This window comes from Rhodococcus sp. SMB37, assembly GCF_004345605.1.
In the GTDB taxonomy this organism is placed as follows: Bacteria; Actinomycetota; Actinomycetes; order Mycobacteriales; family Mycobacteriaceae; genus Rhodococcus.
The window spans coordinates 1-57444 of the sequence record NZ_SLVY01000008.1; the positions used below are offsets into that span (position 1 = coordinate 1).

At 65.1% G+C, this 57444-nt stretch carries 54 protein-coding genes, 3 tRNA genes and 2 pseudogenes (1 of these 59 only partly in view); 27 read left to right on the forward strand and 32 right to left on the reverse strand.

All coding sequences use genetic code 11. The features are described from left to right. Positions 1-351: 351 nt before the first annotated feature. On the reverse strand, positions 352-918 hold the full coding sequence (locus EV641_RS14370; RefSeq protein WP_054719212.1) for an AAA family ATPase: 567 nt from the start codon (positions 916-918) through the stop codon (positions 352-354). Between the two features lie 154 nt (positions 919-1072). Between EV641_RS14370 and dcm the strand changes: the two genes are divergently transcribed. Beyond that, positions 1073-2218: a DNA (cytosine-5-)-methyltransferase gene (gene dcm / locus EV641_RS14375; protein ID WP_132472807.1), complete on the forward strand. Its 1146-nt coding sequence runs from the start codon at positions 1073-1075 to the stop codon at positions 2216-2218. A 23-nt stretch (positions 2219-2241) separates the two neighbouring features. Next, positions 2242-2655, forward strand: a complete 414-nt coding sequence (locus EV641_RS14380) for a very short patch repair endonuclease (RefSeq protein WP_132472520.1) — start codon at positions 2242-2244, stop codon at positions 2653-2655. Positions 2656-2692: 37 nt separating this feature from the next. On the opposite strand, the gene EV641_RS14385 is transcribed toward EV641_RS14380, so the two are convergent. Next, positions 2693-3847 carry an acyl-CoA dehydrogenase family protein gene (locus EV641_RS14385; RefSeq protein WP_132472522.1) on the reverse strand — a complete coding sequence of 385 codons (1155 nt, stop codon included), beginning with the start codon at positions 3845-3847 and terminating at the stop codon, positions 2693-2695. Further along, entirely contained in the window at positions 3847-5079 is a 1233-nt protein-coding gene (locus tag EV641_RS14390; RefSeq protein ID WP_132472524.1) for an acyl-CoA dehydrogenase family protein, read from the reverse strand. The genes EV641_RS14385 and EV641_RS14390 overlap by 1 nt, the downstream gene beginning before the upstream one ends. 309 nt (positions 5080-5388) lie before the next feature. Between EV641_RS14390 and EV641_RS14395 the strand changes: the two genes are divergently transcribed. Beyond that, a complete protein-coding gene (locus EV641_RS14395) occupies positions 5389-6282 on the forward strand; it encodes a TIGR03619 family F420-dependent LLM class oxidoreductase (protein WP_054713400.1) in 894 nt (297 codons plus the stop codon). Positions 6283-6291: 9 nt separating this feature from the next. Here the strand turns inward: EV641_RS14395 and EV641_RS14400 are convergent, their stop codons facing one another. Then, positions 6292-7113 (reverse strand): class I SAM-dependent methyltransferase, encoded by an 822-nt coding sequence (locus EV641_RS14400; protein WP_054713394.1) that lies wholly within the window; start codon positions 7111-7113, stop codon positions 6292-6294. Between the two features lie 143 nt (positions 7114-7256). Here EV641_RS14400 and EV641_RS14405 point away from each other — a divergent pair, with 143 nt between their 5' ends. From EV641_RS14405 to EV641_RS14420, 4 genes are all read left to right on the forward strand, one after another. Next, positions 7257-8435, forward strand: coding sequence for a Rieske 2Fe-2S domain-containing protein (locus EV641_RS14405; RefSeq protein WP_054713393.1), 1179 nt, complete (start codon positions 7257-7259; stop codon positions 8433-8435). A gap of 37 nt (positions 8436-8472) precedes the next feature. Beyond that, positions 8473-9654, forward strand: coding sequence for a hydroxylase (locus tag EV641_RS14410; RefSeq protein ID WP_132472526.1), 1182 nt, complete (start codon positions 8473-8475; stop codon positions 9652-9654). Positions 9655-9704: 50 nt separating this feature from the next. Next, a complete protein-coding gene (bphC, locus tag EV641_RS14415) occupies positions 9705-10610 on the forward strand; it encodes a biphenyl-2,3-diol 1,2-dioxygenase (protein WP_132472528.1) in 906 nt (301 codons plus the stop codon). 195 nt (positions 10611-10805) lie between these two features. Further along, complete coding sequence (locus EV641_RS14420) at positions 10806-11564, forward strand: IclR family transcriptional regulator (protein WP_054713399.1); 759 nt, start codon at positions 10806-10808, stop codon at positions 11562-11564. 64 nt (positions 11565-11628) lie between these two features. On the opposite strand, the gene EV641_RS14425 is transcribed toward EV641_RS14420, so the two are convergent. Beyond that, entirely contained in the window at positions 11629-12318 is a 690-nt protein-coding gene (locus EV641_RS14425; RefSeq protein WP_054713392.1) for a PadR family transcriptional regulator, read from the reverse strand. A gap of 120 nt (positions 12319-12438) precedes the next feature. On the opposite strand from EV641_RS14425, the gene EV641_RS14430 reads away from it, so the two are divergent. After that, the gene (locus EV641_RS14430; protein WP_241997223.1) at positions 12439-12762 is read left to right on the forward strand and encodes a hypothetical protein; all 324 of its coding nucleotides are present in this window, start codon (positions 12439-12441) and stop codon (positions 12760-12762) included. 27 nt (positions 12763-12789) lie between these two features. On the opposite strand, the gene EV641_RS14435 is transcribed toward EV641_RS14430, so the two are convergent. The 6 genes from EV641_RS14435 to EV641_RS14460 all read right to left on the reverse strand — a co-directional run bounded on the left by EV641_RS14435 (position 12790) and on the right by EV641_RS14460 (position 17266). Next, complete coding sequence (locus EV641_RS14435) at positions 12790-13617, reverse strand: mycofactocin-coupled SDR family oxidoreductase (protein WP_158289175.1); 828 nt, start codon at positions 13615-13617, stop codon at positions 12790-12792. 32 nt (positions 13618-13649) lie between these two features. Then, positions 13650-14444, reverse strand: coding sequence for an SDR family oxidoreductase (locus tag EV641_RS14440; RefSeq protein ID WP_132472532.1), 795 nt, complete (start codon positions 14442-14444; stop codon positions 13650-13652). Beyond that, positions 14441-16087 carry an NAD(P)/FAD-dependent oxidoreductase gene (locus EV641_RS14445; protein ID WP_132472534.1) on the reverse strand — a complete coding sequence of 549 codons (1647 nt, stop codon included), beginning with the start codon at positions 16085-16087 and terminating at the stop codon, positions 14441-14443. Before EV641_RS14445 ends, EV641_RS14440 begins: the two co-directional genes overlap by 4 nt. Before the next feature lie 149 nt (positions 16088-16236). Continuing rightward, positions 16237-16309, reverse strand: a tRNA-Arg gene (locus EV641_RS14450). Positions 16310-16351: 42 nt separating this feature from the next. Further along, positions 16352-16443, reverse strand: a tRNA-Ser gene (locus EV641_RS14455). Between the two features lie 76 nt (positions 16444-16519). Then, positions 16520-17266, reverse strand: coding sequence for a dienelactone hydrolase family protein (locus EV641_RS14460; protein ID WP_241997231.1), 747 nt, complete (start codon positions 17264-17266; stop codon positions 16520-16522). A 26-nt stretch (positions 17267-17292) separates the two neighbouring features. Here EV641_RS14460 and hisC point away from each other — a divergent pair, with 26 nt between their 5' ends. Beyond that, a complete protein-coding gene (gene hisC, locus EV641_RS14465) occupies positions 17293-18372 on the forward strand; it encodes a histidinol-phosphate transaminase (protein WP_132472536.1) in 1080 nt (359 codons plus the stop codon). A 98-nt stretch (positions 18373-18470) separates the two neighbouring features. Beyond that, positions 18471-20159, forward strand: coding sequence for a bifunctional UDP-sugar hydrolase/5'-nucleotidase (locus EV641_RS14470; protein ID WP_132472538.1), 1689 nt, complete (start codon positions 18471-18473; stop codon positions 20157-20159). 21 nt (positions 20160-20180) lie between these two features. Here the strand turns inward: EV641_RS14470 and EV641_RS14475 are convergent, their stop codons facing one another. Beyond that, positions 20181-21152, reverse strand: coding sequence for an alpha/beta hydrolase family protein (locus EV641_RS14475; protein WP_132472540.1), 972 nt, complete (start codon positions 21150-21152; stop codon positions 20181-20183). A gap of 215 nt (positions 21153-21367) precedes the next feature. Here EV641_RS14475 and EV641_RS14480 point away from each other — a divergent pair, with 215 nt between their 5' ends. Continuing rightward, positions 21368-22063 carry a hypothetical protein gene (locus EV641_RS14480; RefSeq protein WP_132472542.1) on the forward strand — a complete coding sequence of 232 codons (696 nt, stop codon included), beginning with the start codon at positions 21368-21370 and terminating at the stop codon, positions 22061-22063. Positions 22064-22115: 52 nt separating this feature from the next. On the opposite strand, the gene EV641_RS14485 is transcribed toward EV641_RS14480, so the two are convergent. Continuing rightward, on the reverse strand, positions 22116-22766 hold the full coding sequence (locus tag EV641_RS14485; RefSeq protein ID WP_199233266.1) for a response regulator transcription factor: 651 nt from the start codon (positions 22764-22766) through the stop codon (positions 22116-22118). Between the two features lie 5 nt (positions 22767-22771). Beyond that, positions 22772-24106 (reverse strand): sensor histidine kinase, encoded by a 1335-nt coding sequence (locus EV641_RS14490; protein ID WP_132472544.1) that lies wholly within the window; start codon positions 24104-24106, stop codon positions 22772-22774. A gap of 133 nt (positions 24107-24239) precedes the next feature. Between EV641_RS14490 and EV641_RS14495 the strand changes: the two genes are divergently transcribed. Genes EV641_RS14495 through EV641_RS14505 form a run of 3 tightly spaced genes read left to right on the forward strand, consistent with a single transcriptional unit; the run spans position 24240 to position 27302 of the window. After that, complete coding sequence (locus EV641_RS14495) at positions 24240-25127, forward strand: ABC transporter ATP-binding protein (RefSeq protein ID WP_132472546.1); 888 nt, start codon at positions 24240-24242, stop codon at positions 25125-25127. Continuing rightward, positions 25124-26671 (forward strand): hypothetical protein, encoded by a 1548-nt coding sequence (locus EV641_RS14500; protein ID WP_132472548.1) that lies wholly within the window; start codon positions 25124-25126, stop codon positions 26669-26671. The genes EV641_RS14495 and EV641_RS14500 overlap by 4 nt, the downstream gene beginning before the upstream one ends. Further along, entirely contained in the window at positions 26658-27302 is a 645-nt protein-coding gene (locus tag EV641_RS14505; protein ID WP_054716817.1) for a hypothetical protein, read from the forward strand. Before EV641_RS14500 ends, EV641_RS14505 begins: the two co-directional genes overlap by 14 nt. Here the strand turns inward: EV641_RS14505 and EV641_RS14510 are convergent, their stop codons facing one another. From EV641_RS14510 to EV641_RS14560, 11 genes and pseudogenes are all read right to left on the reverse strand, one after another. Beyond that, on the reverse strand, positions 27303-28445 hold the full coding sequence (locus EV641_RS14510) for an LLM class flavin-dependent oxidoreductase (protein ID WP_132472550.1): 1143 nt from the start codon (positions 28443-28445) through the stop codon (positions 27303-27305). It lies immediately after the preceding gene. Then, entirely contained in the window at positions 28442-29212 is a 771-nt protein-coding gene (locus EV641_RS14515) for a DUF1684 domain-containing protein (protein ID WP_132472552.1), read from the reverse strand. Before EV641_RS14515 ends, EV641_RS14510 begins: the two co-directional genes overlap by 4 nt. Continuing rightward, a pseudogene (locus tag EV641_RS14520) lies at positions 29209-30586 on the reverse strand (NtaA/DmoA family FMN-dependent monooxygenase). Before EV641_RS14520 ends, EV641_RS14515 begins: the two are co-directional and overlap by 4 nt. Positions 30587-30593: 7 nt before the next feature. Further along, complete coding sequence (locus tag EV641_RS14525) at positions 30594-31703, reverse strand: LLM class flavin-dependent oxidoreductase (RefSeq protein ID WP_132472554.1); 1110 nt, start codon at positions 31701-31703, stop codon at positions 30594-30596. Beyond that, positions 31693-33300 carry an ABC transporter ATP-binding protein gene (locus EV641_RS14530; RefSeq protein ID WP_132472556.1) on the reverse strand — a complete coding sequence of 536 codons (1608 nt, stop codon included), beginning with the start codon at positions 33298-33300 and terminating at the stop codon, positions 31693-31695. Before EV641_RS14530 ends, EV641_RS14525 begins: the two co-directional genes overlap by 11 nt. Next, positions 33297-34193, reverse strand: a complete 897-nt coding sequence (locus tag EV641_RS14535) for an ABC transporter permease (RefSeq protein ID WP_132472558.1) — start codon at positions 34191-34193, stop codon at positions 33297-33299. The genes EV641_RS14530 and EV641_RS14535 overlap by 4 nt, the downstream gene beginning before the upstream one ends. Further along, a complete protein-coding gene (locus tag EV641_RS14540; RefSeq protein ID WP_132472560.1) occupies positions 34186-35220 on the reverse strand; it encodes an ABC transporter permease in 1035 nt (344 codons plus the stop codon). The genes EV641_RS14535 and EV641_RS14540 overlap by 8 nt, the downstream gene beginning before the upstream one ends. 2 nt (positions 35221-35222) lie before the next feature. Further along, a pseudogene (locus EV641_RS14545) lies at positions 35223-36521 on the reverse strand (ABC transporter substrate-binding protein); the annotation flags it as partial. 69 nt (positions 36522-36590) lie between these two features. Continuing rightward, positions 36591-37424, reverse strand: coding sequence for an SDR family NAD(P)-dependent oxidoreductase (locus EV641_RS14550; RefSeq protein WP_132472561.1), 834 nt, complete (start codon positions 37422-37424; stop codon positions 36591-36593). Between the two features lie 140 nt (positions 37425-37564). Next, positions 37565-37652: transfer RNA gene (locus EV641_RS14555), tRNA-Ser, on the reverse strand. Between the two features lie 27 nt (positions 37653-37679). Continuing rightward, complete coding sequence (locus tag EV641_RS14560) at positions 37680-38150, reverse strand: MarR family transcriptional regulator (protein ID WP_054719461.1); 471 nt, start codon at positions 38148-38150, stop codon at positions 37680-37682. Positions 38151-38261: 111 nt separating this feature from the next. Here EV641_RS14560 and EV641_RS14565 point away from each other — a divergent pair, with 111 nt between their 5' ends. Then, a complete protein-coding gene (locus tag EV641_RS14565) occupies positions 38262-39248 on the forward strand; it encodes an NAD(P)H-quinone oxidoreductase (protein WP_132472563.1) in 987 nt (328 codons plus the stop codon). Positions 39249-39264: 16 nt separating this feature from the next. On the opposite strand, the gene EV641_RS14570 is transcribed toward EV641_RS14565, so the two are convergent. Continuing rightward, positions 39265-40464, reverse strand: a complete 1200-nt coding sequence (locus tag EV641_RS14570; RefSeq protein WP_132472565.1) for a cysteine desulfurase-like protein — start codon at positions 40462-40464, stop codon at positions 39265-39267. A gap of 152 nt (positions 40465-40616) precedes the next feature. Here EV641_RS14570 and EV641_RS14575 point away from each other — a divergent pair, with 152 nt between their 5' ends. The 3 genes from EV641_RS14575 to EV641_RS14585 are packed head-to-tail and all read left to right on the forward strand — an operon-like array spanning position 40617 to position 42971. Next, the gene (locus EV641_RS14575; protein WP_054720460.1) at positions 40617-41195 is read left to right on the forward strand and encodes a bacterial proteasome activator family protein; all 579 of its coding nucleotides are present in this window, start codon (positions 40617-40619) and stop codon (positions 41193-41195) included. Between the two features lie 59 nt (positions 41196-41254). Continuing rightward, complete coding sequence (locus EV641_RS14580; protein ID WP_132472567.1) at positions 41255-42088, forward strand: ABC transporter ATP-binding protein; 834 nt, start codon at positions 41255-41257, stop codon at positions 42086-42088. After that, positions 42081-42971, forward strand: coding sequence for a glycosyltransferase family 2 protein (locus EV641_RS14585; RefSeq protein ID WP_132472569.1), 891 nt, complete (start codon positions 42081-42083; stop codon positions 42969-42971). The genes EV641_RS14580 and EV641_RS14585 overlap by 8 nt, the downstream gene beginning before the upstream one ends. 16 nt (positions 42972-42987) lie before the next feature. Here EV641_RS14585 and EV641_RS14590 read toward each other — a convergent pair whose 3' ends face one another. Together EV641_RS14590 and EV641_RS30165 are read right to left on the reverse strand one after the other, a co-directional pair. Next, on the reverse strand, positions 42988-43386 hold the full coding sequence (locus tag EV641_RS14590; protein ID WP_132472571.1) for a hypothetical protein: 399 nt from the start codon (positions 43384-43386) through the stop codon (positions 42988-42990). A 183-nt stretch (positions 43387-43569) separates the two neighbouring features. Then, positions 43570-43692 (reverse strand): hypothetical protein, encoded by a 123-nt coding sequence (locus EV641_RS30165; protein ID WP_277874504.1) that lies wholly within the window; start codon positions 43690-43692, stop codon positions 43570-43572. A 173-nt stretch (positions 43693-43865) separates the two neighbouring features. Between EV641_RS30165 and EV641_RS14595 the strand changes: the two genes are divergently transcribed. The 4 genes from EV641_RS14595 (at position 43866) to EV641_RS14610 (ending at position 48665) form a co-directional block, all read left to right on the forward strand. After that, positions 43866-45650: a long-chain fatty acid--CoA ligase gene (locus tag EV641_RS14595; protein ID WP_132472573.1), complete on the forward strand. Its 1785-nt coding sequence runs from the start codon at positions 43866-43868 to the stop codon at positions 45648-45650. A 100-nt stretch (positions 45651-45750) separates the two neighbouring features. Next, positions 45751-46452, forward strand: a complete 702-nt coding sequence (locus tag EV641_RS14600; RefSeq protein ID WP_132472575.1) for a DUF6796 family protein — start codon at positions 45751-45753, stop codon at positions 46450-46452. A gap of 172 nt (positions 46453-46624) precedes the next feature. After that, the gene (gene nhaA, locus EV641_RS14605) at positions 46625-47917 is read left to right on the forward strand and encodes a Na+/H+ antiporter NhaA (protein WP_132472577.1); all 1293 of its coding nucleotides are present in this window, start codon (positions 46625-46627) and stop codon (positions 47915-47917) included. 49 nt (positions 47918-47966) lie between these two features. Beyond that, positions 47967-48665 (forward strand): universal stress protein, encoded by a 699-nt coding sequence (locus tag EV641_RS14610; protein WP_132472579.1) that lies wholly within the window; start codon positions 47967-47969, stop codon positions 48663-48665. A gap of 37 nt (positions 48666-48702) precedes the next feature. Here the strand turns inward: EV641_RS14610 and EV641_RS14615 are convergent, their stop codons facing one another. After that, positions 48703-49149, reverse strand: coding sequence for a helix-turn-helix domain-containing protein (locus tag EV641_RS14615; RefSeq protein WP_054716008.1), 447 nt, complete (start codon positions 49147-49149; stop codon positions 48703-48705). A 66-nt stretch (positions 49150-49215) separates the two neighbouring features. Between EV641_RS14615 and EV641_RS14620 the strand changes: the two genes are divergently transcribed. Genes EV641_RS14620 through EV641_RS14630 form a run of 3 tightly spaced genes read left to right on the forward strand, consistent with a single transcriptional unit; the run spans position 49216 to position 51683 of the window. Beyond that, positions 49216-50322 (forward strand): PLP-dependent aminotransferase family protein, encoded by a 1107-nt coding sequence (locus tag EV641_RS14620; RefSeq protein WP_132472581.1) that lies wholly within the window; start codon positions 49216-49218, stop codon positions 50320-50322. Between the two features lie 45 nt (positions 50323-50367). Further along, entirely contained in the window at positions 50368-50775 is a 408-nt protein-coding gene (locus EV641_RS14625) for a DUF2628 domain-containing protein (protein WP_132472583.1), read from the forward strand. 59 nt (positions 50776-50834) lie between these two features. After that, positions 50835-51683 carry an ABC transporter permease gene (locus EV641_RS14630; RefSeq protein ID WP_132472584.1) on the forward strand — a complete coding sequence of 283 codons (849 nt, stop codon included), beginning with the start codon at positions 50835-50837 and terminating at the stop codon, positions 51681-51683. Here the strand turns inward: EV641_RS14630 and EV641_RS14635 are convergent. From EV641_RS14635 to rfbB, 3 genes are all read right to left on the reverse strand, one after another. After that, positions 51671-53176 carry a glycosyltransferase family 39 protein gene (locus EV641_RS14635; RefSeq protein ID WP_132472586.1) on the reverse strand — a complete coding sequence of 502 codons (1506 nt, stop codon included), beginning with the start codon at positions 53174-53176 and terminating at the stop codon, positions 51671-51673. The two genes, EV641_RS14630 and EV641_RS14635, sit on opposite strands and share 13 nt — an antisense overlap. A gap of 3 nt (positions 53177-53179) precedes the next feature. Then, entirely contained in the window at positions 53180-55084 is a 1905-nt protein-coding gene (locus EV641_RS14640; protein ID WP_132472588.1) for a glycosyltransferase, read from the reverse strand. A gap of 147 nt (positions 55085-55231) precedes the next feature. Next, positions 55232-56239: a dTDP-glucose 4,6-dehydratase gene (gene rfbB / locus EV641_RS14645; protein ID WP_132472590.1), complete on the reverse strand. Its 1008-nt coding sequence runs from the start codon at positions 56237-56239 to the stop codon at positions 55232-55234. Positions 56240-56272: 33 nt separating this feature from the next. Here rfbB and rfbA point away from each other — a divergent pair, with 33 nt between their 5' ends. Next, a complete protein-coding gene (gene rfbA / locus EV641_RS14650; RefSeq protein ID WP_132472592.1) occupies positions 56273-57148 on the forward strand; it encodes a glucose-1-phosphate thymidylyltransferase RfbA in 876 nt (291 codons plus the stop codon). A 4-nt stretch (positions 57149-57152) separates the two neighbouring features. Then, positions 57153-57444, forward strand: partial view of a dTDP-4-dehydrorhamnose 3,5-epimerase gene (gene rfbC, locus EV641_RS14655; RefSeq protein ID WP_054713462.1) — the 5' portion only. It continues 290 nt past the right edge of the window; only the first 292 of its 582 coding nucleotides appear in the window; it begins with the start codon at positions 57153-57155; the stop codon falls past the right edge of the window.

A 57444-nucleotide genomic window follows, 5' to 3' on the forward strand; every position in this document is an offset into this window, starting at 1 on the left:
AAACAACCACCCACAAAAATGTGGGGGTCGCACCAAAAAATATTGGCACTGACATTCATCGGCACACTGTTGAGTTCTCAAAGAACACGCACACATCATCACTCACCGGACACATCCGGATCGTTCCGAGGCAACTGTTCCAGCCTAGTTCGTTTCACTCACGGACGCAAATCCGTGCGGTTTCCGGAACCAGGGGCGGTGCGAAACCTTACCAGAAGGTGTCGTACCAGTGAAATTCAGGCGTCTTCGTCCAACCTCGTTGTCCCTGACCTTGCGGTCCGGGTCGGTGTCCGTGTCGCTCTGACCTGGAATAAGTTACGCGACGGTTCGCGAGAACACCAAATCGCCAGGTCAAAGGAATTTTCTTCCGGAAGCGCGGCCGTCATCGGCACCGAATCGGCCGATGGAGGACCGCAGGTCGTCGTAGATGCGGCCCACCACCGCTTCCACAGACCAGGACACGTCGAACACGGTCTCTGCGACGAAAGGCAGCGGCTGGTGCCCTCGAAACCAGGTGCGCATGTCTGTGGGGCCGAACTCGGCCGCCTCCGGACGCGTGGCATGCCGGTCGAGGGTCTGCGCGAACGACAGGTCGAAGGCATAGAAGAAGGGGCGGTCGGTCGACGTCATGAGTCGCTCGAGCATCTCGCCGTACCGGTCGGTGTCGAGAATCCCCTCGATGATGGTCAGCCGCCCTCTCTTCATGCATTCCATCGCGATCATCTCGATGAGGTCGATGTTGAAACCTCCCGGCTCATCGCGCTCACGCAGAATTGTGCGACGAACGTTGTCTTGGGCGACGACCGCGCACTCCGCCTTACCGAAGCGGTGTCGCAGCGCCTTGGTCACCGTGCTCTTACCCGACCCCGAAGCACCACGGATCACCACGAGTGGGGGTTCGGCGCGTTGTGCAACCACGGAATCACCGTAAGCGAATGATCTGAGCGTCGGGGAGGGACTTCATCGCTGTACGACACCGTGTTCATGCGTCGGCTCACGGATCACCACAACTCTCGAGTAACGTTCTCGATTGAGCCGATCGAGGAAGGGTGCCGTGACGTCGACGGGGAACATGGTCGGGTTGTTCGCCGGAATCGGCGGCCTCGAGCTGGGGCTGGCGGAACACGGGTGGAACACCCGCCTTCTGTGCGAGGTCGACCCCGGAGCGCAGGCTGTCCTCGGCTCGCGTTTTCCGGACGTTCCTCTGCACCCTGATGTGACGCGCCTCCGCTCTCTGCCCCAGAACACAGAGTTGGTCGCGGCCGGTTTCCCCTGCCAGGACCTGTCCCAGGCCGGACGGACAGCGGGTATCACCGGGTCGAAGTCGAGCCTCGTCGACGAGGTCTTCCGGCTTGTGAAGAGGAAGAACGGTCCCCGCTGGCTGGTCATCGAGAACGTGCCCTTCATGCTGCAACTCGGGCGGGGCGCTGCGATGCGACACATCACAGACGTGCTGGGCGACCTCGGATACGCGTGGGCGTACCGCGTCGTCGATGCTCGTGCCTTCGGTCTACCGCAGCGCCGACAGCGCGTCCTGATGGTCGCCTCCCGTACCGACGACCCGCGAACCGTGTTGTTCGGCGAAGACGCAGGCATGCCCATCGAAGGTGAGCCCGACCTCTATCCGTGCGGTTTCTACTGGACCGAGGGCGTTCGAGGTCTGGGGTGGGCGGTCAACGCAGTCCCCACTCTGAAGGGCGGCTCGACGCTGGGCATCGCGAGTCCACCGGCGGTGCGGTTGCCGTCGGGGGAGATCGTCACCCCGGGACTGATCGACGCCGAACGCCTCCAAGGCTTCGACCCCGACTGGACAGCGCCTGCCGTCCAGGCCGCCGGCGTCAAGCCCGGACATCGGTGGCGGCTCGTCGGCAATGCGGTGAGCGTGCGAATGGCGTCGTGGGTGGGTCACCGGCTCGGACACCAGATCGAGTACTCCGCCGATCACGAGACACCCATGGCAGCGGGCGATCCATGGCCGAGCGCGGCGTGGGGTGCGCAGGGTAAGACCTTCCGCGTCCATGAATCACTGTGGCCGGTCCATGCTCCGTACGAGGACCTCGGCGGATTCCTCGAAGAATCCCGGTTGCTGTCGGCCAGGGCCACCGCCGGGTTCCTACGCCGCGCACGCTCCGGCAAACTGCGCTTTCCACCCGGGTTCCTCGACGACGTGGAGAATCACCTCGACCGCATGGGCGGGTTCCCGACCGTCGCGGCATAGGCCGCCGAGCGCAGGGAGTCTGTATGGCGTCGTCCGACCGGCCACCCACCGATCCGCGCACACGCTCGCGGATGAGCCGGCAGCGTCGGCGCGACACGGCACCCGAGATGGCGCTACGCCGGGAACTACACCGACGCGGTCTGCGGTTCTTCGTGGACCGCGCTCCGATCGCAGGCATGCGACGACGCGCCGACCTGGTTTTCCCCCGGCGACGCGTTGCTGTCTACGTGGACGGATGCTTCTGGCATCGATGCCCCGTGCACGCGACCGCGCCGAAGAACAACGCCGAGTGGTGGGACGCGAAGCTGGCGGCGAATGTGCGCCGCGACCGCGACACGGATGCACGACTCGCCGACGCGGGGTGGGCCGTCGTGCGGGTGTGGGAGCACGAAGACGCAACGACGGCGGCCGACCGTGTCCAACGCTCCCTCGAATAATGAAGCGCTGTCACGGCCGGCCGGCCTCACCTACCGCCTACGTCGACGCCTTGGTCAGCTCCGCATATCGAGCGATGTGCTGTTCGGCGCTGCCGAACTCGTACTCGATCGCTGTCAGGCGTTTGAAGTAGTGACCGACTGCGAGCTCCTCGGTCATTCCCATACCACCGTGCAACTGGACCGCGTTCTGGCCGATGAACCGCGCTGCGCGGCTGGTCGTCGCCTTTGCGGTCGAGACCGCGCGTGCCCGGTCCGCGTCGTCGGAGTCGAGGTGCAGCACCGCGAGGTAGACCGCGGAAACGGCCTGCTCGAGCTCCATGTACATATCGACCATGCGGTGCTGGAGGACCTGGAAGCTACCGATGGCCTGGCCGAACTGCTGACGTTGCTTGCAGTAGTCGACGGTGTCGGCGAGCACCTTGCGCATGAGCCCGACGGATTCGGAAGCGACGGCGGTGATCGCCTCGTCGACCGTCCGGGAGATCGAACTCCAGGCCTGGCCCTGCTCCCCCAGCAGCGAATCGGCCGGCAGCCGCAGCCCGGTGAACTCGAGGTCGGCGGCACGACGGTCGTCGATCGTCCGGTACGAGTGCACCTCGATTCCGTCGGGCGGGTTCGTCTCGTCCAACTCGACGAGGAACAGCGAGATGCCGTCGGTGTCGAGTCGCTCGCCCTCGGTGCGGGCGGTGACGAGCAGGTGTGTGGCCAGTGGAGCGCTCCCCGCGACGATCTTGGCGCCGTCGAGCACCCATTCCTCGCCGTCGCGTCGCGCGGTCGTGGTGACGTCGTGCAGCACGTAGCCGGATGTCGGCTCGGTTGCCGCGAACGCGGTGACGGCGTTGCCTTCCGCGATGGCCTCGAGAACGGACTTGGCACGAACGCCCCCTGCGCGGCCGAGAAGTCCGCCCCCGAGAACCACCGTGTCGACGTACGGTTCGATGACGAGCGCGTGGCCGAACTCTTCGGCCACCACCATGAGTTCGACCGGTCCACCGCCCATGCCGCCGACGTCTTCGGGAAGGGTCGCGCCGAGGATGCCGAGTTCGGCGGCGAATGCGCGCCACATGTCGGGCTGCCAGCCCGCACCCGTGGTCGCGGCCTTCCGGCTGCGGGCCAGGTCGTACCGGCTCGCGAGGAATTTGGCAACCGAATCACGTAGGAGCTCCTGCTCCTTGCTCAAACCGAAGTCCATCAGAGCCCCAATGCTGCTTTGGCGAGAATGTTTCGCTGAATTTCGTTGCTACCGGCGTAGATCGAACCGGCGCGGTCGTTGAAGTAGCGCAACGGCGCGACCGCCTGCCAGTCGTCGCCGCTGACGTAGTCGTCGCTCGGCGGCACGAAATCCGCGACCGGGCCGCCCGGTTTCGTCGCGTGCGGCTGATAGACACGGCCGCGCGGGCCGGCGGCTTCGAGCGCGAGTCGCGTAATCGTCTGGCTGAGTTCGGTGCCGAGCACCTTGAGCATCGACGACGCCGGCCCCGGGTCCTTACCCGCCGACAATGCTGCCAGCGTGCGGTATTCGAGGATCTCGAGCACCTCGGTTCGGATGCGCGCCTCGGCGAGCGCGGCGGAGAACGCGGGATCGTCGATGAGCATTCCGCCGGCCGGGCCCGGTTGCTCCGCTGCGGCGGCCGCGATCCTCTCGGCCATGACCTGCAGGGCCGGCGCTGCTGCTGCACCACCGCGTTCGAAGACGAGCAGGTACTTGGCGACGGACCATCCCTCGTCAATCTTGCCGAGGACGTTGCTCTTGGGTACCCGCACCTCGTCGAAGAAGACCTGGTTCTGAACCTCTTCGCCGGAGGTCATCACCAGCGGACGGATCTCGATGCCCGATGTCGACATGTCGATCAGCACGAACGTGATTCCGTGCTGCTTCTTCTCGGACTTGGTCGTGCGCACGAGCGCGAACATCCAGTTCGCCTCGGTGGCGTGTGTCGTCCATATCTTGCTGCCGGTCACGACGAGGTCGTCGCCGTCGTCGACCGCTGCCATCGTGAGCGATGCCAGGTCGGACCCGGACTCCGGTTCGGAGTAGCCCTGGCAGAAGAACACTTCACCGGTGAGGATGCCGGGGAGGAAGAAATCCTTCTGCTCCTGCGTGCCGTAGGCGATGATCGCGTGCGAGACCATCCTGATTCCCATCGGCGACAGCGTCGGAGCGCCGGCGAGGACCGACTCTCGACCGAAGATGTAGTGCTGGGTCTGTGTCCAATCGCAGCCCCCGTACTCGACCGGCCACGCGGGGGCCGCCCAACCACGATCGTGCAGGATGCGCTGCCACTCCATGCTCGCCTCGTGATCGGAGTACACGCTCGTCGCAAGCGTGCCGGCACGACGCAATTCGGGTGTCAGCTTCTCGTCGAGAAACGAGCGGACCTCGTCTCTGAACGCGGCTTCGGCCGCTGACCACGCAAGTTCCATGTTGTCTCCCAGCAGGGTCGCTCGCCGCAACCGATTGTGCGAATCTACGTTAACTTTTCAGGATTGAACGGAGGTTACTGGCGCACATACCCGAACGTCAACAAGACATCAGCGATCGCTGAAGCAGAGATTCCCGTCCGGATATGTGCGACCCGTCGTTCACGTAGTCGCCTCAGGTACCTGGGCGTCCACAGCGCTCTGGAATATCATTCTCGAAACTGCCTATAGTTACTCTTATTGCGGAGATTTCACGTCTTGCCAGGTGAGTACGACCGACACGTGAGTACGACCGATACGGGAGTCGAGTACATGAAGTTCTGGAGCGGCACAGCGTTCATGAAGACCGCAGAGATGCCGGCGGTCGCGCGGATGCTCGATGAAGCAGGATTCCACGGCATGCTGATCTCCGACCACCTCGTCTTCCCCAAGGAAATGAAGACGATCTATCCGGGCCACGAGAGCGGCAAGATGTTCTGGCCCGCCGATACCGAATGGCCGGATGCGTGGGTACTGGTCGGCGCCATGGCTGCAGTCACCGAGAACCTGCACTTCGGAAACAACGTCTACATCGCCCCCTCGCGCCCCATCATCGAGGTCGCCAAGCAGGTCGGCACCGCTGCGACGATCGCCGGTGGCCGTGTGTCGATCGGGTTGTCCGCGGGATGGATGCGCGAAGAATTCGAACTTCTCGGCCAGGACTTCGACAACCGCGGTGCTCGACTCAACGAGATGATCCAGGCCCTGCGTGAACTCTGGAAAGGCGGCTGGGTGTCGTGGAAGGGCGAGTACTACGACATTCCCGAGATGATGATCGAGCCACATCCACCTCAGCCGGTTCCGATCCTGTGCGGCGGCGAATCGAAGGCGGCCCTGCGACGTGCGGCGCGCTACTGCGACGGCTGGGTGGGCACCGCCTACACAGTCGACGACGCCGAACAGTGGATCACGCGCATCAACGATCTCCGTCGTGAGTACGGGCGTGAGCACGAACCGTTCGATTTCATCATGGGATTGCGCGATACCCCGTCCCTCGAGCTGTACAAGCAGGCCGAGAAGATCGGCATCACCGGCGTCATGGTGTCGCCGTGGGCGAACTGGGAGCGAACGCACTCCGGCGATCAACACCATCTGCGAGGCAGCGCGGAACACTACCGTGCGTCGATCGAGGATTTCCACGAGAGGATCATCGACCGGCTCACCTGACGCGGGAGGTTACGTCCCTGCCGCCGTCTCGAAACGGTTGAGCTTGTACGTGGTCACCGGCGGGGGAACGAGATAGCGCAGGCCTTTGAGTCCCAACCGGTACCGCAGGGGCCACATGCGCCCCACCTCCGGCTGGGGCGACGCGAAGGTACGGGACTCGAGCAACGACAACCCGAGCGGCTCGAGCGTGCGCGGATCGTCGCACGTCCACACCATCCGGGCGGGCACCGCCTTGAAGACCGGGTTGCGGTCCTGGCTGTTCATCATCGCTCGGCCACCGGTGTCGAACGCGAGACCGGTTCCGGGAAACTCCGCCACGATACGTTCGAGCGTCGCGTGAACCTGATCCGCCGGAAAGTACAGGAGCACTGCCTCGCTCAGCAGGAAGACCGGCCCGCCACGCTCCTTTACCTGGTCGAACCAATCGGTGTCGAAGAGCGAACCCGCAATCATCGTGTAGCGATCGCTGTCGGAGAAGAAGCGCCTGCGCAGCTCCATGGTGTCGGGAACATCGAGGTCGAACCAGCGCACGCGACCGTTGTCGAGCCGTTCGAATCGTGTCGACAATCCGCACCCGAGATCGACGACAGTGCCGTCGGGGTGCTCGGCGAGAAAGCTGCGCACGTACCCGTCGAAGATGGACGCCCTCAGTACCGATCCGAACAGTGACGGGCCGCGGAACTTGGCGAAGTCGTAGTCGAGGGTGTCGACGAGTTCGGCGGCCTTGCGGTCGTCGAGCACGCTGCGACGCCTTCGCGCGTCGAGCGCCCGCCCGTAGAGCGGGATCAGCAACGTTTCCTGAATTTCGCCGAGCGAGATGGATGCACCCATCGCCCCAATATAGGTTAGGCGACCCTTAATCGAAACGGCTTCGCTGAATCATGCGTCCGCCCAGTGGGAGACACCGCTTCCCTTCGACCTTCCCGATCTCGACCATGCAGTGCATCACACACTGCCCACACCGGAGGCCAGCAATGACTGCGTTGTCCAGCCAACCCGATACCACCGCCTCGCACGAGGACGAGATCCGCGTCATCGAAGCAGCGGCACCCCCGAAACGATTCGCACGCGGATGGCACTGCATCGGCCTGATCCGAGATTTCACCGACGGCAATCCTCACCAGATCGACGTGTTCGGCACCAGCCTCGTCGTGTTCGCCGACAGCCGAGGAAAGCTCAACGTGCTCGATGCATACTGCCGCCACATGGGTGGCAACCTGGCGCAGGGCACCATCAAGGGCGACTCGATCGCGTGTCCGTTCCACGACTGGCGCTGGAACGGCAAGGGTAAGTGCAGCGACATCCCCTACGCCCGCCGGGTTCCCCCGCTCGCCCGGACCCGGGCGTGGACCACACTCGAACGCAACGGCCAGCTTTTCGTGTGGAACGACCCCGAAGGAAATCCTCCGCCCGACGATGTCACGATCCCGCACATCGACGGCTACGGTACCGATGAATGGACCGACTGGTCGTGGAAGACCCTGCGCATCAAGGGTTCCCACTGCCGGGAAATCGTCGACAACGTCGTCGATATGGCGCACTTCTTCTACGTCCACTACTCGTTCCCCCGCTACTTCAAGAACGTGTTCGAGGGACACACCGCCACCCAGTACATGCGCTCGACCGGGCGTGAGGACGTCATAGTCGGCACCAACTACGACGACCCCAACGCCGAGTTGCAATCCGAGGCCACCTATTTCGGCCCGTCATACATGATCGACTGGCTCGAGAGCCAGGCCAATGGCATGACCATCAATACGGTACTGATCAACTGCCACTACCCGGTGAGCAACGACGAATTCGTGCTGCAGTACGGCGCGATCGTCAAGAAGCTGCCCGGACTGTCCGACGAGGAGTCGGCGGGCATGGCCGCACAGTTCGCAGAAGGCGTGGAACTCGGCTTCGAGCAGGACGTCGAGATCTGGAAGAACAAGGCAGCGATAGACAACCCTCTGCTGTCCGAGGAAGACGGCCCTGTCTATCAGCTCCGCCGCTGGTACAAGCAGTTCTACGTCGATGCCGCCGAGGTCACCGACGACATGACGACCCGCTTCGAGTTCGAAATCGACACCACCCGCGCGGTCTCCAACTGGCGCAGGGAAGTCGACGAGAACATCGCTGCCGGCCGTGTCATCAACTCCACCGCCCCCTGACCACAACCGACATCCTTCGCAAGAACAGGAACACCCCATGAGTTACCAAGTGCTGAACCGTGTCGATGCGATGGCGGATGAGTTGTTCGTCGAAGGTGAGGAAGCCGAGCGTATCGGCAAACTCGCAGACGAGACTGCCAAGCGTATGAAGGAAGCCGGCTCGATCAAGATGCTCCAGCCGAAACAGTACGGCGGCCAGGAGGTCCATCCTCGCGAGTTCGCCGAGACGGTGATGCGTACCGCATCACTGAACCCGTCGGCCGGTTGGATCCACGGCATCGTCGGCGTCCACCCCTGGCAGCTGGCATTCGCCGATCCTCGCGCGCAGGAAGAAGTGTGGGGTGAGGACGACAACACGTGGATGGCATCCCCGTACATGCCGGGCGGAATGTGCGTACCGGTCGACGGTGGCTACAAGTTCTCCGGACGCTGGCAGTTCTCGTCCGGCACCGATCACTGCGACTGGGCGTTCCTGGGTGCCCTTGCCTGCACCCCCGACGGGGTGCCCGAACAACCCGTGCGCATGCTCCACGTCATCATCCCGCGAACCGACTACCGCATCATCGAGGACTCGTGGGACACCATGGGACTACGCGGTACCGGTTCGAAGGACGTCGTGGTCGAGGACGCATTCGTCCCCGACTACCGGGTTATGGACTGCGACGAGGTGATCGACGGAACCGCGGTGCGCCGGTACGGGCGCACCGAGACGCTCTATCTCATGCCGTGGTCGACGATGTTTCCCCTCGGCATCACCGCCGCGACCATCGGCATCGCCGAGGGAATGGTCCATCACGCCGAGGTCTACCAGGGCGACAGGATCAACGCGCAGGGAACCGCCATCAAGGACGACCCCTACACCCTCTTCGCGATCGGTGAGGCCGTCGCCGACCTGCAGTCGGCCCGCGACACGTTGCTGGCGAACGTGGACCGGATGTGGGATCTGGTCGACTCCGGGAAGACACCGACGTTCGCGCAGCGCGCGGAAGGACGTCGCACCCAGGTACAGGCCGCGTGGCGGGCCGTGAATGCGATCGACAGGATCTATCCGCGCTGCGGTGGCAACGCTCTGCGCATGGACAAGCCCCTGCAACGCTTCTGGCGTGACGCGCACGCAGGCCTGCACCACGCGATCCACGTGCCGAGCACGGTGTTCCACGCGTCGTCACTCAGTCGGCTGGGTGTCGAACCCGAGGGCCCGCTGAGGGCGATGATCTGACCGCCGAGCATGCCGCACCACAACACTCGATTCACCGGAAGGATTGCTCGATGACGAATCTCGAGGCGCTGGGCTACGTCAGGATTCAGACCACCGACATGGACAGATGGAGGACGCTCGCGTTCGACGTCCTCGGGTTCGCGCGCGGGTCCGGTCCCGACCCCGACGCGCTGTATCTGCGGATGGACGAGCGCTGCGCACGCATCGTGGTGGTTCCCGGCGACACCGACGAAGTGGTTGCCGTGGGATGGGAGGTGCGGGATCACGCCGCGCTGCAGCAGGTCACCGAGAAACTCGAACTGGCCGGTGTCGCCGTCAAGTCACTGTCGCTCGAGGAAGCCGATGCCAGGCGTGTGGAGGAGGTGATCACGTTCGACGACCCGAACGGCACCGCACTCGAGGTGTTCCACGGCGCGGTGCTCGACCACTCGCCCGTGGTCACACCGTTCGGCGCACGGTTCGTCACGGGCGCGCTCGGCCTCGGCCACGTGGTGCTGCCCGCGCTCGACACCCAGGCTTCGTTCGATTTCTACACCGATGTCCTCGGTTTCCTGTCTCGCGGCGCGTTCCGCGTTCCTGCACCCCCCGAGTACGGGCCGCTACGGATCCGCTTTCTCGGAATCAACGAACGGCACCACAGTCTCGCGCTGTGCCCGGCTCCACACGCGGGTGCACCGGGTCTGATCCACATCATGGTGGAGGTGGATTCGCTCGACGCCGTCGGCCAGGCGCTCGACCGCGTCATGAAGGACGGGTTCTCCGTGTCGTCGACTCTCGGCCGACACACCAACGACAAGATGGTGTCGTTCTACGTACGTGCGCCCGGAGGCTGGGACATCGAATTCGGCACGGACGGCATGAAGGTGGACGAGGCGCACTACAGCGCCGAGGAGATCACTGCCGACAGCTACTGGGGGCACGACTGGTCGGGCAGCGAACCTCTCGCGGCGATGTAGCGGATCGGCCACATCGGACCCAGTCAGCGGGCGTTTCCTCGGGCCCCGCGGTTCCCTTCGGAACCGCGGGGCCTGCACGTTTGTGATGCAGTTCACGAATCCCCTTCCCTCTGGGCGCCGACTGTGGCACTATTTCGATTAGAAATTGCCACGTCAAGCCCGAAAACACGCTTGGTGATCACAAGGGAGGCCCCCGTGACTGTCGAAAGCCCGTGTCCCACCGTGCCCACTGCAACCCTCGACCGGCTGTCCTCCGTCCTCGACGCGTTCGACGGCCCCGGACGGCTGACCCTGTCAGGCGTCGTCCGCCGCACCGGACTGCCGCGCTCGTCCGCGCACCGCATGCTCGACCAACTCGTGAGAATGCGCTGGCTGCGGCGCGACGGACGCGACTACGAACTCGGCATGCGACTGATCGAATTGGGATCGATTGCACTCGCGCAGGACCGAGTACACAGCGCGGCGGTACCCGTGCTGCACGAACTGCACCGGATGACCGGCTGCGTCGTACACCTCGCGGTGCTCGACGGCACCGACATCGTCTACCTCGACAAGATCGGAGGACGACTCGCCGGTGCGGTGCCCACCAGGGTGGGCGGTCGCAGGCCCGCCCGGGCCACCGCGGCCGGAAAGGTGATGCTCGCCGGTGCGACCGAACTCGCAGACACAGACCTCGCGCGGGCTCGAGAATCGGGCTTCGCCATCGAGAAAGAGGAATCACTGCGCGGATTCGGCTGCGTCGCAGCCCCGATCGGACCGGACGACGCCCCCGTCGCAGCGATCTCGGTGTGCGGGCCGGTGCGCTCGATGCCATTCGATCATCGCCTCGCCAACCCGGTGCGCGCTGCCGCCACTCGAATCTGGCGTGACTACCAGGACCAACTCGTCGGCGTCTCGCCCGTCCTCGGCCGGACCCGCGCGTGGCACACACATCAGGTCATGGAGCCCGCGTGAACGACACCCGACCACCGCGCAGCACCTCCGAGCAGGCGGCGTTCCGGCAGGCTCTCGCGTCGGCTCAGTCTCCGGCGCGCTGAAGGCCTTCGACGATCTCCTCGACACTGCGCCACGATCCGGGCTCGAGCGGCGCGAGGGCGCCGGCCCCAGTGAACCGCGCCCGCTCGAACTGTTGTGCTGCCTCATCGATCTCGTCGAACAGTCCACGCGACAGTTCGATTTCCGCATCGAAGTACCGGACCGCCCACCGCAGGCTCATCCGTGGAAACGCCCACCCTGGTTCTCGCGACGAATGCTCGGCGTGCAGGGCCGCACGATCACGCAATTCGGTCATGTTGTCGATATGAGCGCGCACGAGCGCCTTGAGATGTTCCGGATCGTTGAGATGCCCGAGCCACATCCGGAGCATCACCCCGTGCTTGAGGACCGGGATCTCCACCGGGGCTTGGCGCGACCACGTTGCGACCGCGGCCTTTCCCGCCGCGGTGACGCTGTACACCCGACGGCCGCGCACGCCCGCTTCGACGATCGCGCGCGACTCGACGAGCCCCATGTTCTCGAGCTTCTTGAGTTCGCCGTACACCTGGCTGACCGACGGGCTCCAGTAGAAGAACCCGATGCTCCAGTCGGCCCATTTCTTCAGGTCATTGCCCGAAAGCTCCTCACCGAACGAGAGCATGCCGAGGACCGCCCAACTCGTCGCGGGCAGTGACGGGTAGGACGGCTCGGCGAACTCCTCGTGATCCGACATCTGCTCGAGCCTAACAACTGCGACGAGTCCCGGAGAGCAGGTGGACCGCTGAGCGAACACGTCCGCTGGGCGGGAAACACGGGGTCACGCCGGATCGCTTCGTCAGTACCGTGAGCAGGTATGACGGAACGATCCGAGTATGTCGGCCGAAGCTTCGACCCCACTACGGACCCCATGGTCGACCACATGGAGCCTGTGTCGTGTGGATGCGGCACGACCGTGTTCGTCGAGAAATTCAGCGAGGCCCACACGAGCGTCCAATGGCCCGCGCGCACGGTGTGCCCGCAACTCGTGCACGAACGGTCGCCCGGCGGCTGGAGCCCGACCTGCACGTCGCTACGGCACGCGATCGACGAGGCGTGCGAATCCGGTCGTATCGGCCTGTCGTCACGCCACGATCCGCCTCCGGTCCGCTTCAGCGACAGTGACGCCGGAACCCACTGACGGCAGGTCCCGGCGTCACCACAACACTCAGCGCTGAGTGCTCCCCGCGTCGACGGGGAGAGCCACCGCCGTGATGTAGCGGGCTTCGTCCGAAGCCAGGAACAGCGCGGCATTCGCCACGTCGACCGGGTCGATCCATGGCACGTCGAGCAGATTCATGGTGCGTGCCGCCTTCGCGAACTCTTCCCTGCTCGGATCGGGCGTACCTGGGCAGAACTTCTCCCGCACGTGCCGGTTCTGGATCATGAGGGTATCGACGTTGGTCGGGTGCACAGTGTTGACCCGAACTCCATGCGGTGCCAGCTCTTTCGCAAGTGATCGCATCAATCCGACGACGCCGTGCTTGGCTGCGGTGTAGTGCGCGACACCGACCAGTCCCTTGAGTCCTGCTATCGAACTCGTGAGCACCACGGCGCCACCACCCCGCGCGATGAGGTGCTCGGCGGTGACCGCGCACGTGATCCACACACCGGTCAGATTGACATCGAGCATGGTGCGCCACTGGTCCTCGGACATCTCGACGGCCGATCCTGATGAGGTGATACCCGCTGTCGCACAGACGATGTCGAGGCCACCCGAGGCGCTGACGGCCTCATCGACCGCGGCAGCCATTCCCTCGCGATCCCGAACGTCCACGACCGCGGTCCACACTTCTGCCCCGCATGCGCGGACCAGGTCGGCAGTCATGGCGAGGTCGTCCACGCTCGCAGGTTCGGTCACCACCGATTCGACAGTGCCGCACAGGTCCAGGGCGATCACGTTCGCGCCCTCCTCTGCGAACCTCACCGCCTGTGCTCGTCCGATTCCCCGAGCGGCTCCCGTGACCAGTGCGACCTTCCCCTGGACCCTGCCCACTCCCCTGGTCTGCGCCAGTAGTTCCGTCACGTTCACACCTTCTCCGTCAGGCCCGCATCGACCGGAACACATGTCCCCGTCATGTAGCGGGACTCGTCCGATACGAGGAACACCACCGCATTGCTCACATCCACCGGATCCACCCACGGGACCGGCAGGATGTTCCGTGCAGCGAGGACAGCTGCAGCATCTGCTTCCGTGGGTTCGGCGATGTCCGGGCACAACCGCGCGAATACCTGCGGGTTGATGATCATCGGTGTGCGTACCGATCCGGGCTGCACCGTGTTCACCCTGATCCCCCGGCCACCGAGTTCGTTCGCGAGTGTGCGGGCAAGCCCGATCACCGCGTGCTTGGCGGCACTGTACGGCGCGGCCGTCGCGATCGCTCTGGTACCTGCTGTGGACGCGATGATCACCACCGATCCCCCATCTGCCAGGTGCGGTACAGCGGCAGACACCGTGTTCCACGCGCCGGTGACATTGACATCGAGAGCGCGTTGCCAGTCTGCAGTCGCCACCGCCCACGCCGGTCCGGGTGTGTCGTAGACACCGGCGTTGGCGACCACAGCCGTCAGCGGGCCGAAGGTCTGTACTGCCGAAGCCATCGCTTCGGCCATCGCCGCACGATCGCACACATCGGCCACAGCACTCACACACCGCCGCCCGGTGCGTGAGACGGCGTCGACGACCGAATCGAGGTCGATACCAGCAAGATCGATCGCCACGATGTCCGCGCCTTCCTCCGCCATCCGGACGCAGTGGCTCTTCCCCATGCCGCCGGCGGCGCCGGTCACCGCAACAACGGCACCGTCCAGACGCGCCCTCATTCGGCCATCACCTCGGCCGCATCCGGACGCGGACGCCGAACGGCGTCGACGAGTTCGAATCCGTCGTAACCGGATTCGGCGGCGTGCGCGCAAATCTCCCGGTACGTCGCGAATCCACCCAGGAACAACATGAATACGCGCGGCTTCCCAGGAATGTTCGCGCCCATGTACCAGGAGTTCGCACGAGGGAACAGCGTGCGGTCGGCACGTTCGGCCAGCTCGGCCTGCCATCTCTCCACCGCGTCGGTGCGCGCCTCGAGGCCCCTGTACCCATGCCGGTCGACGTATCCGATGGCGTCGGCGATCCAGTCGATGTGGTCCTCTGCGCCGAGGATCATGTTCGCGAGCACGCTCGGGCTGCCGGGACCGGTGACGAGGAACAAGTTCGGGAAACCGTCCACGCCCAGGCCCAGATACGTGCGCGGGCCATCACGCCAGTGCTCGCGCAATGTACGGTCGGCGCGGCCTCGGATGTCGATGCGGTCTAGCGAGCCGGTGAGCGCATCGAATCCCGTCGCGAACACGATCGCGTCCAGATCGTAGTGCTCACCCACGGTACGAATTCCGGACTCGGTCACCTCGTCCAACGGTGATTCACGAAGGTCGACGAGCGTCACATTGTCGCGGTTGAACGTGGGGAAATATCCGGAGTCGGTGACGATCCGCTTCGTGCCGATCGGATGGTCCTTCGGGATGAGCCGGTCGGCGATGACCGGATCCACAACCATCGACCGGATCTTCTCCTCCACGAAGATCCGCGCCGTGTCGTTCGCTTCCGGATCGGACGTCTGATCGGGGAACGTCTTTGCGAACAGGACCCCTCCCATGTTCCATCGTTCCTCGTACGCACGGCGACGCTCGTCCTCACCGACCTCGAGCGCGCGTCGGGGGTGCGGCTGGAACGGGGAGCCCCCTCCGCTCAGCCGCGACAGGCGCCGCCTCTCGGCATACTTCGCCTTCTGGTCGTCGCGGTGCTCATCGGTCAGCGGAGCATTACCCGCAGGAACCGAATAGTTGGCGGTGCGCTGGAACACCGTCAGATGCTCGGCCTGCTGCGCGATCATCGGAATCGACTGGATTCCCGACGAGCCGGTGCCGATCACCCCGACCCGCATGCCGGTGAAGTCGACGCCGTCGTGCGGCCACGCAGCGGTGTGCAGCACGCGGCCGGCGAATCGGTCTCGTCCGGGAATGTCCGGGGTGTTCGCCGCCGAGAGGCTACCTGTCGCGAACACGCAGTACCGGGCACGCACACACGCGCCCGCATCCGTGCGTACCACCCATTCGACGGCATCCTCGTCGAACACCGCCGATTCGACGCGGGTGTCGAAGGTGAATGCGGAGCGCAGATCGAACCGGTCGGCGACATGATTCAGATAGCTCAGGATCTCAGGTTGGGTCGCGTACTTCTCGCTCCAATCCCACTCCTGCTGCAGCTCGTCGGAGAACGAAAACGAATAGTCGACGCTCTCGACATCGCACCGCGCTCCGGGATACCTGTTGAAGAACCACGTGCCGCCGACGTCGGCTCCCGCCTCGAAGCCGCGCACGGTCAGTCCGTCCCGTCGGAAACGGTGCACCGCATACATCCCTGCGACGCCGGCACCGACCACGACGACGTCCACATTTGCTGGTTGTGTCATGGCGGCGACGGTAGGGATGCCACCGAGCACCCAGCTATGGGTTCTCCCGCTGGGCGGCCCTACGGTGTCGCGGAGGCACCGGCCCGTGGAGAAATCGACTGAAACAAGAAGATCCCCTCGCCGTATTCGACGAGGGGGATCTTCTGCTGTGCGCCCGAAGGGATTCGAACCCCTAACCTTCTGATCCGTAGTCAGATGCTCTATCCGTTGAGCTACGGGCGCAGGTGTATTCAGTTTTCTTTCGACGGTGACGCTACACCATCGTGGCGGAGGCGAGAGGATTTGAACCTCCGGTCCCCTGTAAGGGGGACAACTCATTAGCAGTGAGTCCCATTCGGCCGCTCTGGCACGCCTCCTTGCGGGGTTTCGATTCTCTCGAACCGCCGGGGCAAAACATTACACAACCCCTCTGCAGAAAAGCAAAACACCTGGTCAACGCAGGTTACTGTCGAACCAATCGAAGATTCTGCGCCTCGCGTCTATGATCGCGGCCTCCCGAGGGTCCTCGTCCGGGTCGGCGGTCGAGTGCGTCGCCGGCGGCTCGTCGGGACGATGTTCGAGGCCCTCGTAGCTCACGACGAGGGTCGGTGCGTCCGCCTTGGCCGCGGAGTCGCTCAACTGCTCGACGTCTCGCCGAGGCGTGTTCGGATCGTCGATGCCGTACAGACCCAGCCACGGTGCGCGTAGCGACCGCACCAGGTCGACAAGTGGCGGGACGACGGGGCGCAACGACTCGACGATGCCCGGCGCCGCGACACTGACGACCGCGCCGACGGGACGCGTGGTCCCGACCCACATCGCTGCAGTCCCCGCCTCGTCGAAACCGAGGAGACCGACCATGTCCATCCCGATGCCGGCGGCTGTGATCCAGGCGAAGGTGGCGTCGGCATTGACGCGGGCCGCCTCTGCGAACAGGGCCGCCTCATCGGATCCCGGGCCTCGACTGTGGAGATCCGGCGCCACGATCAACCAGCGCTCGTCGGCCAACGCCTCCATGAACTCGAGCAGCGTCGGCGAGAACACGCGCGCGCGATGCAGCAGCACGATGCAACCTCGGGGGCTCACATCCGGACGAACAACGGTGAGCGGCAGCTCGCCCGCCTCCCCTGCCAACGGTGCAGCATCCTTGCTGAGTTCCGGCATGGTCTCCACGATGGCACGACCGTCCGAGTCGCGCACGCAAACCTCGGGAGCATAATCGGTTGGTGACTCCGCGTACTCGCCCCGACCTTGCATCGATCCCCGCCTACGTTCCCGGACGCACCGTCCCGAACGCGGTGAAGCTCGCCAGCAACGAGACGACGCTGGGTCCGCTCCCCAGTGTTCGCGACGCGATCCTGGAAGCAGCAGCCACCGTCAACCGGTATCCCGACAACGGCTCCGCCGAGCTGATCGCGGCGCTGGCGGCACGCCTCGACATGCCGGCCGACCGTATCGCTGCGGGGTGTGGATCGGTGAGCCTGTGTCAGGAGCTGGTCCAGATCACCTGCAACGACGGCGACGAGGTCATCTACTCGTGGCGGTCGTTCGAGGCATACCCCGTGGTCTGTGCGGTCGCGGGCGCCACCGCAGTGCCGGTACCGAATACTCCCGACCACGGTCACGACCTGAAGGCGATGCTCGCGGCGATCACCGACCGCACGCGGCTGATCTTCGTGTGCAACCCGAACAACCCGACGGGCTCGTGCCTCGGGAAGGACGAGCTCGAGCTGTTCCTCGACGCCGTGCCGGACCACATCGTCGTGGCCCTCGACGAGGCGTACTTCGAGTACATGCGCAACGCCCCCGGCGAAGACCTCGCCGACGGAATCGCGCTCGCTGCCGGCCGCCGCAACGTCGTGGTGCTCCGCACCTTCTCGAAGGCCTACGGCCTCGCCGGCCTGCGGGTCGGCTATGCCGTCGCCGACCCGGAGATCATCGTCGCGATGAGTAAGGTCCACACGACCTTCTCCGTGAACTCACTCGCACAGAAGGCCGCGATCGCGTCGCTCGGAGCCGCGGGTGAACTGCTCGCACGCACCGACGGCATCGTGGCCGAACGTGAACGTGTGCGCGATGCACTGCTCGAGGCCGGCTACTCGGTGCCACCGAGCGAGGCGAACTTCGTGTGGCTTCCGCTGGGCGAGAACTCGGCGGCTTTCACCGCCGCTGCCGTCGAGGCTGGTGTGATCCTGCGCAACTTCACGGGGGAAGGAACCCGCATCTCGATCGGCGATCCACACGAGAACGACCTGTTCCTGGCCTATGCGACAGGTACCGGCCGGGAAATCGCGGGAGTCGCCTGATCTTGGCGAGACCCAACCGTTATCGCTGGGTATCGGGCGCGTTATCCGCCGCTGTCAGACTCGACCGGTTGCACTGACCGGTGAGCACGGAGGAACGGATGGGCGCACGCTCGGCACTGCGACGGGCCCTGTCCGTCGTGGCGACGGTCGCCGCCGTGGTCACTGCTACCGCCGTCGGGCAGGCCGGCGCGCTGCCTCCCGACACAGCCCCGCTGCGTCTGATCACCTTCGGTGATCTGCACGGCAATCTGCTGCCGGCCCAGGGCCCGCGCAGCGATGTGGTTCGCTCGGACGGCCAATCCGTGCCCGCTGGTGGCGCTGCATACCTCGCGGCGTATGTACGTCAGCTCCGCGGACAGGCCGACGACTCGCTGTTGTACGCGGTGGGCGACTCCTGGGGATCCTCGCCGATCGAATCGGCGTTGTTCCACGACGAACCCACCGTCGAGTTTCTCAACGATCTCGATGTGACGGCCGCAGCACTCGGCAACCACGAGTTCGACAACGGATTCGCGGAGCTGCAACGACTACGTGACGGTGGATGCCACCCCGAGTCCGGCTGTCAATTCACCGAGACGTTCGAGGGTGCAACCTTCCCGTTCCTCGGGGCCAATGTCACGACCTCGGACGGGGTGCCGGCTGCGCTGCCGTTCGATATCAGCTACGTCGACGGGATCCCCGTCGGCGCGATCGGGATCCTGCCCCACAACACTCCCGAGTACATACGCCACGACGCGATCGAAGGCCTCCGGTTCGGCGACGAGATCGAAGCGGTCAACCGCACCGCCGACATCCTCGACTCACTCGGGGTCCGCTCCATCATCCTGCTGTTCAAGGGCGATATCGCCTCCAGAATCGACTCCGATCCGTGCAGCCTCGACAACGGCCGAGCCAAAACCATCACCTCCACTATCTCTCCACATGTGGATCTCATCGTCACCTCCGACGGTGACGGGCAGTTCAACTGCAGCTACCCCGACCCGGCCGGTAATCAGCGCACCGTCCTACAGGGCGCCTCGCACGGACGCATACTTTCCGTTGCCGATATCGCAATCGACCGGACGACCCGCGACGTCGTACGCGACCGGACAGTCGCGTTCAACCAGGTGATCACCCACGACATCACTCCCGATCCACGCACCGAGGATTTCGTCGCACGGGTCGCCGACAAAGCGTCCGACACGGCCGCACGGGAGGTGGGACGAATCGCCGCCGACATCACCCGCGACCCGTCCGCAAGCGGTGAATCGGCGCTCGGCAACCTTGTCGCCGACGCCCAGCTCGCCGCCACCGCGCCGCTCGGAGCGCAGATCGCGTTGACCAACCCGGGCGGGCTCCGCGGCGACCTGTACTACGACGACGATGGTGCCATCACCTACGGCGAGGCCTATGGAGTACAGCCGTTCGGAAATCTCCTCCAGATCCTCGAACTGACCGGCGCTCAGCTCACAGCCGTGCTCGAACAACAGTTCCAGACGGACGTCGCGGGAGCCGACCACGAACGGATTCTGGCACCGTCGCACAACCTGCACTACACCCTCGACCGGCTTGCGCCCGCCGGGCAGCGGGTACGCGACATCACCGTCTCGGGTGCTCCGCTGGAGCCCGCCGCCACCTATTCCGTCGCCGTCAACGACTATCTCGCTGGTGGCAGCGACGGATTCTCCGTGTTCGCCGAGGCCCGGTCGCGGATCGGGGCAGGCGAGGAACTCACGGCCCTGACCACCTTCCTGTCGAGCCCCACGCCGTGTCGGCCTCCGGCCCGAGACCGCATACACATGCACTGAGATCCACCGACACTCCGACGGTCAGAGCCCGAGCGCATCCTCCAGCGTGGGCCATGCGGTCTTGATGTCGTCTTCCCAGTACCCCCACGAGTGGGTGCCCCACGGCCGGTACACGACGGTCGCAGGAATATGCAGCTCGCGGAGTCTGCGATCGAATGTGAGGGTGCAGATGAACGCGCCCATCTCGAGCGGGACGCCCGTCGACATCGGCTCGTTGGCCACCGCGAAGTCGTGAGGACCCAGCAGCCCGTTGCCGGTGCTGATGAACACCTCCTTGCCGCGCAACTGATCGGCATGCACGTAGGGGTCGTGCGCAGCCCAGTCCGGATCGTCCGGCGGACCCCACATGTTGTTGGGGTTGCCACCCTTGTAGACGACCGTGGCGCGCACCGAGTTACGGGTCGAGTCCTGTTGCGTGTCGAGGCAACCGCTCAACGCTGCGACGCCCTCGTACAGATCCGGCTTGCGGGTGATCAGCATCATCGCGGCGGTCGCGCCCATCGACAGCCCGGCGACCGCGTTGGTTCCGTTGCCGTTGAATCGCGCGTCGATGATCGGCGGGAGTTCTTCGGTGAGGAACGTTTCCCACCGGTTGACCCCGAGGACCGGATCCGGTTGCTGCCAATCGGTGTAGTAGCTACCCGTTCCACCCACGGGAAGCACCACATTCACGTTCTTGTCCGCAACGAAGTCGACGATGTCGGTCTCCTTCGTCCAGGTACTTTCGTGGTACTCGGATTCTTCACCCGCGCCGACGCCGTCAAGCAGATACAGCGTCGGGCGCGGTCCGTCCCACGCCGGGTGAAGCACCTGGACCTGCACGACGCTCCCCATCGAAGGCGAAAACACGAACAGCGCCGTGCGGCTGTCGGTGATGTGCTCGGTGCGATCGATCACCGCAGCCTGTGGAGATGGCTGAGCGTGCCCGACCACAGGGCAGGACAGTGGTAACAGCAGCGCCACGGCAAAGGCGGCGATCGACCTCTTGTGCATACAGCTCCTCGTCCCCCGACGACCGGAGTTCGATCTCAACCCGTCCGGCATGTCCGGGTCAAGTCAACTGGAAGCGACCCTAGTAGTCGGCGCCGCACACCGTGCCCGACAACCGATCTTGAGAACAAGATCGTTCCGTCACGATCGATCTAGCGAGACATTCCCGACATATTAGGCAATGTGCTTCAATTACCAATCATCTAAGGGGATCAATCATGGCTGCTGTCGAATCACACCCACCATCGACGTTGTCGGGTGTGAACTCCATCGGATACTTCGCGTCGTTTGTGTGTGCGGGGGCGGTCATCATCGCCTGCCTGGGCCCGTGGGCATTGACTATATCGCCGCTTGGACCCATCGCGTTGAGCGGAACGACAACTCCAGACGGCAAGATCGCGATCGTCGCGGGCGGTATCGCCGTAGCCGTCCTGCTACTACGTTCCACAGTCGCCTCGAATTTCATTCTGGCGATTGGCGCGTTGGCAGGAATTGTGACAACGGTTGCCGGGTTCACAGGTCTCCGGCATATCCCAACCGCATTCGGCGATAATTCGACGACGTCGGGTTCGACCGAGACGGTCATAGTCGCCGGTTGGGGTCTGTGGCTGTTGTGTGTGAGCTCGCTCCTTCTCCTTACTTCACTGATGGTGGCACTGACCCCCGCTTTCCACGTATCGACGCGCCCTGCGGCACAACCACGAACCCCAACTTCGACTCCCGCCCCTAAGGATTCAGACCACACATTCGAAGTGGAATCGTCGACATTCACTCCGCGAAGGGTGTCCGGTAAGCAAGAGGCCCCCTCCGGTGAGCAAAAGAACCTCAGTCCGACAGAGTGGGGTGCGATTGCCGCAACCGCCTTCTTCTGCATAGCCGCGATCGCGATGGTGATCTGGGCCTTCAGCATCTGACTGCCTGTCCGAACAGGCATACCAGCGGCCTACCGCCTTGCAAGCACTCCTGTCAGGCAAGTTCATCCCGACGCAGATACGCGAGCACGGCGAGCACGCGACGATTCGTATCGTCGGTGGGCGGCAGCACCAGTTTGTTGAAGATGTTGCCGACATGCTTGCCCACCGCCGACTCCGTGATGAACAACTGAGCAGCGATCGCCACGTTCGAATGCCCCTCTGCGATCAAGGCGAGCACCTCGCGCTCGCGCGGCGACAACTGCACCAGAGGATCCCGCCGGCGCCGGAACAACTGCTGGACAACCATGGGATCGATCACCGTGCCACCGGCAACCACCTGACGCAGCGTGGAGACGAACTCCTCGACATCGACCACGCGATCTTTGAGCAGATAGCCGACACGGCCGCCATCTGTCCCCAGAAGTTCGTCGGCGTAACTCAATTCGACGTACTGACTCAGCACGACTACGGCAAGCTCCGGGTAGGTTCGCCGCAATTCCACTGCTGCGCGCAACCCCTCGTCGGTGAATCCCGGCGGCATCCGCACATCGGTCACGACGAGGTCCGGACGGTGCTCGGCGACAGCCGATTCCAATGCCCCGGCATCCGGGACCGACGCCACGACCTCGAACCCGAATCGCTCGAGCATTGCGGCGAGACTATCGCGCAGCAGCGCGCCGTCCTCGGCGAGGACCACTCGCACGGCAGTCAGTTCTCGATCCACGGCAACTCCACTCGGACGACGGTGGGCCCGCCGAGCGGGCTGGACAGCAGCATTCTGCCGTCGACCGCAGCGACCCGGTCGGCCAGGCCCGTCAGACCGCTCCCCTGTTCCGGATCCGCACCGCCGCAGCCGTCGTCCACGACCTCGACGACGAGCAGATCCCCGGCGCGCCGGGCCGTCACGTCGACGGCCGTCGCATCCGCATGTTTGGCGATGTTGTTCAGCGCTTCGACCACCACGAAATAGGCTGCGACCTCGACGTCCGGCGCCGGGCGTGGCGAGATCTCCGCGGTGACGGCAACCGGGACGGCGAAGTCCTCGGTCAGCTCACGTAGGGCGTCGGGTAGGCCGCGGTCGGTGAGCACCCTGGGGTGGATTCCCCGAATGAGTTGCCGCAGTTCCGCCATCAGATCCTTGGCCTGGTCATGCGCCTGCGACACACTTTTCGCGGCGGCGGAATCCGGTGGGAGGTCGAGTTTGGCCATACCCAACTGCAGAGTGAGGTTGACGAGCAACGACTGCGCGCCGTCATGCAGGTCCCGCTCGATTCTGCGACGTTCTGCCTCGAAGGCATCGACCAGTCGGGCCCGGGACCGCGACACCTCGACAAGCCGAGCGCGAAGCGCGTCCGGATCGTCGCCGCACAGCAACGACCGAGCGAGCGCGCCGTGCAGTCCCGCGATCAGAGCAATCACGTACGGGACCGTCGGCAGCAGAAGCAGACCTGCGATCGCGTAGGGGACGGCCTGATCGACCGACGTGATCTGGCTGAAGCCGAGCGCCACCGCCTCGTTACCGTCACCCACCACCAGGGGGCTGACCACCATCACGACGATGAGGCCGACGATCACCGCGGCCAGGAGCAACAACGCGGGAACCAAGGTGAGCAGCAGGACTGCGTATCCGAGCTCCCTCCATGTCGCGGCCTCGGTGTAGCGGGTGCGCACCCACGGCCACAGACCCGCGGCGGGAGGCGCGCGGTGCGCCGAGAGCACCCGATCGCTGCTCACCAGACGCAGCCGCATACGTTCCAGAGTCGCCAGCGGTATCGCCACCAGCGGGCCGAGCCCGAACACCAGCACCACGCCGAGAACACCGAGGAAAAACACCCTGCCGAGCGGTTGCGGATACATGCCGTCGCCCGCCCACACGATCAGGACCAACCACGGGACACAGAACGCAGCGAACGGCAGCGTCACCGCGCACACCACCGGGACAGTGGTCAGCAGATAGCCGAGCGAGCGCCACAGCCACCCCGTCAGCAGGAAGCGTCGTCGTGTGATCGCGGCGAGCACCGTGGTCGGTTCAGCAGAGGACACTCGAGTGAGCCTATCGACGCGGCCGCTGCTTCGGGAGGAGGCGAGGTGCAGTCGAAAGGTGGTGCTGGCACCACCTCCGATCCGCCGCGTGGACCCAGTGACCACACCACCGGCGGAATGGTCGGCTGTAGTCATGCAACTGGAGCTGAACAAGGTCACCAAGACCTATCGAGGTAAACAGGCCGTCACCGACGTCAGCATGCGGATCGGGCCCGGAGTTCTCGGACTCCTCGGACCCAACGGAGCCGGCAAGTCGTCGCTGATGCGGATTCTCTCCACGATCACCCGGCCGACTTCCGGCACGGTCACGTGGAACGGTACCGACATCGTCGCTCGGCCGGAGCCGCTCCGACGTGTCCTCGGCTACCTCCCACAGGATTTCGGTGTCTATCCGAATCTCAGTGCCCGGGAGTTTCTCCGGTATCTCGCCGCAGTCAAGGGGCTGAGCACTCGGTCTGCCAAGGAGCGGGTCGACGAGCTGCTCGAACTCGTCAACCTGACCGACACCGCGTCGCGTCCGGTGGGCAAGTTCTCCGGCGGCATGCGCCAGCGTATCGGGATCGCGCAGGCGCTTCTGAGCGACCCCGAACTTCTCGTCGTCGACGAACCGACGGTCGGGCTGGACCCTGAGGAACGCATGCGGTTCCGCAACCTCCTGGGAGATCTGGCATCCGACCGGATCGTCATCCTGTCCACCCACATCGTGTCGGACATCGAAGCCATCGCCGACGACATCGCGATCCTCACCGCCGGCGAACTGCGTCGACGCGGCACCCCCGAGGAACTCCTCCGTTCCGCAGACGGTCTGGTGTGGGAATCGATCGTCCCCATCGATGCCGTGGCCGACATCCGGCAGCGAGCGACGATCACCCGCACCGTCCGAACATCACAGGGCGTGCGTGTTCGTGCAGTCGCGCACACGCCTCCGGTTCCGGGTGCGCGTCCTGTCGAACCCGACCTCGAAGACGCGTACGTCAGTGCGGTCCATACCCCGATCGCACCTGCCGGGGTGACCCGATGACCAGCGCGGTTACTGCCGTCTCGATGGCAGATTTCCGGGATCGTTCTCGGCGTCCCGCGTTCCTGGTGACGGCGCTCGGCGCCGTCGCGCTCGGGTATGTTGCCATCCCGCCCGCCTCCGCCACGTACGCGATGGTCAAGGTCGGATCGTTCCGGGGAGTGTACGACAGCGCGTACATCGGCATGATGCTCGCGATGATCGGCAGCCTGTGGCTGCCACTGTTCGGGTTCTACGTCGTCCGCAGCAGCATCGCGCGCGACATCGCCACCGGCGTAGGAGAAACGCTTGCCGCATCCCCGCTGCGTACTCCGATGTATCTGCTGGGAAAGTACCTCAGCAATCTGATGGTGCTGGCAGCGATGGCTGCCGCACTCGCCTTCATCGCACCCGTGATGCAGCTTCTCCGCGGGGAATCCACTAGCCTCGACATGACGGCGCTCTGGCTTCCGATCGTGCTGTTCTGTCTTCCGGTCCTGACGGTGGCCGCAGCAGCCGCCGTTGTGTTCGAGACGATCCCGCTCTTGCGCGGTGGTGCGGGAAACATCCTGTGGTTCTTCGTCTATCCGTCGATGTTCCTCGCTGGGATTCCGATGATCTACGGCACGATCACTGCGGGGTTCCAGACCGACCTGGCCGCGCAGCACCCCGGCATGGACGACGAGATCTCGATCGGACTCACCGCGGAACCCGGTGCGCTCGGGCAGTTCACGTGGTCCGGAATGGACGTCGACCCGACCCTCGTCGCAGCGAGTGTGGGATTGATCGCAGCATCGACGCTCGTCGCCGTCATGCCGTCGTTCTGGTTCACTCGGTTCGATCCGTCACGGCAGCAGACTTCACTATCGAGGACGTCCACCCAGCCGTCCTCCGCAATACCGGAACCGTCGGCGACACCCGCGTTCTCACAGACCGTACGAGGGCTGTCCTCGGCCGAGCGTGGACACGCGTTCCTGGGGCTGTTGATCGGCGAGGTGCGTATCCATCTCGGAAGTGTGTCGCGGTGGTGGTGGCTCACGCTCGCGATCGTGACGGTCGCGGCCCTCGCGGTTCCCGCTGATCGCGTCGGCACCGCGCTGCTCTTCGCGTGGTTGCTGCCGGTGCTGCTGTGGTCGCGTCTCGGCACGCTCACCTACGAACAGGGCGTCGACCCCCTTGTGGAGTGCAGTGTCTCGCCGCGCATCCGCCTCATCGCCGAGTGGGGTGCAGGTGTGCTCATTGCCGCCGTCGCCGGTGTGGGCCCCCTGGTCAAGATGCTCCTTACCCTGGACTTGACCGGCGTAGCCGCGTGGGTTGCGGGCGCCGCGTTGATCCCTGCCCTTGCACTGCTGATCGGGTCGATCGGACGGGGCGCACGTGTATTCCAGGCGGTCTACCTGGTGATCTGGTACGCCGTTCTCAACGGAGTCGCGGCCGTCGACGTCATGGGCGTGCTCCGCACCGACGGGTCGCTCAGTGGCCCGCCTCCACTGTTCTCTCTCGGCATCAGCGCTGTGTTGGTCGCCGCCTCCCTACTCGTACTGGAGATTCGTCATGCCCGCCGTTGAAAACCTGCCCCGGAAATCCCTGCTCTCTGCCGGTGTTGCGGCACTGACACTCTCGACTCTTGTACTCACCGGATGCACCGCCGGTTCCGCGAGCCAGGAACAGCGGAGCGACACCTACAGCGGCGCGATCACCTCCGTCACACTCGATCTCGATGATGCGGGCGCGAAGCAACTCGGTGTCACCACCGCGTCGCTGAGCGCACAGGTGATCGGCTCCGACCGCGACGACATCGAGATCCGACGCACCTTGGAGTTCACCGACGGCGACAAGCCCGAGGAGAGCATCGACACCGACGCGGCCGGTCTGACGATCAGCACGCGGTGCCCCGACAGGTTCGCCGTGGGCAGCCCCACCTGCGTCGCCCGCTACGAGATCGTCGTCCCCTTCGGCACCGTCGTCCAAGGGAACTCCAAGTTCGGCGATCTGACGGTGACCGACACCCGTGCCGCCGTCGACCTGAATTCCCGCTACGGTGACGTCGCGTTGGTCGTGGGCCCAGGCAGTTACGCGGTCGATGCCGTGTCCGCAACGGGGGCGAGCACCGTCGAGGTGCCGCAGGATCCTGCCGGGATCCCGGTGCGACTACGGTCCGGGGACGGGTCGGTCTCTGCGACGACCTCGATCGGGTAGCTACTGCGGCGTGGCGATCCCCCACTCGTGTGCCAGCAGTTCGTACGAACGGATCCGATCGTCGTGCTTGTGCGTCACCGAGGTGATCACCAGTTCATCGGCGCCGGTTACTCGTCGCAACGTCTCGAGGCGTTCCGCGACGGTGCTCGGGGACCCGACGAACTGGGTGATCAGCCGATCGTCGACGAGCTCGCGTTCGGTGTCGGTCAGCGGTGGCGTCGTCGTCGGATCGGGATACGGAATGGCACCGTGTCCGGACCGGATGCTGTGCGTCCAATGACCGTAGGTCGATGCAAGTTCCTGTGCGGTCGCGTCGTCGTCGGCCACAACCGCATCCGCGGACACGACGACGTACGGCTCCGCCAGGATCCGAGACGGACGGAACGCCGCACGGTAGGCCTCGACGGCCTCGACCGTCGTACCGGGGCTGACATGGTAGTTCGCGCCGAACGGCAGCCCGAATCTTCCCGCCAGATCCGCGGATGGCCCAGCGCTCGAACCGAACACCCACAGTTCCACATCGGCGTCCTCACCGGGGCTCGCGTGAAGGGCCGTTCCGTCCGCGGATTTGTAGTTGCCGTCGAGGAGGGCGCGGATGTCTTCGACCTGGTGCGCGAAGTTCGGGGCGTCGGCACCCGGTTGCTGCAGCACGGCCAGGCTCGATGCCAGCCGCGACGATGTGAGCAGCTTCGCTGTCGGGAACGGAGCGGGGATGACGAGACCGTCCCGGATCTCGGTGGCTCGTGGCGCCGGCTCGTCTCCCTGCGACGCGGCGGCCTTCAGCGCTTCGGCCCGCCTCTGCCCCGATCGTCCCAGACCGAGGTCGATCCTCCCCGGGTACAGCGCGTCGAGAGTGCCGAACGCTTCGACGACGGCGATCGCGGTGTTGTGACCGAGCTGCACCGCCGCAGAACCGACCCGAATCGTGTCGGTGGTGGCGGCGATCGCTCCGATCAGCACACCGGGCGACGACGACGCGACGGCGGCGAAATGATGCTCCGCGACCCAGTAGCGCTTGTACCCGAAGCTTTCGGCACGACGTGCAAGGTCCAGGGTGTTGTGCAGCGCCGCAGGCGCGTTCGAACCCTCGCTGATCGGTGACAGATCGAGAACCGACAGCGGAGTCGGATCCGACGGGCTCATGCGCCCGATTCCCTTCCGTGGGGAGTGCGCTCACCGGCTTCGACAGTGAATGACAGGCGATTCTCCGACGGTGCGATCGGGCAGGTCGCGGCATCGGTGAACGCGCACGGAAGGTTCGAGGCGCCGTTGAAGTCGAGGGTGACCACGCCGTCCTCGACGGCTCCGACCTGCAGGATTCGTGCGGCGGGATACGTCGTGACACCACTCGTGGCGTCCGTGAACAGGATGCGCAGTGATGCCTCCGAATCGCCGAACGCAACGAGTTCGTATTCGGCATCATCGTGCACGAAGCGGATCAGACCGAGCGCACGGTGGTGGTGTTCCAGTCCGTCCACCACCGCACCCGTGATGACGGTGTGCGGCGCGGTGAACGGCGTGAACTGCCCAGTGATCACCCATGCGGGGTCGGGTTCGTATGTCGGAATCCCCGTGAAGGACGTGAGTGCCTGCGCGGTCCGATCGTGAATTCGAAGCGCGAACCGTCCTGTTCGCTGGATGACCTCGATATGTCCGCGATCGAACTCCACGTCGACCCCGGGTGCTCCCTCGACCGGATGGTATTCGGTGGTCTCTTCGTCCAGCTCCCGAACCACTGCGTCACCGTCGACCCACCAGGAGCCTGGAACGTCTCCGTAGTCGGCGGCGGTGTCGTCGAGCCAGTACAGCGCGGTCAGGCTCAGCCAGCCGAGCGGCTGCCGCAACGACTCGTCTCGCTCGGAGTGCCACTGCTGCCACTCCGCGATGAACCGATCGAGTGTGGTGGTCATGATGCGCGGACTCCTTCGCTCGTGCTGTGTGGGTGACGCAGCCCGAGATGGCTGCGCAGGGTTGTGCCCTCGTATTCGGTGCGGAAGCTGCCGCGTTCCTGCAGCAGCGGCACCACCTTGTCGACGAACTCGTCGAGACCACCGGGGGTCAGGTGGGGAACCAGGATGAAGCCGTCGCTGGCGTCGGTCTGCACGTACTCGTCGATCTCGGCGGCAACGTCCGCGGGAGTACCGATGAACTGCTGCCTGGCGGTGACCTCGATGATCAGTTCACGAATGCTGAGGTTCTCGGCCTCCGCTTTCGCGCGCCACTCCTTCGCGACTGCAAGTGGATCCTTCGCGTGCCGGACCCGCCCGCGAGTGATGTTCACATTGTCCTCGGGTTCGATGTCCGGTAGCGGACCGTCGGGGTCGTACGCAGACAGATCCTTGCCCCACACCTGTTCGAGGAACGCGATCGCCGTCCGAGGACCGACCTGCTGCAGGCGGATACGCCGTGCGTTCTCGTGGGCTTCCTCGCGAGTGTCGCCGAGCACGAACGTGGCGGCGGGAAGGATCTTCAGGTCGTTGTAGGCGCGTCCGTATTTCGCGAGTCGGCTCTTCACGTCGGTGTAGAAGGCGCGCCCTTCCTCGAGTGTGCCGTGCCTGCTGAAGATGGCGTCCGCCTTCGCGGCTCCGAACTCCCGGCCCTCGTCCGAGTCACCGGCCTGGAGCAACACCGGGTGTCCCTGCGGGCTCCGCGGCACTTCGAAGCGACCGGCGATGTCGAACTGTGTTGTGTGAATATCGAACGGCGCAATGTCGGTGTCTGTGGCGAAGATTCCCCTCTTCCGGTCGATCACGGGTGCTCCCGCACGCCAGCTGTCCCAGAGTTGCCGGACGACGTCGACGACCTCGTCGGCCCGCACATACCGCTGCGAATGCTCGAGGAATCCCCCGCGTCGGAAGTTCTCACCGGTGAACGCGTCCGACGAGGTCACCAGGTTCCAGGCCGCCCGGCCGTCGGAGAGGTGGTCGAGCGTCGCGAACTGCTTGGCCAGTTCGTACGGTTCGTTGAATGTGGTGTTGATCGTGCCTGCCAGCCCGAGGTGGGTGGTGGCCCCGGCGAGGGCCTCGAGCACCGTGAGGGTGTCGGGACGACCGACGACGTCGAGATCATGGATACGGCCGCGGTGTTCACGCAGACGCAATCCCTCGGCAAGGAAGAAGAAGTCGAACTTGCCGCGCTCCGCCGTCTCGGCGAGGTGCACGAACGACGAGAAATCGACCTGACTCCTGGATTCTGGGTCGGCCCAGACGGTGGTGTTGTTGACCCCCCGGGAAATGGGCGGCCAGATGGATCTGCTTGCGGATTTCGTTTCCGGACAACGTCATCGTTCCTTCAGTTCGACGTGGCATAGCGGTTGGCGGGCAGGGCCAGGCCCAGGCGCTCGCGCAGCGTTCCCGGCGTCGGCGCCGCGGTGGGGCGAAGGGCGGGCAGTACGTCGTCGACCACCCGGTGCACGGTCGATGCGAGCGCAAGGGGCCGGAGGGTGACGCCGTCGACACCCTGCAGGCTCTCGATCAGTTCGCGAAGCCCGTCCGGGCCGCCAAGGTAGAGCACCGTCTCCGACGTGTATGTCTGTCCGGTCCATCCGTCGAGCGTTGCGAGAGCTGCCGCTGCGGCGTCCACGTCGGCGGCGAGGAGAACATCCAGATCGAGCAGTACCCGGATCGGACGACTGCCTGCCGCCTCGCGGAGACGTGCGGTCAGCGCCGCGGCTTCCTCAGCTGTCTTCACGCGGATGCGCACGAGATCTGCGCGCGCCACGGCGAATTCGAAGGACTCCTCGCTGTCGACGGTCGCGGCCACGAGTGGTTGCCCCTGTGGCGACCGCGGGGTGATGGACGGGCCCTTGACGGAGAAGTACTCGCCTGTGAAGTCGATGTAGTGCAGCTTGTCGCGGTCGATGAAGCGGCCGGTTGCCTCGTCGCGGATCTCGGCGTCGTCCTCCCAGCTGTCCCACAGCCGAGCCGCGACCTCGGCGGCCTCGTGCGCCTCCGCCCACAGCGAGGCGGTGTCCTGCTGTTCTTCCTTGCGACCGAACAGCCTTGTGGCCTCAGGGTTCTCGGTGACCGCAACCTCCCATCCCGCTCGACCTCCGGTCGTGTGGTCGATCGTCTGGATTGCCTTGGCAACATGGAACGGTTCGGTGTGGGTGACGGTCGCGGTGGGAACCAGACCGATCCGCGAGGTGACGGCACTCAGCCGCGCTGCGATACCGACCGCTTCGAGGCGGCCACGTACTGCGCTTCCCGTCGACGCGATACCGAAGTCGTCCGGAAGGAAAGCGAGGTCGACGCCGGCACGGTCGGCGCTTCCGACGAGGTCGACCCAGTAACGGGCGGAGAAGAGGTCTTCGGCGCGGGAGTCGTCACGGCGCCAGGAACTCGGATGAGCACCGGTGCCCGCGAACTCGAGCGCCAACAAGAACTGTGAACTATCGGACATGCCGAACCTTCCCGGGGATAGCATCGAGCAGCACTCGTGTGTACTCGTGCTGTGGGTTGTCGAAAATATCTGTGGTGCTGCCGAATTCCACGACCCCACCGGATCGCATCACCGCGACGGTGTCGCTGATCTGCCGCACCACCGCCAGGTCGTGCGAGATGAACAGGTAACTGAGCCCGAGCTCGTTCTGCAGGTCGGTGAGCAGATCGAGGATCTGCGCTTGGACGGACACATCGAGCGCCGAGACAGGCTCGTCGAGCACCAGCAGCTCCGGGTGCAGTGCGATGGCACGCGCGATCGCTACCCGCTGCCGTTGCCCACCGGACAGCTCTGCCGGTGTGCGATCGAGGTGCGCAGTCGACAGGGCGACCTGGTCGAGGAGTTCGGCGACGCGCGTCGACCGCTCGGCTTTCGAGCCGATGCCGAACGCGGCGAGCGGTTCGGCCACGATGTCGCGGATCTTCAGCTTCGGGTTGAGCGAGGCGTACGGATTCTGGTGCACGATCTGCACCCGCCTGCGCAATGCCCGCAAATCCCGTCCCCGAAGCCCGGTGATGTCGTTGCCGTCGAACCGGATCCGGCCCGAGGTGGGGGTCTCGAGCCTGATCGCTATGCGCGCGACGGTGGTCTTGCCCGACCCCGATTCACCGACCAGCGACAACGTACGCCCCCGTGGAACCTCGAAGGAGACGGTCCGCACCGCGTCGAGCGAAGTCCGTCGATCGATCCGGAAGGTCTTCGACACATCGGTCACGGTGAGCAACGGCTCAGCCGGCACGCGGTCGGGCCGTATGGTATCCGTGAGGCTCGGGGCCGCTGCGAGCAGCGCTCGCGTGTACTCGTGTCTCGGGTTGTCGAGCACGTCCAGCGCGGGGCCGGACTCCACCACCTGGCCGTTCTGCATGACGACGATGCGATCGGCGCGGTCGGCCGCCACACCCAGATCGTGGGTGATGAGCAGCACCGCGGTGCCGGTCTCCGCGATGCGTGCTTCGAGGTGATCGAGGATGCGTCGCTGCACGGTCACGGCGAGTGCGCTCGTCGGTTCGTCGGCGATGACCAGGTCGGGGCCGCAGGCCAGGGCAATCCCGATGAGCACCCGCTGACGCTGTCCCCCGGACAGGGCCTGGGGGTACTGTTTCGCTCGCAATTCCGGGTTGTCGAGTCCGGCCTCCTCGAGGATGCGCAGCGCCCCGAGCTTCGCGGTCCGGCGGTCCGCGAGCCCGTGGATACGCAATGTCTCCGCAATCTGGTCGCCGATCCGGATCACCGGGTTGAGCGATGTCGTCGGATCCTGCGGTACCAAGCCGATTCGCGCGCCTCGTACCTTCTCGAATGCGCGTTCCGGCAGTGTGTCGAGGCGTTGCCCGTCGAACGTGACGGTGCCGCCCACTACGCGTCCACTACCGGAGAGCAGACCGATGATGGCGTGCGCGGTCGTCGACTTACCCGAACCGGACTCTCCGACCACAGCGACGACTTCGCCGGGCGCGACCGTGAATCCGACACCGTCGACTGCCACGACCGGATCGTCGTCGCTGCCATAGGCGACGCGCAGGTTGTCGACTTCGAGAAGCGGTGCGGTGTGTGTGCTCATCGGCCACTCCGATCGTCGACGGCATGACCGATGCGGTGTGCAGCCAGAACGACGGCGACGATGACGAGACCGGGCAAGGTCGTCATCCACCACGCGGTGGCCAGGTAATTGCGACCCTCGGAGATCAGCGATCCCCATTCAGGAGTGGGCGGAACTGCACCGAACCCGAGGAAACTCAGGGACGATACGGCCAGGACCGCCATCCCGAATTCCACCGCTGCCAGTGCGATCACCGGAGCGTACGCGTTGCGCAGCACATGGCGGATCAGCACGGTGTGCCAGCGGACACCGGAGGCGAAAGCCGCTTCGACGTACAAGGCGTGACGCACCCGCAGCACCTCCGAACGCATGACGCGGGCGAAGTTCGCGACAAGCCCGATACCCACGGCGATCGCGACATTGAGAGTGCCGAAGCCGAGAGCTGTGACCAAGGCGAGCGAAAGCAGCAAAGCGGGGATGGACAGCAGCACATCGACGATCCGCATGAGAACCGCATCGACGAGGCCGCCGGCTGCACCGGAGAGCAGACCGATGAGCGAGCCGATCACGATGGCGATACCCACCGCGACCAGTGTCGCGGTCAACGACAGTGCCGCGCCGTGCACGACTCGGGTGTAGACGTCTCGGCCGATGTTGTCGGTGCCGAACCAATGCGCGAGATTCGGTCCCTGCAGTTTGTCGGCGGGCACGCCGTGCAGGGGGTCGCCGGACGCGAAGAACGACGGGAACACCGCGAACCCGATGGCGATCAGCAGCACGGCGGCAGAGATCGCCACGACCCAGTTCCGCCGCACGGTCGCCACTGCGGTGCGCGGGATCGACCTCCTCGCGGGTGTCGATTCCCGGACAGGGAAGCCGGCTCGCACGGGTTCCCGAATCAGTGTGTCAGACATGAGTGCTCACCTTCGGGCCCTGGTCGACAGTCGAGTCCGGATCCGACCCGCTGCGTACTGATTCGCCGCTTCCCGAAAGAGCGTCGGCACCGCCTCGTGCATGGACGATCCGCGGATCGATCAGTGGGTAGAACAGGTCCACAACGAGGTTGACGATCACGAACACGACCGAACCGAACACCACGATGCCCAGCACCACCGGAATGTCCTGGGCCATCACGGACATCTGGGTCAGGCGCCCGAGACCTGCGCGGGAGAAGACCGTCTCCACGACAACCGATCCTGCGATCAGATTGCCGACGATCACGCCGGCGATCGTGAAGGCCGGGATACTGGACAACCGCAGAGCGTGTCGCGTCTGGACGCGCCACCTCGATGCACCCTTTGCCCTGGCAGCCTCGATGTACGGCTGACGCGCTGTGGTCTGCAGGCTCACCGCAAGCACCTGCGCGATGACTGCACCGGTGGGCAGCGCAAGTGTGATCGCGGGAAGCAGCAGATGCTCGATGCCACCTTCACCGAACGCCGGGAACAGCTTCACACGGAACGAGAACAACTGGAGCAGAATAAGTCCCACCCAGAATGTGGGTACGGCAACACCCAATGGAGGCAGCGAGAACAATACGTTCCGCAGCCAGCCGATACGCGTGTAGGTGGCGAGGAAGGCGACCACAGTACCGAATGTCACCGCCAGCACCAGCGCGAACGACGCGAGGGCAAGGGTGCTCGGCAACGCGTCGGCGATCGCCTCCGTCACCGGCCTGCCAGTGGAGATGGAGATTCCGAAATCACCCCGGACCGCATTGCTCAGAGCATTCCAGTACTGAACCCACACCGGCTGATCCAGGCCGTAACGCGCCTGCAGCTGCTCGATTGCGGCAGCGTCGACCGGTGTTCCGTTGTCGGAGCCGGCCACCATGCTCACCGGGTCGGACGGTAGAAGGAACAGCACGCCGAACGAAACGGTGAATGCAGCCCACAGCACGCCGACGGCCTGGAGGAAGCGGGAAGCGAGGTAGCTCAACATGACTACTCGCTGAGCCAGGTGTCGAAGAACTGCAGGCGTGCCGACGCTTCGAACAACAGGTCTTGCACCTTCGGTCCGGCACCGATCGCCTGCGACAACTCGACCGTCGGAATGAACAGGGCGTTGTCGATCACGAGCTGCTGAGCCTCCTCGATGTAGCCGCTACGGGTCGCCGGGTCGGTCGTCGTCAGCTGTACGGTGAGAATGTCGTCAAGTTCCGGGATCGGACCACGCTGGTTGAGGTTCCTGCCCTCGGTACCGAACGCTGTGCGCAGGATGTCGCCATCGGCGCGTGTGCTGTTGTAGTACGTCGTGTCGTAGTCTCCGGTGTTCTGGCGGGCGGTGGTCTCGGGCGTCGACACCAGATCGAGTTGCAGGTCTACACCCACCTCCCGCAGCTGCTGCTGGACGAGTTCGAGAATCGCCTGGTTCCCGGCGAACACCGAGCTGAACAGCACCGAGAAGCTCAACCTCTCCCCGTCCTTGACGCGGATACCGTCTTCGCCCGGCACCCATCCGGCGTCGTCGAGGATCCTCGCCGCCGCATCGGGGTCGTAGGTGACCTCGTCCACCGCGACGTACCCGGGTGTCACCGAGGCGAGTACGCTCGTCGCGGGCACGAAGTCGGGGCCGAGAACCGTGTCGACGAGTTCGGTGCGGTCGATCGCAGGGATCAGTGCACTACGGACGGCGGGATCGGAGAGCACGCCGCGGCTCACGTTGGGCTGGAAACCGAACGGGAGGCCGGGATTCGGCGTGGTGAGAATGCGGCCACCGACACCTTCGATCTGCGGGGCATCCTGGGGAAGGGCATCGGAGACCGCGTCGAGCTGATCGGACGCAAGAGAACCTGTGCGAACACCGGATTCGGGAACGATGGTGAATTCGATCCGGTCGAGGTAGGCCTCACCGTCGTGCGCGAAGACGTCCGATCCCCAGGCATACCCGGCGCGCTTGACGAGCGTTGCCGACCGGTCCTGCTGATAGTCCTCATACGTGAACGGTCCCGTGCCGGACAACTCGCCTGCACACCGTTCCTCAGCGCTCTTCGCGACATCCTCGGCAGAGAGGAACCCGAGTTGATGAGTCGAGGTGGCCTGGAGGAACGGCGCGTTGGGTGCCGAGAAATCGACCCTGGCCGTGCGCTCGTCGAGCACGGTGGTGCCGGTGTAACCGGCGAGGTACCCGGTGGCCTGCGGAGCCTTGACTCCGCCGAGAGTGTTCACGATGGAATCGAAGTTGCCCTGCACCGATTCAGCGGTGAACGGTGTTCCGTCGCTGAAGGTCACCCCCTCCACATGCAAGAAGAACACAGCCACCGGCCCCAAGGCACACCCGTGCCTTGGGGCCGGTGGCTGTATTGCGCCCGCCTACTTGGCAGCGGTGTTGAGTGAGCGCGTGGCTTCGGCCATCACACGAACGGCTTCGTTCCGCGTCATCGTCGAGAAATACTGCTCCGACTGCTGCAACTGCTCCCCCACAAGACACGTCGGCCCTTTGTCGAGATTCTCGAGAGCGCGCGCCACGGTGTCCTCGGGGCTCGTCGCGCCTGGAACCGGCGTGTCGAGGCTCTCGATCTGCCCCATTTCGAGCATCAGCCGTCGCAATGCCGGGGTATCCGTTCGACTGAGCACCAGCGACAACACATCCACACCTTCAGGATTGAATTCGGCCCATAGGCTCTCACCCATCACGAGGTCGAAAGCCTTCGATGCGGAGTAAGCCACCATGTTCGAACAGCCACGCAGACCTGACCCGGACGTCACGAGGATGATGCCACCCCTGCCTCGCTCGACCATGGCCGCTCCGAAGTGATGCGCCAACGCCATCGAGGTGACGCAATTGCGCTGGACCATCGCGAGTGCGGACTCGACGGAACGTGAGAGGAACGGGGCCGGCGAGGAATCAGCTCCAGCGCCGTACAGCACGATTCCGATTTCGAGCCTGGCCGTCCCATCGACGATGTGCGCGACCGCGTCGGATTCGGAGAGGTCGACCGCGAGCACCTCGGTCTTCACTCCGTGGCGCTCGCGGAGGGTCTCGGCGAGAATGTCGAGGTTCGGCTTACGTCGCGAGAGCAGCACGACATTGACTCCGCGTTCGGCGAGGGCGTGCGCGAATGCCTCTCCGACACCTTCCGACGCCCCTACCACCAGTCCCCACGATCCGTAACGCCTCGCGAACTCGCCATCGGTCGAAGCCATCGAGTCTCCTTGCGCCAAATTCGGAAATGTAGTTCTTCTGTACAAGAATTGCATTTCTGAAGGTTTGGCACAACAAGTTCTTTCGAGCGCACAGAGGCGCACAGAAAAGCCCCTCACCTGTTCGAACAGGTGAGGGGCTCTGGCGGAAGCGGAGGGATTTGAACCCCCGGTCGCTCTCACGACGCTCGCTTTCAAGGCGAGTGCATTCGGCCGCTCTGCCACGCTTCCGTGCCAAATCTTAACTGCATCGCCGAACTACTTGTCAGCGAGGGCTTCGTCTACGCGCGCGAAGATTCTGCCGAGGGTGTTCAGCTCGCTCTTGCTCAGCAGATCGATCAGGTTGGTGCGCACATCGTCGACATGGGTGGGAGCAGCGTCCGCGAGGCGACGACGGCCTTCGTCGGTGACGGTGGCGAGCACGCCACGACCGTCCTCGGGGCACGAACTCCGCACGACCATTCCGTCGGTCTCCATGCGCCGGATCTGGTGAGTGAGGCGACTACGGGACGACAGCACACCATCGGCCAGTTCACTCATACGCAGCGAACCCTCGGAGGCTTCGGTCAGCATGACCAGGATTCGGTATTCGGCAAGGGACAACCCATGCTGGTCCTGCAGGTTTCGGTTGAGTACTTCCATCAGCCTGCTGTTGCCGTCCATATACCGCCGCCAGGCGTCCTGTTCCTCCGCAGTCAGCCAGTTCGGTGTGTCATGTTCGCCGGTCACGCGGGAAGTGTAATCACCGACGTGCCCGGGAAGTTACCGCCAGGTATTCCGAGGCGAGCATGTGCGCGAGTCATTGCCATATCCCGAGCCCGTCACGATAACGTCGTCGACATGCACGCAATCGTCGCCACCGAACCCGGTGGGCCCGAAGTTCTCCAGTGGATCGAACAACCGGACCCGCAGCTCGGTCCCGGACAGGTTCTCCTCGATGTTGCCGCCACCGCGGTCAACCGAGCCGACCTGCTGCAGCGTCGAGGCCTGTACCCACCACCGCCCGGAGCCAGCGAGATCCTCGGACTCGAGTGTTCCGGTGTGATCGCCGACCTCGGCGAGGGAGTGTCCGGGTGGAAGATCGGCGACCGGGTCTGCGCGCTGCTCACCGGCGGCGGATACGCGGAGCAGGTCGTGGTTCCCGCCTCTCAACTTCTTCCGGTACCCGAAGACATGGATCTCGCTGCCGCAGCGTCACTGCCCGAGGTCGCGTGCACGGTGTGGTCGAACGTCGTCATAGGCGCCGGTCTGACCCGTGGAGATGTCCTGCTGGTGCACGGTGGTGGCGGCGGCATCGGTACACATGCCATCCAGGTCGGCAAGGCTCTGGGTGCGACGGTGGTGGTCACGGCGTCCGCCGGCAAGCTCGATCGCTGCCGCGAGCTGGGCGCCGACCTGGCGATCGACTACCGCAACCAGGATTTCGTCGTCGAGGTGAAAAAGGCCTACGGCGGCGCGAACGTCGTGCTCGACAACATGGGCGCTGCCTACCTGTCGCGGAACATCGACGTGCTCGCACCCGACGGCACACTGGTGGTGATCGGTATGCAGGGCGGCACCAAGGGCGAGTTGAACCTCGGCAAGCTACTCGCCAAGCGCGGCCACGTCACTGCAACGGGCCTGCGCGGCCGACCCGACACCGGAAAATCGGGTAAGAGTGCCATTGTCTCAGCGGTCCGTGAACATCTCTGGCCGCTGGTCGACGAAGGCAAGGTTCAGCCCGTCGTGCACGCCGAGCTTCCGATCACGGAAGCCGCCAAGGCACACGAGCTGCTCGACTCCCCCGAGACCGTGGGCAAGGTCGTGCTGAAGATCGACAGCAGGTAGGCCGCGCCGACCGAGATCAGAAGTTGCGGAGTTCGCGGACGAGCTGGTCGATCTCGAACGCTGTGGTGTAGGGCGCGAGGCCGATGCTGACGGCGCCGCCCTCGTCGCTCACGCCCAGTGAGTCGAGCAACCGGCTCGTCCCGCGAGTGCTTGCAACGGTCGCGATGCGCCGATCGGCCAGGTGCGTGGCGACCTTGTCGGCAGGCACACCGTCGATCGTGAAGCTGATCGTGGGCACTCGGCTCGACGCACGCCCGAGCACCATGACGCCGCTGAGACTGTCGAGTTGGCGCAGGAGCCGCTCGAAGAGTTTGTCCTGGTAGTGCTGCATCGAGCTGATGGAAATCTCGAGCCGTTCCCGTCGGCTGCCGGTGGCTTCGTCGTCGAGCGAGGCCAGGAAGTCGATCGATGTGGTGACACCGGCGAGCAGCGCGTATTGATGGCCGCCCACTTCGAGCCGTTCCGGCCCGCGCGCGTGCGGGTCGAGCGACATCGCCGGTACCCGGTCGAGGTGCGCAGGGTCGGCGAAGACCAACGCCCCGATCTGAGGTCCGCCCCAGGCGGCCGCGTCGACAGTGACGATGTCGGCGCCGAGGTCGGCCATGTCGAGGTGGGCATACGGTGCGGCACCTGCGGCATCGACGACCATGAGACCGCCCGCATCGTGGATGAGGTCGGACACCGCACGGACGTCGGGTGCCGATCCCACGACCGACGAAGCCGCCGACAACGCGACCAGGCGCGTCGTCGGGGTGATCAGTTCCTCGTACTGCCAGGCCGGCATGTCGCACGTCTCGATCTCGACCTCGGCCCACCGCACCTGCGCGCCGTAACGGCTCGCCACCCGGAGCCACGGCGCCACGTTCGCTTCGTCGTCGAGACGCGAGAGCACCATGCCGGTTCCGAGCCCGAGCCGTGGGCTCAGCGATTCGGCCAGCCATGCGAGCAGCACCGCGCGGCTAGGTCCGAGGACCACGCCGGCCGGGTCGCCGCCCACCACGTCGGCGATCGCGGTGCGCGCCGCATCGAGGATCCCTGCGCTTCGACGGTTCGAGATGTGCCGGCCCGCCGCAGATCCTGCAGCGTTTCGAAACGCCGTCGACACGGTGCGGGACACCGCGTCGGGGATCTGCATACCGGCCTGCGGATCGAGGTGGATCCAACCGTCGCCGAGCGAGGGGATCAACCCCCGAATCCGGGCAACGTCGTAAGCCATGGCAGACACTCTAAATCTTGCAGTCAACCGGTGGTCGCTCGCTCCCGGCAACCACCTACCGATGGGTACGCTCGGGGAGGGAAATCGCGGACATTTCGCTCATCGATCGGGTCGGCGCCGCAACGATCGCCGGGAAAGGCCAGAATTGACTCATGACGCATCCCGAGAATGACGATGTTCTGGTGATCGGTCCGGACGGCCGACCCGTCCGTGTTCCTCGCGGTGGCGAGGCACAGACCGAAGCGCCGCGACCGGAAGAAGCGTCCGAGGACGAGGCGGGCGCCGGAGAGACGCTCTCCGACATGGTCGAGCAGCCCGCGAAGGTCATGCGCATCGGCACGATGATCAAGCAGCTACTCGAAGAGGTGAAGGCCGCTCCCCTCGACGATGCGAGCCGTGCGCGGCTCAAAGAGATCCATCACTCTTCGATCAGGGAGCTCGAGCAGGGCCTCGCTCCCGAACTGCGCGACGAACTCGAGCGGCTCGCGTTGCCGTTCAGCGAAGAATCCGTTCCGTCCGACGCCGAGCTCCGCATCGCTCAGGCCCAGCTCGTCGGCTGGTTGGAGGGGTTGTTCCACGGAATCCAGACCGCGCTGTTCGCCCAGCAGATGGCAGCCCGCGCGCAGCTCGAGCAGATGCGTCAGGGCGCGCTGCCTCCCGGATTGAACCTCCAGAGCGGGCCGGATGACCAGCAGGGGCACGGCCATACAGGTACCGGTCAGTACCTGTAGGCGTCAGGGGCTGGAAGCGGACCGGTAGGCTCGAAACTCGTGTCAGCGTCTGGAGCAGCATCGTGAGCCGAGTCAGCATCGAAACCCGTAACGCATGCGTCGACTTTCCGATCTTCGACGCCAAGACCCGGTCGCTGAAGAAGGCGTTCCTGGGCAAGGCCGGCGGCGCGATCGGCCGCAACGACTCCGACGTCGTCGTCGTCGAAGCGCTTCGCGACATCACGATGTCGCTGAAGGAAGGCGACCGTGTCGGGCTGGTCGGGCACAACGGCGCCGGCAAGTCGACGCTGCTGCGCCTGTTGTCGGGTATCTACGAGCCGACGCGCGGCGCGGCGCGGGTACGGGGGCGGGTCGCACCGGTCTTCGACCTCGGTGTGGGCATGGACCCCGAGATCTCCGGCTACGAGAACATCCTCATCCGCGGCATGTTCCTCGGCATGACCCGAAAGCAGATGCTCGCGAAGGTCGACGAGATCGCCGACTTCACCGAGCTCGGCGACTACCTGTCGATGCCGCTGCGCACCTATTCGACGGGTATGCGGGTACGCATCGCGCTGGGTGTGGTCACGAGCATCGATCCTGAGATCCTGCTGCTCGATGAGGGCATCGGCGCGGTCGACGCCGAGTTCATGAAGAAGGCACGAGTCCGGCTGCAGCAGTTGGTGGCGCGATCCGGCATTCTCGTCTTCGCGAGCCATTCCAACGAGTTCCTCGCGCAGCTGTGCGACCGGGCCATGTGGATCGATCACGGCCAGATCCGCCAGGAGGGCGGCATCGAGGAAGTGGTGCGCGCCTACGAAGGCGACGATGCAGGCGACCACGTGCACACCGTCCTCGAAGAACTCGAGCGTGAACGTACCGCCGATTCCTCGACGGGCGGCAACGGTGTCTGACGAACGCATCATCGGCGTCGTCGTCACCCATCGCCGACGCGAACTCCTGGCCGAATCGCTGCAGGTGCTGGCTGCGCAGACACGACCGCTCGATCATCTCGTCGTGGTGGACAATGCGGACGAAGACGAGGTGCGCCGGCTGGTCGACGCGGTCGAGCTGCCCACGACCTATCTCGGGTCGAAGCACAATCTGGGCGGAGCAGGCGGCTTCGCGCTCGGCATCCTGTACGCGCTGTCGCTGGGCGCCGACTGGGTGTGGCTCGCCGACGACGACGGTCGCCCCGACGGCGACGAGGTCCTCGCGACGTTGCTCGACTGCGCTGAGCGCAACGGCCTGGCCGAGGTGTCGCCGGTGGTGTGCGACATCGCCGAGCCCGGCCGGTTGGCGTTCCCGCTGCGTCGCGGTGTGGTGTGGCGGCGCTGGCGTCACGAACTCGGCGAGGAGGACCTGCTCCCCGGCATCGCCTCGCTGTTCAACGGCGCGCTGTTCACCGCGGACGCGATCGACGCGGTCGGTGTGCCCGACCTGCGACTGTTCGTGCGCGGCGACGAAGTGGAGGTTCACCGGCGGCTGGTGCGCTCGGGGCTCCCCTTCGGAACGTGCCTGCAGACCGCGTATCTCCACCCCGACGGCGCCGACGAGTTCAAGCCGATCCTCGGCGGCCGGATGCATACCCAGTTCCCCGACAACGACGTCAAGCGGTACTTCACGTACCGCAACCGCGGCTACCTGTTATCGCAGCCGGGGCTGCGTCGGCTGCTGCCTCAGGAGTGGGTGCGGTTCGGCTGGTACTTCCTGGTCACGCGCCGCGACCCGTCGGGTCTGCGTGAGTGGGTGCGGCTACGCAAGTTGGGGCGCGAGGAGAAGTTCACCCGGCCCTGAGGCGAAGGCGACCGCGTCAACTCTTCGATGCAACGTAGATCGCGTGGATGATCCACACCGGTAACCACATTCCACACGTGATCAGTGTGAGCACGAAGTGAAGCAGGTGCGGGCATTCTGCACGGGCAGGCATATTGTGGACGGTGACCTGCTGGATCGGTGCGTAGTGCGGCTGCGCGTAGTACGGCGCCTGATACGACGCGCGTTGCTGCTCGGCAATACGCCGCTGGTGCTCTTCGTACGCAAGCCGTTGCTGGTGCGCATGACGCTGTTGCTCCTGGATCTGCCGAGACTGCGCCTCGCGCTCCTGCTGTTCCTTCCACGCACGCAGCCTGTTGAGTTCTTCGAGTTCCCCCGGTTCGAGATCTCGCTGATACTTCGTGGTCGGCTCCCAGCCCTGTACGGGTTCGGTCATCGGTGGTTCCTCCACGCTCCCAGGGCAGAGCGTGCACCGCTCGCGCCAGACATCGGTTGGCTTGGTCGACTGCCGACCCCGGGCAGTTCGATCAACTCGAGATCGGCCGACTCGACCGAGGCGTTACATCGCTACCGTCCGTAATAGCCGAATATGCTCAGGGCTATCCGAATCGCCTTGCCCTCACACCGTGATGGAGTCGGCGGTGAACGCGTCTGCGGTGCGACGATCGGTGCTGCCGTCGAGGACCATCCACTTGCCGTCCCAACCGATGCAGATGCGCGCGGTCGCCCCCGCCGGAGACATCCATTCTCGTGTAGCTGTCAGAGGTTCGGATCTTCAGAAGGCAATCGAGCGACTCGGGAGATTCAGATGGTAGGTCGCGCGAATCCGCAGTGTCCCAGGGATTCACACCAATCCGGCCACGGATGTGTGCAGTCCGCTTTACACTTTTCGCACTAATCCTCGTGGGAGCGATCATGACACCTCGTGACAGTGCACCGTCCACCCTCTGCGATGCCTTCCAAACCACCGCCGCGGCGTATCCCGACAGCGTCGCGCTGCGCACACCGGACGACTCCGTCCGGTACACCTGGCGCCGATACGCCGACCGCGTCGAGAGACTCGCCGCCGGGCTTGCCGGGCTCGGGGTCCGGCACGGCGACACCGTCGGGCTGATGCTCACCAACCGCCCGGAGTTCCACCTCGTCGACACTGCAGCGTTCCACCTGGGCGCGACGCCCTTCTCGATCTACAACTCGCTCACCGCCGAGCAGATCTCGTACGTGCTCGGCAATGCCGGTAATCGTGTGATGATCTGCGAGGAGCAGTTCGTCCCGGTGCTGCAGAAAGCGATCGGCACCACGAAGGTCGAGCACCTGGTGTGTATCGACGCAAAGCCCGAGGGCACGCTGTCGCTCGACGATCTGGAAGCCGCCGCCGATGCAGAGTTCGACTTCGAGGCCGCGTGGAAAGCCGTGCAGCCGTCGGATCTGCTCACCCTCATCTACACGTCCGGCACCACCGGCCCCCCGAAGGGGGTCGAACTCACCCATGCCAACCTTCTCGCCGAACTGAAGGCAACCACGACATTCCTGCCCACCGGCCCCGACGACCGGATCGTGTCCTATCTGCCCGATGCGCACATCGCGAACCGGTGGGGCTCGCACTACTCGAGCATCTACGGCGGCATGCAGATCACGACGCTCGACGATCTCAAACAGGCGATCGCGGTGCTGCCGAGCGTCCGTCCGACGCTGTTCGGCGCCGTGCCGCAGGTCTGGTACAAACTCAAGGCCGCGATCGACAAGACACTCGCCGAGGAATCCAGCCCGGTGAAGAAGAAGCTCGCGATGTGGGCGATCGACGTCGGTCGCACACGCGCGCGGCTGCAATCCGATGGCAAACCCGTCCCCAGAACACTCGAATTGCAGCACGGCCTCGCCGACAAGCTGGTGTTGTCGAAGATCCGTCAGAAGCTCGGACTCGACCAGGTCCGTGCCGCCGTCACCGGCGCCGCCGCGATCTCACCCGAAGTACTCGAATTCGTTCTGGCGCTGGGCATTCCATGCTCCGAGGTATGGGGAATGTCGGAGACGTCGTGCGTGGTGACCATGAACCGCCCCGGCGCGATCCGCATCGGCACCGTCGGCCAGGCGGTCCCCGGAGTGGAGATCACGACCGCCGACGACGGTGAACTCCTGGTCAAAGGCCCTCTGATCATGAAGGGATACCGCAACGATCCGGAGAAAACGGCCGACGCGATCGACACCGACGGGTGGCTGCATACCGGTGACATCGCCGAGATCGACTCCGACGGCTATGTACGACTCATCGACCGCAAGAAGGAACTCATCGTCAACGCCGCGGGAAAGAACATGTCGCCTGCCAACATCGAGGGTGTGCTCCGCGCAGCGTGTCCGATGCTCGGCGGGGCCGTCGTCATCGGCAACGACAGGCCGTTCAACGTCGCGTTGCTCGCACTCGACCCCGATGCACTCACAACATTCGCGCAGGAACACGGATTGCCCGGCCCCCATGAGGAGCTCGCCGAGCATCCCGTCGTCCTCGAGGCGATCGAGAAGGCGGTGCAGGTGGCGAATTCGAAGTTGTCGCGGGTCGAGCAGATCAAGAAGTACACGGTCCTTCCGACCATCTGGGAACCGTCGGGCGACGAACTCACTCCCACGATGAAGCTCAAGCGCAAGCCGATCGACGCAAAGTACGCCGAGCAGATTGCGATGCTCTACGAGAACCTGCCATAGCCGCGCGCCGCAGCGGGCGCGCGGCTGTCGTCGCACCCCCACATCGTGGCGGGCGCGGCTAGTGTCCCTACGGAAACGACGTGGGGAGGCAGTGCACGCTATGGCAAGAATGAACTGGGCGCGGGCGAGCGCGCTCGCGGGTGCTGCGGCGTCCGGGTGCTACACCGTAGGGGACCTGCTGTTGCTCGGCACACGCGCCCGACCGGAGGACCGTCGGCTCCTACGCGAAGAACCGGACCTCGACACCTCGGCCACGGTGTTGCTCGGGTCGTCCACGAAGAGACTTCGAGCGGGAGCCCTGTGGGGAGTGCTCGCGACGCCGCTGCACGTCGCCTCCGCCTGGCAGCTCTACGACGCTGTGCGTCCGGCCGGCAACGCCCGCGCGGTGCGCATCGCCGGTACCTACGCCGGCGCAGCATCGATCGCCTCGTTCATCCACGGCACGTTCTATCCGTGGGGCGCGACGCTCCATGCCGCAGACGACGCGGACCCCGCGTCAACGCAACGCGCGAAGCTCCTCGACCAGGCCGAAGAGATCTCCCAGGCCATCCGCACTGCCTACCTCGCGTTCGGAGTCGCGGTCGCGGCGGTGTCCGTCGAGACCGCCGTACTCACATATCAGGGCCGCACTCGATATCCGCGCTGGTCGTCGGCACTCGTCACCCCCTTGGTTCCCGTCGCGGCGGTGGTTGCGGGATCGAATCTGCTGCCGACGAAGCAGAAGGAACGGTGGGAAGGAGCGGGGATCAGCCTCGGGATGCTCGCGGCAAATGCGGTCGCAGGAGCCGCGCGGCGCTCCTGAGTTTCTCGCGGCAGTTTCTCTCGGTGCACCGGTCGAGAGCGACCGGTGCGGTACGGTGATCAGCGGTGTGCCGGGAAGTCTGGTCGGCGAGTGTTTTCTGCTGTCGAACCGGAGGTCTGATGATTCCGTCGTGCCATCGCAACGATTCCTTCTCCGTATCCGGAGGCGTGTGATGCCCGGAATCTTTTCTTCGCTTCCCTTGCTGTCACGCGGTTCCTGGGAAGAATCACGCCGCGTCTCGGACATCCTCCGCAAGGAGACGGTCGGCGGCGCCCTGCTCCTGCTCGCTGCGCTCGCGGCGCTGATCTGGGCGAATTCGCCGTGGTCGGACTCGTATCACGCGCTGCGCGACACCACGTTCGGCCCGGAGTCGTTGCATCTGCACCTGTCGCTGGGCACCTGGGCGGCCGACGGGTTGCTGGCGATCTTCTTCTTCATCGTCGGTGTCGAACTCAAACGTGAATTCGTCGAGGGCGATCTACGTGATCTCCGACGTGCGGCGATGCCCATCGTCGCCGCGGTCGGTGGGATGACGGCCCCGGCATTGATCTTCGTCGCGATCAACCTGCAGGGTGGCGCCGCGGCCTTGAACGGGTGGGCGGTACCGACCGCCACCGACATCGCCTTCGCGGTCGCAGTTCTCGCGGTGATCGGGTCGCATCTGCCGACGGCGCTGCGAACGTTCCTGCTCACTCTCGCGGTGGTCGACGACCTGCTCGCGGTGACGGTGATCGCCGTGTTCTACACCGATGATCTGAACCTGCTGTACCTGGGTGCGGCCCTGATTCCGCTGGCCGCGTTCGGTTTCGCCATGCAGCGCGGCGTGACGGCATGGTGGGTTCTGGTGCCCTTGGGCATCATCACCTGGTGGCTCGTCCACCAGTCCGGTGTGCACGCCACCATCGCCGGTGTGCTGCTCGGCTTCCTCGTCCCCGTGTCGCGGCACGTCAAGGGCAAGAAGATCGCCGTCGCCGAACGCGTAGAACATCGGATCCGACCCTTGTCCGCCGGTATCGCGGTGCCGATCTTCGCGTTCTTCGCCGCCGGCGTCACAGTGGGAGGTCTCTCGGGTCTCACCTCCACGCTCACCGATCCGGTCTCCGTGGGTGTGACCGCCGGGCTCGTCGTAGGCAAGGTCGTCGGGATCTTCGGCACCACCTTCGTGATGGCGAAATTCACGCGAGCCCGACTCGACGACGACCTGCGCTGGATCGACGTGTTCGGTGTGTCGCTGCTCGGAGGTATCGGATTCACTGTCTCCCTGCTGATCGGCGACCTTGCGTTCGGCGCCGGATCACTCGAGGCAGACCACGCCAAGGTCGCGGTGCTGTTCGGGTCGGTGCTCAGTGCCGTTCTGGCGTCGATCGTCCTCACCATCCGCAACCGTGCGTACCGCGTCGTCGCCGAACGCGACCGGGTCGACGACGACGGCGACGGCATCCCCGACGTCTACCAGGGACGGTGAGCCCTATGGCCCGCTCCGACCTCGCCCCTTCACACTTCAGGAGGACACCGTGAACTGGACTGCGCTGTGGGTTTTCATCGGCGTGTGGGTGCTCACCGGGCTCGCCACCGGATTGTGGATGGCCCGCAAGGGGCACGATCCGCGCTGGACGATCATCGCGGTGATCCTCGGGCCCCTGTTCGTACCCATCGCGTTCGAACGTATCGAACGGAATCCTCGGTCGATCGCGTCGGAACCGGTCGCGATGTGGGGTACCGCTAGCGAGGAATCCGGTGGCCTGCGAGTGATGGTGGGGTTCGACGGCTCGAAGCACGCGGAGCAAGCGCTGCGCACCGCGCGGAAACTGTTCGCGCCGGGTGGAGGGGTGCTCGAGCTCGTCGCGGTGGTGTCGTACGACGACGGAGCCGACATCGACTCGGAGGTACTCGCCAGGGCGAAGGAACGCCTGGAGGCCGCTGCGTCCGGCACCGAGGATGTACCGGTCGGCTACGCCGTCATCGCCGGCCCCGCGGGGCAGAGTCTGCGCTGGTTCGCGACCGAACAGCATGCCGACGTGCTGGTGATCGGCAAACGCGGTCGCGGTCTGTCCAAACAGATGATGGGCAGCGTCGCGGCGTATCTCACCGAGCACTGTCCCGTGCCGGTCCTCGTCGTCGATCCCACACAGAATGCACCTACCGGCCAGAATCCGGCTGCCCCGGTGGCCCTGCGCGTTCCCGCCGAGGACGTCGACGGGTCGGCTCAGTAAACCTCTTCCCGATCAGGTCGACCTTCACCCGATTCCGTCAGCGAGGGTCGGACGGATCCGCGCGAAGCAACTCCATCACCGCCCGCCATGCCGCCTCCGCCCCCTCCCCGGCCTGACGGAACGTGTTGTCGAGGAGACACATCTGAGCGTCGGTCAGTTCGGCTTCGAGCGCACGTCCGTCGTCGGTGATCGTGAGCCGACGGACCCGCCGGTCGGTCGCGTCGGGTGCGATGACGATCAGCCCCTGCGACTCGAGGTCTTTGATCGGCCGGTGCAGCGCCTGCTTGGTGATACCGAGGATGTCGAGGAGTGCGCCGATCGACAGCCCGTCGTCGCGGCGGACGAAATGCAGAATGCGGTGGTGCGTCCTGCCGAGTCCACGTTCCGCAAGTAGCCGATCGGGTAGCGCGGTGAAGGCGCGGTATCCGAAGAAGAAGTCTTCGATCGCCTCCCTCAGCTCCCTCTCACGATTTGGGTCAAACATATTGACCTTATTCTCACTCACGCCTTAGAGTACGTCAACAACATTGACCTATCAGACGGGTTGTCCATGTTCTCCCAACGCATCGCCTCACTTCGACCGTCACCGATCCGCGAGATCCTCTCCGTCATAGACCGGCCGGGCATGGTGTCGTTCGCAGGTGGCCTTCCCGCGTCGGAGACGCTCCCACACCTCACCCACTCCATCGCCCCCACTTCCCTGCAATACGGGCCGAGCGAAGGCGACCCCGAGCTGCGCACCCTCGTGTCCGAGCAACTACGCGCGCTCGGCCTCGACGCGCCGACGGAGCGCGTCATGATTCTGTCCGGCAGCCAACAGGGCATCGACCTCGTCGCGAAGTTGTTCGTCGACCCCGGGACTCCAGTCGCCGTCGAATCCCCCACCTACCTTGCGGCACTCCAGGTGTTCCGTCTGTACGGCGCCGCGTTCACCGACCTGAACTGGGCCGGCAGCCCGGGCGCCCCGCTCGCCTACGTCGTGCCCACCTTCGCCAACCCCACCGGACGGTGCGCGACCGACGGCGAACGCAACAGCCTTGCCCACGCCTGCCTCGACAGCGACACGACACTCTTCGAAGACGACCCGTACCGTGAACTCGCATACGAACCGTGCGACCGAGCGCCTGTCACCGCACGCATGGGCGGTGGGTCCTGGGTGTACCAGGGCTCGTTCTCCAAGACCTTCGCGCCCGGACTGCGCCTCGGGTTCCTCACGGCGTCCGAGGATCTCTTCCCGCAATTGGTGATGCTCAAGCAGGCTGTCGACCTGCACAGTTCCACCCTGTCCCAGCAACTCGTGCGCAACGCCCTCACCGACCCGGGCTGGGCGAGTCGCCTCGACCAACTCGCCTCGTTCTACCGGACGCGTCGCGACAGTTTCGATGACGCCTTGCGTCGCCACCTCGGCGGACTCGCCGAGTGGGAGGCGCCCGCCGGCGGGCTGTTCTTCTGGCTCCGTCTCACGCGGCCGGTCGATACCCGAACGCTTCTCGCCACCGCAATCGATCGTGGTGTCGCGTTCATGCCGGGCGAGGAGTTCTTCCCCGACCGACCGCAGCTCGGCACCATGCGCCTGAACTTCAGCCACGCCGACGCGGACGCCACCGAACACGGACTCCGGACACTCGCGCAGCTCCTGAAGGACCACCGTGCATAATGCGTTGAACCGTTCAGGGGGAACGGTCGAACATCCGGGGGGATCATGACGGATATCAGCACGCCCGACACCGAGAAGTACGAGGGCCTGAGCAACACGTGGCGGTTCCGGTTCGAGTTCTTCGACAGGAACGGAACACCGGGCGCGATCAAGACTTCACCCGCCTACACCGCCGCATTCCGGGACTTGTCGTTCGGGAAGCGCATGAAGCTGAACTTCAACTGGCTCGGAGCAGTCTTCGGTGTCTTCTACCTGCTGTATCTGCGCTTGTGGCGGAAAGCCCTGGTGTTGGTGGGACTCGGCATCGCCATCGGAATCGTCAGCGTGATCCTGGACCTGCCGCCCAGCATCGACCGAATCGTGACCTTCGGATTCGCCTTCTTCATCGCGAGCCGCGTCAACACCTACAACTACGAGCGCCGGGTGCTGGGACGTCACACCTGGCGGCTGTGAACCATCGCTACGACCACACCGGAACCGGGCCGATTTCGACGCGGGTAGGCTCGGGACCCGTGTCTGATGCCCTCACTGTCGATGACGAGCCGATCGAATCGTCCTCCCGTACGTTCAAGCGTGCATTCGAGGATCTCCGCGATGGTTTCTCGCATCGGGAGCTGTGGTTCCACCTCGGGTGGCAGGACATCAAGCAACGCTACCGTCGCTCGGTGCTCGGCCCGTTCTGGATCACCATCGCGACCGGTGTCTCGGCGATTGCGATGGGAATCCTCTACGGAACGCTGTTCAACCTCGACGTCCCGACGTTCCTGCCGTACGTGGCGCTCGGGTTCATCATCTGGAACCTGATCAGCGGTTCGATCCTCGAGGGCGCGGACGTGTTCATGTCCAACGAGGGCCTGATCAAACAGCTCCCGACACCTCTGAGCGTCCATGTGTATCGCCTGGTCTGGCGCCAGATGATCTTGTTCGCACACAACATCGTCATCTACGTCGGCATCCTCATCGTGTTTCCACAGCCACTGCACTGGACCGCGATCGCGGCAATCCCGGCCCTGGCGTTGATCGCGATCAACGCGGTGTGGGTGTCACTGGTCTTCGGCATCCTCTCCACCCGCTACCGCGACATCTCGCCGCTGCTCGGCAGCATCGTGCAGCTGCTGTTCTTCATGACGCCGATCATCTGGACCGAACAGACACTCGTCGGCACGGGCAACGAGGGCCGCGCCAAGATCGCCGAGATCAACCCGCTCTACCACTTTCTCGACATCGTCCGGACCCCGCTGCTCGGTGGCGATCAGCAGCTCTACCACTGGGTCATCGTGCTGGTGATCACCGTGCTCGGCTGGGGACTCGCACTGCTCGCGATGCGCAACTACCGCGCGCGCGTCGCCTACTGGGTCTGAACCGGTTTCAACCGGATCAGCTGTAACCGGTGGACCGGTTCGCGGTCGGTGATCTCGAAACCGGCTTCGGCCAGTTCGCGGAACGTGTCCGTGGCGGTGAATCGGTACGGCTCGAATCCCCACCACACGTTGTTGGGATGCCACAGCTTCCAGGCGGTCTCGCGGTCGCGGTCGGCGATCACCCACAGCACCGCGCACCGGGTGGAGGCGCGTCGGGCCAGTTCGGACGGCGACACATCGGTGGACCACAGCTGAGTTCGCTCGACCGCGCTGACACCGAGCCCGACGTCGTCGAGGCCCGTCACTGCATCCGGTCGCGCATCCATCAACGCCCGCGGGGAGGTCGGCGCCCACGACACGGTCGGTTCGAACGCGACGCAGTCCCCCACCTCCGACTCCTCGACGAGCCGGTCGGCGACCGCGCTGTAGTCCATGCCACCCGCCTTCCCGAACGGCTGACGCTGGGCAACGTACGCCTGTGACACAGCCACAACCAGCGCGACGAAGACAACGAGCATCGTCCACCACCGGGTCGCGAGCCGGGCCAGTGCCCAGCCCACCAGAAGCACCATCGCCGGCACCGTGAACGACAGATACCGGTCGAGATACAGATTGCGCGACGCCAGCGAATACACGAGCAGCACGGTCATCGGCACGGCGAACCCGGGGACCGCCACCCACAGCAGCATCCGTTCACCCGGCGTCACGCCCGTCCGCACCGCGACGACCCCACCCGCAACGACGATCACCGCGCACAGCACCGCCGCCCACGGCGCTTGCGGAAACCACTGGTCGACGAGGATCGTGCGCGTCACCGTGCCGTCGAGCGGCGGGATCCACGACACCTGCCGCACCTGGGACGCCGCGAGCACCACGAACGGCCCCGACAGCGCGAGCCCCACCACCGCGGTCACGCCGAACCGCATCCCGTCGCGCTTCATCACGAGAACCGTCACCGCGTGCGCGAAGATCACGGTCGCGGTGTACACGAAGATCACCGTCGACGCCGTCACCAGCAGCGCATACGGCACCCACCAGCGCGCCTTGCCCGTCGTCAGCGCCGTCACCAGCAGCAGGGTCAGCACCGCGACGCCGGCGATCGCGAATGCGTACGAGCGTGCCTCGGTCGCCGCCCACGTGACCCGCGGAGTGATCGCGAACAGCACCCCCGCCGCGACAGCGACGCGTCGGCCGGCGAGCTTCTGCCCGGTCGCGGTGACGGCGGCCGCGCCGACGCCCAGTGCCACCGCACCCGGGATCCGGGCGGTGAACTCACTGATGCCGACGAGCGAGAACCACCAGTGCAGGAGCAGGTTGTGCAACCCGTGCACGGCGTCACGCAGAGCGTGCAGGTCGAAGAGTGCCCCGACAGAGCGATTCGCCGCGGAGATCGTGGCAGCCTCGTCCCACCAGAACGACGGCACCCACGAGAACGCTGCACCGATGAACATGGCCGCTCCCCCGATCAACAGCGGGAGCGGCCATGCCCTCATGTACTACTCGTCGATACCGTAGAGACGAGCCCAGTTCTCGCGGCTGGTCAGCTTGGGCATGGCGTCGTGCCACACCTTCTTCATCTGCGGGGCTTCCTTACGGAGTCGCCAGCACACCTTCGCGGCGTGCTTCGCGAGTTCGACGGCGGTGTCCTTGTCGCGGCGACGCACCCGCACCGCATTCTGCGACGCGTCGGTGACGACGGCGTTCTCGAACAACGACACGTGCCACCAGTTCGCGAAGTGCGCAGGAACTGTGACCTGCCGGCCGTCGACCTTGCCCCGGAACTGCTGCACCGCCCGCTTGAGGAGAACGAGACCCTCGCGCTTCTTGTCGGGTTCGAAGTCCCACACCTTCATCTGGGTGTGCGGATCCGATTCCTTACCCACCTGCGACGCGGGCAGCGGCTTCGTCTCGGGGTAGCGATCGCGCAACTCGCGCAGCTCCCGGAGTGCGGACTGACCGCCGTCGTACAGGAAATCGGGTCCGGCGAGGAAATCCTCGGCGGCCTTGATGAAGGTCGCCGCCAGGCCGTACTGCATCGACACGATCAGTTCGCTGATCTTGCGGAACAGGTACTTCGAGATGTCATTGCCATCGAACCGCCCGTACAGCGCGGAGACGACGAGACCGTTGCGGATGCTGAAGTACCGCGCCCAGTCGTCGTAGTCCTTGAGGTGGAAATCGGCGTGCCACACACCCGCGTTGGGAAGCGTGACCGTCGGATGCCCGGCGAAGCGGGCACGAATCCCGTATTCGATGTCGTCCCACTGGAAGAACAGCGGGATCGGCAGACCACACTCGGCGATGATCTCGGCGGGCAGCAGGCACGTCCACCAGCCGTTCCAGCCTGCGTCGAAGCGGGGTTCCTGCTTCTTCTTGACGAGGTCGATGCCCATCTTCGCGCCGGGGGTGAGCTCGCCGGCGGTGATCTCGTCGAGGACCTCACGCTCGGCACCGACATGCAGGATCTGGGGGTTGCTCAGCGACAGCATCTGGGCGCCGACGATCGTGGGCTGCACCGTCATGTTCGCGAATGCGTTGAGTCGCAGCACGGATTCCGGCTCGCACAGGATGTCGTCGTCCATGACGATCACGTTGGCGTGCGCCGAGTTCGGCGAGCCGGTGATCTCGTACATGCCGCGGGAGAACCCGCCTGCGCCACCGAGGTTCGGCTGCGTGAGGTAGATCAGCTTCTTACCGAGCTTCTCCTCGACCTCCGCGAACGCGGGACGCGAACGCACCTGGTCGGTGCCCTGGTCGACGATGCACACCGCATCGATGTCGGACATCGCATCGTCGTCGGAGGCGAGGGTCCCGACAGTGATCGTGCAGTCGTCGGCGCGGTTGAACGTGCAGATGACCACGGCGGCCGGTCGCAGGTGCTCGGGAGCAGCGACGGTCCACCGGGCGTCGGAGATGAGCAGCGAGCCGTTGCCGGACTCCACGGAGAACCACATCGCGCCACCGTCGACGAACCGCTCGATGGGAAGTTCGAGATCGAGATCGCCCGATCCCGATACCTTCGAGGAGGTGACGATGCGCTCGCGACCACGGGCGTCGGACGCCCACACCGTGAAGGTCGCGCTGCCCGAAGAAGCGTAGGTGAGCTGCAGGTTCACCGTCTTCACGTCGGTCCACCGCTGCCAGTAGGTCGCGGCGAACCGACCGAAATAGGTGTTGGTGTGGGCGGTCGCGGCCTCGGCGAGCTGCAGCCCGTGCCGGTCGGCGGCGGCGTCGCCCTTGGTGATCACGTACATCTTCTCGGGCACGCGCGACGACAGCGACCCGAACAGTCCGCGCTGAACGATCAGCCGATCGCGACGTACCGGCTCGATGAGGGCGTCCTCCAGCGCGTCGACGTTGCTTTCATCAGTTGTCGTGTCGCCGGCAGGTGCCTGCTCCATCGAGTAACTCCCCGATCTCGTCGATCCTGTTGGTCCGGATGCGACATTATCAGCGGGAACACCCCCGCCTGCCGATCCCGTGAGAGTTGCGACCGATTGGTGAGGATCACGGAAAATGCGCCTTTTGCCCATTACAGGACTTCATGCTCAGGCATCGAGGGTACGTTCCGTTCGGCGGTAGGCGGCCTCGGTGGCGTTCTTGTGCGGCCGCCACCACGCCTCGTTCGCGCGGTACCACTCGATGGTCGCGTGCATGCCGGATCGGAAATCCCGGTAGACCGGTTCCCAGCCGAGCTCGGTCTTCAGCCGGGTCGCGTCGATCGCGTAGCGCAGGTCGTGACCCGGGCGGTCGGTGACGAAATCGAACGCAGTTTCGTCCTGACCACACAGCTCGAGAACGGTCTCGATGACCGTACGATTGTCCGTTTCACCATCGGCACCTATGAGATAGGTCTCACCGATCTCACCCTTGTCGATGATCGTCCACACCGCACGGTTGTGGTCGTCGACGTGGATCCAATCGCGCACATTGGTGCCGGTGCCGTACAGCTTGGGCCGCACCCCGGTGAGCACGTTCGTGATCTGCCGCGGGATGAACTTCTCCACGTGCTGGTACGGGCCGTAGTTGTTCGAGCAGTTCGACAATGTCGCGTGCACTCCGAACGAACGCACCCAGGCGCGGACGAGCAGGTCGGAGCCGGCCTTCGTCGACGAGTACGGGCTCGACGGGTTGTACGCCGTGGCCTCGGTGAACTTCGCCGGGTCGTCGAGCGCGAGGTCGCCGTACACCTCGTCGGTGGAGATGTGGTGATACCGCACGTCGTGCTTACGGACCGCTTCGAGCAGCGCGAAGGTGCCCACGAGGTTGGTCTGCACGAACGGCGACGGGTCGGCCAGGGAGTTGTCGTTGTGGGATTCGGCAGCGAAATGCACCACCAGATCACTGTCGGCGACGAGCCGGTCGACGAGGCCGGTGTCGGCGACATCGCCGTGAACGAAGGTGATCGCGTCTTTCACCGGCGCGAGGGACTCGAGGTTGCCCGCATAGGTGAGCTTGTCGAGGACGGTGACCTCGACGGCGGGACGTTCGGCCACTGTCTGGTGGACGAAGTTCGCGCCGATGAATCCGGCACCGCCGGTGACGAGCAGCTTCATTGCGCCAACCCTACCCATGGGACACTGACCTGCATGCGCGGAATCATCCTTGCCGGCGGGACCGGTTCGCGGCTGCACCCCATCACGCTGGGGATCAGCAAGCAGCTCACTCCCGTCTACGACAAGCCGATGATCTACTACCCGCTCTCGACATTGATGCTCGCCGGACTCCGCGACATCCTCCTGATCACCACCCCGCACGACGCCGGTCAGTTCCGGCATCTACTCGGCGACGGGTCGCAGTTCGGCATCGACATCACCTACGCAGTCCAGGAGCAGCCCGACGGGCTGGCACAGGCATTCGTTCTGGGCGCCGATCACATCGGCGACGAATCCGTCGCTCTGGTGTTGGGCGACAACATTTTCTACGGTCCCCGACTCGGCACACAACTCACTCGGTTCGCCGCCGTCGACGGCGGAGCCGTATTCGCCTATCGAGTCTCCGATCCGTCGGCATACGGTGTGATCGAGTTCGATTCCGACGGTCGCGCGTTGTCCCTGGAGGAGAAACCTTCAGACCCGAAGTCGCGCTATGCGGTGCCTGGGCTGTATTTCTACGACAACGACGTCGTCGACATCGCGCGGTCGCTGAAGCCCTCTGCGCGTGGCGAATATGAGATCACCGACGTCAATCGCACCTATCTGGAGGCCGGCAAGCTTCAGGTCGAGGTGCTGCCCCGAGGTACCGCATGGCTCGATACCGGCACGTTCGATTCCCTGCTCGATGCGTCGAACTTCGTGCGCACGATAGAACAGCGTCAGGGTTTGAAGATCGGTGTGCCCGAGGAGGTTGCGTGGCGACGCGGGTTCATCACCGACGACGAATTGGCGTCCTTGGCGCATCCGTTGGTGAAATCGGGTTACGGCACCTATCTGCTGGACCTGGTCGCACGGGGAAAGGACTCCTGAGGACATGCAGTACCGGGAACTGAAGATCACCGGCGCGTGGGAGATCACGCCGAAACAATTCGGGGACGACCGCGGAGTGTTCCTCGAATGGTTCAAGCAGGCCACCTTCACGGATTCGACGGGTCGGGAACTCGATCTGGCCCAGGCCAATTGCTCGGTGTCTGCTGCGGGTGTGCTGCGCGGAATCCACTACGCGGATGTGCCGCCGGGGCAGGCGAAGTACGTGACGTGTGCGTCGGGGTCGGTGCTGGACGTCGTCGTCGATCTGCGGGTGGGATCGCCGACGTTCGGGCAGT

Coding starts and splice junctions, on each gene's coding strand:
- dcm (WP_132472807.1), top strand. CDS start 1,073: ATGGTCGGGTTGTTCGCCGGAATCGGCGGCCTCGAGCTGGGGCTGGCG.
- EV641_RS14380 (WP_132472520.1), top strand. CDS start 2,242: ATGGCGTCGTCCGACCGGCCACCCACCGATCCGCGCACACGCTCGCGG.
- EV641_RS14385 (WP_132472522.1), bottom strand. CDS start 3,847: ATGGACTTCGGTTTGAGCAAGGAGCAGGAGCTCCTACGTGATTCGGTT.
- EV641_RS14390 (WP_132472524.1), bottom strand. CDS start 5,079: ATGGAACTTGCGTGGTCAGCGGCCGAAGCCGCGTTCAGAGACGAGGTC.
- EV641_RS14395 (WP_054713400.1), top strand. CDS start 5,389: ATGAAGTTCTGGAGCGGCACAGCGTTCATGAAGACCGCAGAGATGCCG.
- EV641_RS14400 (WP_054713394.1), bottom strand. CDS start 7,113: ATGGGTGCATCCATCTCGCTCGGCGAAATTCAGGAAACGTTGCTGATC.
- EV641_RS14405 (WP_054713393.1), top strand. CDS start 7,257: ATGACTGCGTTGTCCAGCCAACCCGATACCACCGCCTCGCACGAGGAC.
- EV641_RS14410 (WP_132472526.1), top strand. CDS start 8,473: ATGAGTTACCAAGTGCTGAACCGTGTCGATGCGATGGCGGATGAGTTG.
- bphC (WP_132472528.1), top strand. CDS start 9,705: ATGACGAATCTCGAGGCGCTGGGCTACGTCAGGATTCAGACCACCGAC.
- EV641_RS14425 (WP_054713392.1), bottom strand. CDS start 12,318: ATGTCGGATCACGAGGAGTTCGCCGAGCCGTCCTACCCGTCACTGCCC.
- EV641_RS14430 (WP_241997223.1), top strand. CDS start 12,439: ATGACGGAACGATCCGAGTATGTCGGCCGAAGCTTCGACCCCACTACG.
- EV641_RS14440 (WP_132472532.1), bottom strand. CDS start 14,444: ATGAGGGCGCGTCTGGACGGTGCCGTTGTTGCGGTGACCGGCGCCGCC.
- EV641_RS14445 (WP_132472534.1), bottom strand. CDS start 16,087: ATGACACAACCAGCAAATGTGGACGTCGTCGTGGTCGGTGCCGGCGTC.
- EV641_RS14470 (WP_132472538.1), top strand. CDS start 18,471: ATGGGCGCACGCTCGGCACTGCGACGGGCCCTGTCCGTCGTGGCGACG.
- EV641_RS14475 (WP_132472540.1), bottom strand. CDS start 21,152: ATGCACAAGAGGTCGATCGCCGCCTTTGCCGTGGCGCTGCTGTTACCA.
- EV641_RS14480 (WP_132472542.1), top strand. CDS start 21,368: ATGGCTGCTGTCGAATCACACCCACCATCGACGTTGTCGGGTGTGAAC.
- EV641_RS14495 (WP_132472546.1), top strand. CDS start 24,240: ATGCAACTGGAGCTGAACAAGGTCACCAAGACCTATCGAGGTAAACAG.
- EV641_RS14500 (WP_132472548.1), top strand. CDS start 25,124: ATGACCAGCGCGGTTACTGCCGTCTCGATGGCAGATTTCCGGGATCGT.
- EV641_RS14505 (WP_054716817.1), top strand. CDS start 26,658: ATGCCCGCCGTTGAAAACCTGCCCCGGAAATCCCTGCTCTCTGCCGGT.
- EV641_RS14510 (WP_132472550.1), bottom strand. CDS start 28,445: ATGAGCCCGTCGGATCCGACTCCGCTGTCGGTTCTCGATCTGTCACCG.
- EV641_RS14515 (WP_132472552.1), bottom strand. CDS start 29,212: ATGACCACCACACTCGATCGGTTCATCGCGGAGTGGCAGCAGTGGCAC.
- EV641_RS14525 (WP_132472554.1), bottom strand. CDS start 31,703: ATGTCCGATAGTTCACAGTTCTTGTTGGCGCTCGAGTTCGCGGGCACC.
- EV641_RS14530 (WP_132472556.1), bottom strand. CDS start 33,300: ATGAGCACACACACCGCACCGCTTCTCGAAGTCGACAACCTGCGCGTC.
- EV641_RS14535 (WP_132472558.1), bottom strand. CDS start 34,193: ATGTCTGACACACTGATTCGGGAACCCGTGCGAGCCGGCTTCCCTGTC.
- EV641_RS14540 (WP_132472560.1), bottom strand. CDS start 35,220: ATGTTGAGCTACCTCGCTTCCCGCTTCCTCCAGGCCGTCGGCGTGCTG.
- EV641_RS14550 (WP_132472561.1), bottom strand. CDS start 37,424: ATGGCTTCGACCGATGGCGAGTTCGCGAGGCGTTACGGATCGTGGGGA.
- EV641_RS14565 (WP_132472563.1), top strand. CDS start 38,262: ATGCACGCAATCGTCGCCACCGAACCCGGTGGGCCCGAAGTTCTCCAG.
- EV641_RS14570 (WP_132472565.1), bottom strand. CDS start 40,464: ATGGCTTACGACGTTGCCCGGATTCGGGGGTTGATCCCCTCGCTCGGC.
- EV641_RS14575 (WP_054720460.1), top strand. CDS start 40,617: ATGACGCATCCCGAGAATGACGATGTTCTGGTGATCGGTCCGGACGGC.
- EV641_RS14590 (WP_132472571.1), bottom strand. CDS start 43,386: ATGACCGAACCCGTACAGGGCTGGGAGCCGACCACGAAGTATCAGCGA.
- EV641_RS30165 (WP_277874504.1), bottom strand. CDS start 43,692: ATGTCTCCGGCGGGGGCGACCGCGCGCATCTGCATCGGTTGGGACGGC.
- EV641_RS14595 (WP_132472573.1), top strand. CDS start 43,866: ATGACACCTCGTGACAGTGCACCGTCCACCCTCTGCGATGCCTTCCAA.
- EV641_RS14600 (WP_132472575.1), top strand. CDS start 45,751: ATGGCAAGAATGAACTGGGCGCGGGCGAGCGCGCTCGCGGGTGCTGCG.
- nhaA (WP_132472577.1), top strand. CDS start 46,625: ATGCCCGGAATCTTTTCTTCGCTTCCCTTGCTGTCACGCGGTTCCTGG.
- EV641_RS14615 (WP_054716008.1), bottom strand. CDS start 49,149: ATGTTTGACCCAAATCGTGAGAGGGAGCTGAGGGAGGCGATCGAAGAC.
- EV641_RS14620 (WP_132472581.1), top strand. CDS start 49,216: ATGTTCTCCCAACGCATCGCCTCACTTCGACCGTCACCGATCCGCGAG.
- EV641_RS14625 (WP_132472583.1), top strand. CDS start 50,368: ATGACGGATATCAGCACGCCCGACACCGAGAAGTACGAGGGCCTGAGC.
- EV641_RS14635 (WP_132472586.1), bottom strand. CDS start 53,176: ATGAGGGCATGGCCGCTCCCGCTGTTGATCGGGGGAGCGGCCATGTTC.
- EV641_RS14640 (WP_132472588.1), bottom strand. CDS start 55,084: ATGGAGCAGGCACCTGCCGGCGACACGACAACTGATGAAAGCAACGTC.
- rfbB (WP_132472590.1), bottom strand. CDS start 56,239: ATGAAGCTGCTCGTCACCGGCGGTGCCGGATTCATCGGCGCGAACTTC.
- rfbA (WP_132472592.1), top strand. CDS start 56,273: ATGCGCGGAATCATCCTTGCCGGCGGGACCGGTTCGCGGCTGCACCCC.